General features: G+C 36.5%; 61 protein-coding genes, 2 tRNA genes and 3 pseudogenes. 23 read left to right on the top strand and 43 right to left on the bottom strand.

Annotated features, from left to right (window positions below; genetic code table 11):
- Positions 1-161 precede the first annotated feature (161 nt).
- From G5B32_RS07665 to G5B32_RS07715, 11 genes are all read right to left on the bottom strand, one after another.
- Positions 162-234: transfer RNA gene (locus G5B32_RS07665), tRNA-Lys, on the bottom strand.
- A gap of 245 nt (positions 235-479) precedes the next feature.
- A complete protein-coding gene (locus tag G5B32_RS07670) occupies positions 480-1,757 on the bottom strand; it encodes a DUF3472 domain-containing protein (protein ID WP_165290965.1) in 1,278 nt (425 codons plus the stop codon).
- A 407-nt stretch (positions 1,758-2,164) separates the two neighbouring features.
- Positions 2,165-2,734: a DinB family protein gene (locus G5B32_RS07675; RefSeq protein ID WP_165290966.1), complete on the bottom strand. Its 570-nt coding sequence runs from the start codon at positions 2,732-2,734 to the stop codon at positions 2,165-2,167.
- A gap of 81 nt (positions 2,735-2,815) precedes the next feature.
- Entirely contained in the window at positions 2,816-3,349 is a 534-nt protein-coding gene (locus tag G5B32_RS07680) for a dihydrofolate reductase family protein (protein ID WP_165290967.1), read from the bottom strand.
- A gap of 328 nt (positions 3,350-3,677) precedes the next feature.
- Complete coding sequence (locus tag G5B32_RS07685; RefSeq protein ID WP_165290968.1) at positions 3,678-4,058, bottom strand: response regulator; 381 nt, start codon at positions 4,056-4,058, stop codon at positions 3,678-3,680.
- 17 nt (positions 4,059-4,075) lie between these two features.
- The gene (locus G5B32_RS07690) at positions 4,076-4,642 is read right to left on the bottom strand and encodes a chemotaxis protein CheB (protein ID WP_165290969.1); all 567 of its coding nucleotides are present in this window, start codon (positions 4,640-4,642) and stop codon (positions 4,076-4,078) included.
- 4 nt (positions 4,643-4,646) lie between these two features.
- Positions 4,647-5,468 carry a CheR family methyltransferase gene (locus tag G5B32_RS07695; RefSeq protein ID WP_165290970.1) on the bottom strand — a complete coding sequence of 274 codons (822 nt, stop codon included), beginning with the start codon at positions 5,466-5,468 and terminating at the stop codon, positions 4,647-4,649.
- 3 nt (positions 5,469-5,471) lie between these two features.
- The gene (locus G5B32_RS07700; protein WP_165290971.1) at positions 5,472-5,849 is read right to left on the bottom strand and encodes a response regulator; all 378 of its coding nucleotides are present in this window, start codon (positions 5,847-5,849) and stop codon (positions 5,472-5,474) included.
- 11 nt (positions 5,850-5,860) lie between these two features.
- Positions 5,861-9,451: a response regulator gene (locus tag G5B32_RS07705; RefSeq protein WP_165290972.1), complete on the bottom strand. Its 3,591-nt coding sequence runs from the start codon at positions 9,449-9,451 to the stop codon at positions 5,861-5,863.
- Entirely contained in the window at positions 9,444-10,928 is a 1,485-nt protein-coding gene (locus G5B32_RS07710) for an ATP-binding protein (RefSeq protein WP_165290973.1), read from the bottom strand. Before G5B32_RS07710 ends, G5B32_RS07705 begins: the two co-directional genes overlap by 8 nt.
- Positions 10,929-11,027: 99 nt before the next feature.
- Positions 11,028-11,414 (bottom strand): GNAT family N-acetyltransferase, encoded by a 387-nt coding sequence (locus G5B32_RS07715; RefSeq protein WP_240899021.1) that lies wholly within the window; start codon positions 11,412-11,414, stop codon positions 11,028-11,030.
- A gap of 425 nt (positions 11,415-11,839) precedes the next feature.
- On the opposite strand from G5B32_RS07715, the gene G5B32_RS07720 reads away from it, so the two are divergent.
- A complete protein-coding gene (locus G5B32_RS07720) occupies positions 11,840-12,208 on the top strand; it encodes a hypothetical protein (protein WP_165290974.1) in 369 nt (122 codons plus the stop codon).
- A gap of 268 nt (positions 12,209-12,476) precedes the next feature.
- On the opposite strand, the gene G5B32_RS17700 is transcribed toward G5B32_RS07720, so the two are convergent.
- The 7 genes from G5B32_RS17700 to G5B32_RS07750 all read right to left on the bottom strand — a co-directional run bounded on the left by G5B32_RS17700 (position 12,477) and on the right by G5B32_RS07750 (position 15,216).
- A complete protein-coding gene (locus G5B32_RS17700; RefSeq protein WP_410528464.1) occupies positions 12,477-12,665 on the bottom strand; it encodes a HEPN domain-containing protein in 189 nt (62 codons plus the stop codon).
- Positions 12,631-12,921 (bottom strand): nucleotidyl transferase AbiEii/AbiGii toxin family protein, encoded by a 291-nt coding sequence (locus G5B32_RS17705; RefSeq protein ID WP_410528465.1) that lies wholly within the window; start codon positions 12,919-12,921, stop codon positions 12,631-12,633. Before G5B32_RS17705 ends, G5B32_RS17700 begins: the two co-directional genes overlap by 35 nt.
- Positions 12,922-12,995: 74 nt before the next feature.
- Entirely contained in the window at positions 12,996-13,394 is a 399-nt protein-coding gene (locus G5B32_RS17465) for a type IV toxin-antitoxin system AbiEi family antitoxin (protein WP_165291024.1), read from the bottom strand.
- Positions 13,325-13,621 carry a type IV toxin-antitoxin system AbiEi family antitoxin gene (locus G5B32_RS17710; protein ID WP_410528466.1) on the bottom strand — a complete coding sequence of 99 codons (297 nt, stop codon included), beginning with the start codon at positions 13,619-13,621 and terminating at the stop codon, positions 13,325-13,327. The genes G5B32_RS17465 and G5B32_RS17710 overlap by 70 nt, the downstream gene beginning before the upstream one ends.
- Positions 13,618-13,935, bottom strand: a complete 318-nt coding sequence (locus G5B32_RS07740; RefSeq protein WP_165290976.1) for a GNAT family N-acetyltransferase — start codon at positions 13,933-13,935, stop codon at positions 13,618-13,620. Before G5B32_RS07740 ends, G5B32_RS17710 begins: the two co-directional genes overlap by 4 nt.
- A gap of 13 nt (positions 13,936-13,948) precedes the next feature.
- Positions 13,949-14,836 (bottom strand): pirin family protein, encoded by an 888-nt coding sequence (locus G5B32_RS07745; protein ID WP_206366834.1) that lies wholly within the window; start codon positions 14,834-14,836, stop codon positions 13,949-13,951.
- Positions 14,836-15,216: a DoxX family protein gene (locus tag G5B32_RS07750; protein ID WP_165290977.1), complete on the bottom strand. Its 381-nt coding sequence runs from the start codon at positions 15,214-15,216 to the stop codon at positions 14,836-14,838. Before G5B32_RS07750 ends, G5B32_RS07745 begins: the two co-directional genes overlap by 1 nt.
- Positions 15,217-15,315: 99 nt before the next feature.
- On the opposite strand from G5B32_RS07750, the gene G5B32_RS07755 reads away from it, so the two are divergent.
- Entirely contained in the window at positions 15,316-15,657 is a 342-nt protein-coding gene (locus G5B32_RS07755) for a winged helix-turn-helix transcriptional regulator (RefSeq protein ID WP_165290978.1), read from the top strand.
- A 413-nt stretch (positions 15,658-16,070) separates the two neighbouring features.
- On the opposite strand, the pseudogene map reads toward G5B32_RS07755, so the two are convergent.
- Both map and G5B32_RS07765 read right to left on the bottom strand, forming a co-directional pair.
- Positions 16,071-16,834 (bottom strand): annotated as a pseudogene (map, locus tag G5B32_RS07760) (type I methionyl aminopeptidase).
- 221 nt (positions 16,835-17,055) lie between these two features.
- Positions 17,056-18,057, bottom strand: coding sequence for an NAD(P)/FAD-dependent oxidoreductase (locus G5B32_RS07765; protein ID WP_206366835.1), 1,002 nt, complete (start codon positions 18,055-18,057; stop codon positions 17,056-17,058).
- An 88-nt stretch (positions 18,058-18,145) separates the two neighbouring features.
- On the opposite strand from G5B32_RS07765, the gene G5B32_RS07770 reads away from it, so the two are divergent.
- On the top strand, positions 18,146-18,538 hold the full coding sequence (locus G5B32_RS07770) for a Fur family transcriptional regulator (protein WP_240899022.1): 393 nt from the start codon (positions 18,146-18,148) through the stop codon (positions 18,536-18,538).
- A gap of 14 nt (positions 18,539-18,552) precedes the next feature.
- Here G5B32_RS07770 and G5B32_RS07775 read toward each other — a convergent pair whose 3' ends face one another.
- From G5B32_RS07775 to G5B32_RS07835, 13 genes are all read right to left on the bottom strand, one after another.
- Positions 18,553-18,867, bottom strand: coding sequence for a DUF3817 domain-containing protein (locus G5B32_RS07775; RefSeq protein ID WP_240899023.1), 315 nt, complete (start codon positions 18,865-18,867; stop codon positions 18,553-18,555).
- Positions 18,867-19,331, bottom strand: coding sequence for a hypothetical protein (locus G5B32_RS07780; RefSeq protein WP_165290979.1), 465 nt, complete (start codon positions 19,329-19,331; stop codon positions 18,867-18,869). Before G5B32_RS07780 ends, G5B32_RS07775 begins: the two co-directional genes overlap by 1 nt.
- A gap of 1 nt (position 19,332) precedes the next feature.
- Positions 19,333-19,773, bottom strand: coding sequence for a DUF6010 family protein (locus tag G5B32_RS07785; protein ID WP_165290980.1), 441 nt, complete (start codon positions 19,771-19,773; stop codon positions 19,333-19,335).
- A 283-nt stretch (positions 19,774-20,056) separates the two neighbouring features.
- On the bottom strand, positions 20,057-20,638 hold the full coding sequence (def, locus tag G5B32_RS07790) for a peptide deformylase (protein WP_013407610.1): 582 nt from the start codon (positions 20,636-20,638) through the stop codon (positions 20,057-20,059).
- 98 nt (positions 20,639-20,736) lie between these two features.
- The gene (locus G5B32_RS07795; RefSeq protein ID WP_165290981.1) at positions 20,737-21,303 is read right to left on the bottom strand and encodes a Crp/Fnr family transcriptional regulator; all 567 of its coding nucleotides are present in this window, start codon (positions 21,301-21,303) and stop codon (positions 20,737-20,739) included.
- Positions 21,304-21,438: 135 nt separating this feature from the next.
- Positions 21,439-22,029 (bottom strand): TetR/AcrR family transcriptional regulator, encoded by a 591-nt coding sequence (locus G5B32_RS07800; RefSeq protein WP_165290982.1) that lies wholly within the window; start codon positions 22,027-22,029, stop codon positions 21,439-21,441.
- A gap of 326 nt (positions 22,030-22,355) precedes the next feature.
- On the bottom strand, positions 22,356-23,111 hold the full coding sequence (locus tag G5B32_RS07805) for a radical SAM protein (protein WP_165290983.1): 756 nt from the start codon (positions 23,109-23,111) through the stop codon (positions 22,356-22,358).
- 144 nt (positions 23,112-23,255) lie between these two features.
- Positions 23,256-23,447 carry a hypothetical protein gene (locus G5B32_RS07810; RefSeq protein ID WP_165290984.1) on the bottom strand — a complete coding sequence of 64 codons (192 nt, stop codon included), beginning with the start codon at positions 23,445-23,447 and terminating at the stop codon, positions 23,256-23,258.
- 11 nt (positions 23,448-23,458) lie between these two features.
- The gene (abc-f, locus tag G5B32_RS07815; protein ID WP_165290985.1) at positions 23,459-25,051 is read right to left on the bottom strand and encodes a ribosomal protection-like ABC-F family protein; all 1,593 of its coding nucleotides are present in this window, start codon (positions 25,049-25,051) and stop codon (positions 23,459-23,461) included.
- Between the two features lie 307 nt (positions 25,052-25,358).
- Positions 25,359-26,435: a winged helix DNA-binding domain-containing protein gene (locus G5B32_RS07820; protein WP_165290986.1), complete on the bottom strand. Its 1,077-nt coding sequence runs from the start codon at positions 26,433-26,435 to the stop codon at positions 25,359-25,361.
- Complete coding sequence (locus tag G5B32_RS07825) at positions 26,428-26,889, bottom strand: VOC family protein (protein ID WP_091102996.1); 462 nt, start codon at positions 26,887-26,889, stop codon at positions 26,428-26,430. The genes G5B32_RS07820 and G5B32_RS07825 overlap by 8 nt, the downstream gene beginning before the upstream one ends.
- 270 nt (positions 26,890-27,159) lie before the next feature.
- Positions 27,160-27,681, bottom strand: a complete 522-nt coding sequence (locus G5B32_RS07830; RefSeq protein ID WP_165290987.1) for a hypothetical protein — start codon at positions 27,679-27,681, stop codon at positions 27,160-27,162.
- Between the two features lie 276 nt (positions 27,682-27,957).
- On the bottom strand, positions 27,958-28,581 hold the full coding sequence (locus G5B32_RS07835; RefSeq protein ID WP_206366836.1) for a histidine phosphatase family protein: 624 nt from the start codon (positions 28,579-28,581) through the stop codon (positions 27,958-27,960).
- A gap of 312 nt (positions 28,582-28,893) precedes the next feature.
- Here G5B32_RS07835 and G5B32_RS07840 point away from each other — a divergent pair, with 312 nt between their 5' ends.
- Positions 28,894-28,995, top strand: coding sequence for a hypothetical protein (locus G5B32_RS07840; RefSeq protein WP_240899025.1), 102 nt, complete (start codon positions 28,894-28,896; stop codon positions 28,993-28,995).
- 164 nt (positions 28,996-29,159) lie between these two features.
- Here G5B32_RS07840 and G5B32_RS07845 read toward each other — a convergent pair.
- The 4 genes and pseudogenes from G5B32_RS07845 to G5B32_RS07860 all read right to left on the bottom strand — a co-directional run bounded on the left by G5B32_RS07845 (position 29,160) and on the right by G5B32_RS07860 (position 33,001).
- Positions 29,160-29,985, bottom strand: a pseudogene (locus tag G5B32_RS07845) (RteC domain-containing protein).
- A gap of 137 nt (positions 29,986-30,122) precedes the next feature.
- On the bottom strand, positions 30,123-31,370 hold the full coding sequence (locus G5B32_RS07850) for a metallophosphoesterase (RefSeq protein WP_079718345.1): 1,248 nt from the start codon (positions 31,368-31,370) through the stop codon (positions 30,123-30,125).
- A 9-nt stretch (positions 31,371-31,379) separates the two neighbouring features.
- Entirely contained in the window at positions 31,380-32,351 is a 972-nt protein-coding gene (locus tag G5B32_RS07855; protein WP_013407623.1) for an aldo/keto reductase, read from the bottom strand.
- 80 nt (positions 32,352-32,431) lie between these two features.
- Entirely contained in the window at positions 32,432-33,001 is a 570-nt protein-coding gene (locus G5B32_RS07860) for a Crp/Fnr family transcriptional regulator (protein WP_079718344.1), read from the bottom strand.
- Positions 33,002-33,114: 113 nt separating this feature from the next.
- On the opposite strand from G5B32_RS07860, the gene G5B32_RS17310 reads away from it, so the two are divergent.
- Together G5B32_RS17310 and G5B32_RS17315 are read left to right on the top strand one after the other, a co-directional pair.
- Positions 33,115-33,447, top strand: coding sequence for a recombinase zinc beta ribbon domain-containing protein (locus G5B32_RS17310; RefSeq protein ID WP_240899026.1), 333 nt, complete (start codon positions 33,115-33,117; stop codon positions 33,445-33,447).
- 14 nt (positions 33,448-33,461) lie between these two features.
- Positions 33,462-33,974: a hypothetical protein gene (locus G5B32_RS17315; RefSeq protein ID WP_240899027.1), complete on the top strand. Its 513-nt coding sequence runs from the start codon at positions 33,462-33,464 to the stop codon at positions 33,972-33,974.
- On the opposite strand, the gene G5B32_RS07870 is transcribed toward G5B32_RS17315, so the two are convergent.
- Together G5B32_RS07870 and prmC are read right to left on the bottom strand one after the other, a co-directional pair.
- Positions 33,972-34,044 (bottom strand) — tRNA-Lys (locus G5B32_RS07870). The two genes, G5B32_RS17315 and G5B32_RS07870, sit on opposite strands and share 3 nt — an antisense overlap.
- Positions 34,045-34,299: 255 nt before the next feature.
- Complete coding sequence (prmC, locus tag G5B32_RS07875; protein ID WP_165290988.1) at positions 34,300-35,160, bottom strand: peptide chain release factor N(5)-glutamine methyltransferase; 861 nt, start codon at positions 35,158-35,160, stop codon at positions 34,300-34,302.
- Positions 35,161-35,225: 65 nt separating this feature from the next.
- Here prmC and ribD point away from each other — a divergent pair, with 65 nt between their 5' ends.
- Entirely contained in the window at positions 35,226-36,281 is a 1,056-nt protein-coding gene (gene ribD, locus G5B32_RS07880) for a bifunctional diaminohydroxyphosphoribosylaminopyrimidine deaminase/5-amino-6-(5-phosphoribosylamino)uracil reductase RibD (RefSeq protein WP_165290989.1), read from the top strand.
- A gap of 23 nt (positions 36,282-36,304) precedes the next feature.
- Positions 36,305-37,591: pseudogene (locus G5B32_RS07890) on the top strand (DUF2851 family protein).
- Here G5B32_RS07890 and G5B32_RS07895 read toward each other — a convergent pair.
- Positions 37,592-38,245 carry an ankyrin repeat domain-containing protein gene (locus G5B32_RS07895; RefSeq protein ID WP_165290992.1) on the bottom strand — a complete coding sequence of 218 codons (654 nt, stop codon included), beginning with the start codon at positions 38,243-38,245 and terminating at the stop codon, positions 37,592-37,594.
- A 349-nt stretch (positions 38,246-38,594) separates the two neighbouring features.
- Between G5B32_RS07895 and G5B32_RS07900 the strand changes: the two genes are divergently transcribed.
- The 9 genes from G5B32_RS07900 (at position 38,595) to G5B32_RS07940 (ending at position 45,198) form a co-directional block, all read left to right on the top strand.
- The gene (locus tag G5B32_RS07900; protein ID WP_165290993.1) at positions 38,595-39,164 is read left to right on the top strand and encodes a UbiX family flavin prenyltransferase; all 570 of its coding nucleotides are present in this window, start codon (positions 38,595-38,597) and stop codon (positions 39,162-39,164) included.
- 192 nt (positions 39,165-39,356) lie between these two features.
- On the top strand, positions 39,357-40,622 hold the full coding sequence (locus G5B32_RS07905; protein WP_165290994.1) for a dihydroorotase: 1,266 nt from the start codon (positions 39,357-39,359) through the stop codon (positions 40,620-40,622).
- A 4-nt stretch (positions 40,623-40,626) separates the two neighbouring features.
- Positions 40,627-41,295, top strand: a complete 669-nt coding sequence (locus G5B32_RS07910) for a hypothetical protein (protein ID WP_165290995.1) — start codon at positions 40,627-40,629, stop codon at positions 41,293-41,295.
- Positions 41,296-41,298: 3 nt separating this feature from the next.
- Positions 41,299-41,904, top strand: a complete 606-nt coding sequence (locus G5B32_RS07915) for a DUF4199 domain-containing protein (protein ID WP_165290996.1) — start codon at positions 41,299-41,301, stop codon at positions 41,902-41,904.
- 24 nt (positions 41,905-41,928) lie between these two features.
- On the top strand, positions 41,929-42,879 hold the full coding sequence (locus tag G5B32_RS07920) for a glycosyltransferase family 2 protein (RefSeq protein ID WP_165290997.1): 951 nt from the start codon (positions 41,929-41,931) through the stop codon (positions 42,877-42,879).
- A gap of 4 nt (positions 42,880-42,883) precedes the next feature.
- Positions 42,884-43,891: a glycosyltransferase gene (locus G5B32_RS07925; RefSeq protein WP_165290998.1), complete on the top strand. Its 1,008-nt coding sequence runs from the start codon at positions 42,884-42,886 to the stop codon at positions 43,889-43,891.
- A 20-nt stretch (positions 43,892-43,911) separates the two neighbouring features.
- Positions 43,912-44,181 carry a hypothetical protein gene (locus G5B32_RS07930; protein ID WP_165290999.1) on the top strand — a complete coding sequence of 90 codons (270 nt, stop codon included), beginning with the start codon at positions 43,912-43,914 and terminating at the stop codon, positions 44,179-44,181.
- Between the two features lies 1 nt (position 44,182).
- Positions 44,183-44,953: an MBL fold metallo-hydrolase gene (locus G5B32_RS07935; RefSeq protein ID WP_165291000.1), complete on the top strand. Its 771-nt coding sequence runs from the start codon at positions 44,183-44,185 to the stop codon at positions 44,951-44,953.
- A gap of 92 nt (positions 44,954-45,045) precedes the next feature.
- Positions 45,046-45,198: a lmo0937 family membrane protein gene (locus tag G5B32_RS07940; protein ID WP_149913551.1), complete on the top strand. Its 153-nt coding sequence runs from the start codon at positions 45,046-45,048 to the stop codon at positions 45,196-45,198.
- Positions 45,199-45,210: 12 nt separating this feature from the next.
- Here G5B32_RS07940 and ispD read toward each other — a convergent pair whose 3' ends face one another.
- Together ispD and queA are read right to left on the bottom strand one after the other, a co-directional pair.
- Positions 45,211-45,903 carry a 2-C-methyl-D-erythritol 4-phosphate cytidylyltransferase gene (gene ispD / locus G5B32_RS07945; protein ID WP_165291001.1) on the bottom strand — a complete coding sequence of 231 codons (693 nt, stop codon included), beginning with the start codon at positions 45,901-45,903 and terminating at the stop codon, positions 45,211-45,213.
- A gap of 76 nt (positions 45,904-45,979) precedes the next feature.
- Positions 45,980-47,029 carry a tRNA preQ1(34) S-adenosylmethionine ribosyltransferase-isomerase QueA gene (queA, locus tag G5B32_RS07950; protein WP_165291002.1) on the bottom strand — a complete coding sequence of 350 codons (1,050 nt, stop codon included), beginning with the start codon at positions 47,027-47,029 and terminating at the stop codon, positions 45,980-45,982.
- 250 nt (positions 47,030-47,279) lie between these two features.
- Here queA and G5B32_RS07955 point away from each other — a divergent pair, with 250 nt between their 5' ends.
- Genes G5B32_RS07955 through G5B32_RS07970 form a run of 4 tightly spaced genes read left to right on the top strand, consistent with a single transcriptional unit; the run spans position 47,280 to position 54,370 of the window.
- Positions 47,280-49,730 carry a glycoside hydrolase family 31 protein gene (locus tag G5B32_RS07955; protein WP_165291003.1) on the top strand — a complete coding sequence of 817 codons (2,451 nt, stop codon included), beginning with the start codon at positions 47,280-47,282 and terminating at the stop codon, positions 49,728-49,730.
- Between the two features lie 7 nt (positions 49,731-49,737).
- Positions 49,738-51,648 (top strand): 1,4-alpha-glucan branching protein GlgB, encoded by a 1,911-nt coding sequence (gene glgB, locus G5B32_RS07960; RefSeq protein WP_165291004.1) that lies wholly within the window; start codon positions 49,738-49,740, stop codon positions 51,646-51,648.
- 29 nt (positions 51,649-51,677) lie between these two features.
- The gene (locus tag G5B32_RS07965; RefSeq protein ID WP_165291005.1) at positions 51,678-53,096 is read left to right on the top strand and encodes a glycogen synthase; all 1,419 of its coding nucleotides are present in this window, start codon (positions 51,678-51,680) and stop codon (positions 53,094-53,096) included.
- A 2-nt stretch (positions 53,097-53,098) separates the two neighbouring features.
- Positions 53,099-54,370: a glucose-1-phosphate adenylyltransferase gene (locus G5B32_RS07970; protein WP_165291006.1), complete on the top strand. Its 1,272-nt coding sequence runs from the start codon at positions 53,099-53,101 to the stop codon at positions 54,368-54,370.
- A gap of 53 nt (positions 54,371-54,423) precedes the next feature.
- Here the strand turns inward: G5B32_RS07970 and G5B32_RS07975 are convergent, their stop codons facing one another.
- Entirely contained in the window at positions 54,424-55,629 is a 1,206-nt protein-coding gene (locus tag G5B32_RS07975) for a pyridoxal phosphate-dependent aminotransferase (RefSeq protein WP_240899028.1), read from the bottom strand.
- Positions 55,630-56,048: 419 nt separating this feature from the next.
- Between G5B32_RS07975 and G5B32_RS07980 the strand changes: the two genes are divergently transcribed.
- Together G5B32_RS07980 and G5B32_RS07985 are read left to right on the top strand one after the other, a co-directional pair.
- Positions 56,049-56,477: a CBS domain-containing protein gene (locus G5B32_RS07980; RefSeq protein ID WP_165291007.1), complete on the top strand. Its 429-nt coding sequence runs from the start codon at positions 56,049-56,051 to the stop codon at positions 56,475-56,477.
- A gap of 56 nt (positions 56,478-56,533) precedes the next feature.
- Positions 56,534-57,493: a bile acid:sodium symporter family protein gene (locus tag G5B32_RS07985; protein WP_165291008.1), complete on the top strand. Its 960-nt coding sequence runs from the start codon at positions 56,534-56,536 to the stop codon at positions 57,491-57,493.
- Positions 57,494-57,496 lie beyond the last annotated feature (3 nt).

Here is a 57,496-nt window from a genome sequence, read left to right on the forward strand (position 1 = left end):
GAACTTTTCGTATGATCCTAGAAAGCATCCTGATATCCGTTAAAGCTTAATTTAAGATACAAAAAAAGGAGTAGAAAATGCACTTTCCACTCCTTTTTTTTGGCCCAATATAAAAGGGGACTTTTTCAGTGCCCTCCTTTTAAGTGAAGCTTTTTATTTTGTGATCCCGCTGGGACTCGAACCCAGGACCCATACATTAAAAGTGTATTGCTCTACCAGCTGAGCTACGGAATCCTAATTCTTATTTTGAATTATCCTTCGTTGTTTGAAGTGATGCAAAGGTAGGGTTTTTAGTTGTAAATGCAAATTATGGGTAAATAAATTTTTACTTTATATCGTAAAACACTCTATCTGTGTGAATTATTTTTTTTGTTCTTTTCGTACTTAGTATGAACTGAAAAGCTCATATGCTGATTTGAATAAACAAAAAAGCAGATACCAAATGGAATCTGCTTTTTCTTAACGCATATTTTTGTTTCTTAAGGTAGAGAATCGAAATCAATTTGAGGAGCACTCTGTGTATTATCAAACTTGAAGATTGTGTCTGGTTTTTCGATTTCATCAAAGAATCCACCCATTTTCAAGAAATACCCATTTGCAGTAGTACCACCTGTAGCATCTACACGATTACCCTGTCTATATGTAGCATCTACTGTTAATCGAGCTTGAGTAACTTTATTCCACTGTCCGTTGTATGTCCATTGATTTTTGAATTGTACGTGACGCGTCAAATAGCCTTGGTTTGGATTGAAATTCTCTAAGAAGCTATGAAAGCCTTTTAAGTACGTATTTGTTTGCGGACGTTTGAAACTTGCTATCAATGCCCAATTGTTATTTTCAGGAGAAAAGAACCAAGCCGTGAAATCGGTATTTCCTTTGCCATCAGGCTGCCCTTTTAATAAGAATTTGTAGGTCACTCCAGCTTTCCAATTGTAGCGCAAAAAGCTTTGACCACCAGATCCTTCATTTCCAAATTCTCCAATGTATACATCCTTACCTTTTTTTAGTAATTTGATTTTTTGATCTTCTGGAATGGCATTAGGATCGTCCGTATGGAAAGGACTCCAAACAGAAAACAAAATACGACGTTCCGTAGGAGAGTTAACTTGGATACCAAAATAGCCTTGACCAAATCCATTTGCCATAAAGTAGGAACCTTCTACATCTTGACCTTCGGGAACAACTACTTCATTGTAATAATATGTTGTATTTTCACCTTGTGGACCATATCCCAAGTGACAAGATGGTCCGCGGCGTGTCCAATAAAAATTGTCTTTATCACGACAGTAAATCACACCATTTGTTGTTGCAGAACCTTCCAAAATGATAGTTTTGATTGCTATATCTTCTGTTGAGGATAAAAAATCAACACTTTTATAGCCTTCTTTTGAAATGCTGAATTTCCCTAAGTCAACGGCTTGGAATTCGTTACCCGAAATTTTTACTCTTTTAGTGCTGTTTCCTACCGCAATTTGAAGTGAAGCTACATTAGAAAAAAGAACTTTTGCTATCGCTTTCACTTTAAGTTCACCTTTGCTATTTAATTTAAAAAAGGTACTTACTTTCTTCGAATCTCCTTTGCTAATGGTTACATATTCCTTACCTACTGCGTTCTTGCCCTTGGTGTAACCAATTTCGAATGAATTTCCAATAACAGGAACCGCATAAGCAGATTTTTCTTTTTGAGGGGCGTGCTGTGCTGTACAACTGAAATTAACCAATAAAAGACAGCATACTATATTTAATAATCTAATCATAATTTGTATTTAGCTTATGGTGAAATTATTAAATTTTATTGAGCAAAAATGCTGTTTATTATATCTAGAGCTGTCCTGAACGATGTAATAAGGACTAAATACAGGTTTCAATCGGTTGTTTAAAATTGTAATATTTTAATAGATAATTCGAGGAGTATATCTTCAAAGTTTTCAATTGTGCTTTTTTGATGTATGGACGACCAATTAAATAAGAAGAAAGATTGAAATGGAAATTAACCGTATACATACAGGAAAGCAAGGGGTCTTGATGTAAATTATTCTACAAGTTACTTCTGGAAGTTTATTTTAAATAGCATCCATGCATTTACCTAAAATAAAATGTAAATGAAACAGAATTCATGAGGCTATAGTTGTCCAAGATATTAAAATTTACCCTTATTATTTGATTAATAAATCGGTTTGAGATTCACGAGTTGATATTCACACAATATATTTTCAACCTGTTTTAAATGTCTGATAATATGGTTGATATAAAATTGAAAGGTATCACCTAGATTTATTCGAATTAATGAAGAAAGTGAAGTTTTGATTTTTGTTTTGTTAAGATTAACATATCGAGCTTGCATCAGAAGATTGATCAAATCATTTTGCTGATTTAAGAACTTATCAAGGACTTCTATGGATAAATTTTGGTGGATAGGATTTTTGGATTTAAAGGTTTTCATTTTGTTAGGCTTATCTTTTGGCAGCATACTCTGCGCAAAATATTTCCCCAACCAACTGCTTTTGAAATCGGAATTGGGTGAAGAATTAGAATTTTGAATAGCCTCACGGATTTCTGGAAGGTAATAATCTGCATATCTGTTAAGGTGTTCTATGCATTCTAATATATTCCAGGAAGATTCGTTAGGACGCCATGTCAAAGTCTCCAAATCAAAAGAATTGAGTTTCTGTCCTTGGTCTAATATTTTAAATGTCTGGTCTATTAGTTGTTGAATTAAAAGGTCAGTTTTCATGGTAAATGGTGTAATGTTTTTATTACTAGGTGTATAAAGCTAAGTTGGATTGTTGAATATTAAAAATAGCATTCACATATTTTAACGTTTTCTCTTATAATGCACTTGTACCAATCCTGTTTCAAAAGCTTTACTTTCTACTAATTCTAATAACTGTTCGGGCCTATGATCTTGAAACAAACGTGTACCCGCACCAAGTAGGATAGGGACTATAGAAATAATCATCTCATCAATGAGATCTTCCTTCAATAAAGAATTGACGACGTCAGCGCCACCATCACAATAAATATGTTTTCCTTCCCTCGCTTTCAGTTGATTGACTAATAACTTTAAGTCACCATTATAGAATATAGTTCGCCCTTCATTAGGATGTGAACTTCGTGTAATGACGTACACATCACGTTCTCCATTATCATAATGTGCTGTTCCAATATTATTTTTTACCCAATCGTAGGTCTTTCGGCCGAGAATGAAGGTGTCAATAGTTTCGGTAAATTTCGCGTAGCCGTAATCTTCGCCTTCTTTTTCAACTAATTGGAGGAAACTCAGGTCGTCATTTGGTTTTGCAATATATCCGTCCAGACTACAAGCAATGAATAAGCAGACTTTTCGCATAGGTTAGTTTTTGATATCTATTTATAACGATAAATAATAATTGAATGTTACAGTACCATAGAAATTTATGAAAGAATAATCTCTCTCAAATTCTCCATTTCAAAATGTGACTATAATTTTTTCTCCTGAATATATTCGGAAAGTAAGCCGTAGTTTTCACTTTCACTATTATTAGTCTCTATTTTAACGAATAATTAAAATTGGTATTTTTTCGACAAGAAAAAGTTGGCATAAGACAAGACTTCATTACATGAAAAAGCTCAATCCGAAGATTGAGCTTTTATTGAAACCGATGGCTTTGAAAGCCTATATTGAATTATGATGAACGCTATTTTATCGCTGAAGACGATTCTATTGTACTTTCTACTTTTTTCTCCAATTCGTCCAAGTCAAAAGGCTTGGATAAGAATGTTTCTGCTCCAGCGCGTTGAGCCAAAGATTCTACATCATTATTGGCTGAACAATATATAACAGGAATATGTTTAAAGTCAGGATGACTTTTTAACAATTTCGTTGCTTCTACGCCTCCAATCTCTGGAATCCAATTGTCCATTATTACCAAATCTGGTTCAATGGCGGTCACTTTTTCGATGATATCATGAGAGGTAGAAGATATTTCTACATCATATCCTGCGCTTTCCAGGACTATTGAAAATATTTCTAAAATAGCTCTGTCATCATCAAAAACTAATATTTTCTTATTTTTCATAGGTTATGGTAAATGTCTTATTTCAAATTATTAATAAATTGGGCCATTTGAGGAGGCTGCAGTTGGATAATATCGGGGAGTTGCTCAAGTGCATGCCTTGGCATATAATCGACCTCCGCCGAATTAGGATCTTGTATTGCTACCTTTCCTCCATGCTGTTTTATATTTTTTAAGCCTTCCACACCATCTTGGCTGGCTCCAGAAAGTAAAATTGCTGTAACGCTATTATTAAAAGTTCGCGCTGCTGATTCGAAAGTTACATCAATGGAAGGACGAGAATAGTTTACTTTTTCTGATGCATCCAAAGATATGGTGTTTTCATTTTCGAACAGCAAGTGATAATCCGCGGGAACAAGATAAATATTCCCTTCAGCAATTTCAGTCTTATCCTCAACTTCAATTACGTTGAGCGAAGTCATTGTCTCAAATAATTGACTCAATGAACTCTTAGGATAAGATTTACGATGCAAAATAATAATGATAGGAAAATGAATGTCTGTGTTTATCTCAGGCAACATTTGAAACAGCACGGAAATGCTTCCAGCTGAACCTCCAATCAATAAAACCTTTGTTTCACTATTCATTTTCTTAACTCATCTTTTGATAGATTTTGTGTCCTTTGCACTGTTTGAAACGTTTTTCCAATGATGAAAAACGAATGGTCTCCTTGTCTCCTAAAGCCAAATAGCCTAAGGTCTGCAAACTACTATCAAATAAATTGAACACCTTATTTTGTAATTCCTTATCAAAATATATTAATACATTACGGCATAATATCAATTGAAATTCATTAAACGAACTGTCCGACACTAAATTGTGTGTAGAAAATAATATTCTACTGTTCAATTCCTCTTGAAATTTCACAACATCATACATAGCCGTATAATAGCTTGAAAAATCTTTTGTTCCTCCAGCATGAATGTAATTTTCCGAATATTGTTTCATTACACTCAATGGGAAAATACCCTTTGAAGCTTTTTCTATTACCGTAGGATTAATATCAGTAGCATAAATCAATGCTTTGTGATATAAGTTTATCTCTTTCAGGAGAATAGCAATAGAGTAAGCTTCCTCACCTGTAGAACAGCCAGCTACCCATATACGTATAAACGGATAAGTACCCAATTTAGGCAAAATATCATTCCTTAACTTTTTATAAAACAACGGATCTCGAAACATTTCTGTCACATTCACCGTAATCTCTTCAACAAAACGCTGCAGATAAGTCTTATCGCTTATCACTCTATATCTCAATTCTGCAAAACTCGCAAACCTATCAACAAGACAAATTCTATTTAATCTTCTCTTGAGCGAAGCTTTACTATATTGTGAAAAATCGTAACCGTATATTGCTGATACATCTTCCAAAAGCATTTCCATTTCTTGGTCTTTGATAATATCTAGCTCCATTTTTTACATATAAATTCTAAGTATCTTCATTAAAATATCTACATCAATTGGTTTAGCTATATAATCTGTTGCTCCCGCAGCAATACATCTTTCACGATCTCCACTCATGGCCTGCGCGGTGACAGCTATTATGGGCAGTTCAGGATAATGCGTGGTTACTCTCATTACCTTTAGCGCTTGATATCCGTCCATCTCGGGCATCATCATATCCATCAATACTATGCCGATATTTTGCTGTGTTGCTAATATTTCTAGTCCTTCCTTAGCACTGGAACAAGATATAAATTTGTAGCCTTTAGCCTTTAATGTTAACTGCAAGGCGAAAGTATTGCGGTTATCATCATCCATGATCAATACAACATCTTTTTTCTCGGTCGTCATCTTTCTAATATTTATATCTCATATAACCAAACACGCAATAGGGATAAAAGTTGATCTTTATCCACAGGTTTTGATATGTAATCTGATGCTCCAGCCTGAATACATTTCTCTCTATCTCCAGTCATTGCTTTAGCAGTTACCGAAATTATAGGAAGATATTTGTACGCTTGCATATTACGTATCTTTTGGATCGTTTCGTAACCATCCATCTCCGGCATCATCATATCCATTAATACCATTGAAATATTTGGGTTGTTTTCTAGCTGATCCAAAGCTTCCTTACCATTCATGGCAGATATTACATTTACTTTATATTTTTCTAAAATTTTAGTCAATGAAAAGATGTTTCTTACATCATCATCTGCGATAAGAATTGTTTTTCCATTCAATACATCACCAAGTGCACCTAATCTGTTGGTTTTATTTTTAGGTTCACCATTTTGTTCTTCGACTAAATGTAAGAATAGTCCCACCTCATCCAAGATGCGTTGGAATGAATGTGCGGTCTTAATTACCACAGAATCTGCATAATTTTTAATCTTCAATTCCTCGGCATGGGAGAGGTTCTTGCCCGTGAAAATAATAATAGGTAAGTTTTCTAATCCTTCATGTTTTTTGATTGCTTCTAGTGTTTCATAGCCTGTTCTATCTGGCAATCCCATATCCAGAATAACACAATTTACTTTTGAATTGAGTAGTGTTTTTACGCTATCTTCGACGTTGGATTTTATTTCAGAACTTATATCATAGTTATTTAGAAAATATGACAACGCCGCCGCATGTTTAGGATTTTCTTCTACAATAAGGACTTTTTGAGCATGGCGATTCAGCGCTTCTTCGATTTTTTTAAAAATCTGTCCCATATGTTCCAGTGCTATTGGTTTATTGATAAAATCAATAGCGCCCTTCATCAAGCTTTCTTTTTTCATTTGTAAAGAAGACATGATGTGTACTGGAATATGTCTTGTCTTGCTATTGCTTTTCAATTCGTCCATGACTTCCCAGCCATTTTTCACTGGTAATTGAATGTCAAGTAAAATTGCTAAAGGCTTATATTTCTCTGCAACTTCCAATACTTGATCACCACGCACTAAAACAATGCCTTTGTAGTTTTGCTGATGCGTATATTTTAATAACGCTTTAGCAAAATTGGTGTCATCTTCTACGATCAGAATGAGTTTATCACCAGGTTGCATATTGTTGCGGTCGTCTTCTATCTCTTCAGGAATATGCGAAATAGTGTAAGCTGGAACCACTTTTTCTACGACTTGGACTTCAGCTGTTTTTGAAGGTTCTTCTACAGATAATTCTGTAAAATTCTCTTCTTTTACTTCTGTAATTTTATGTGAAGGAATAGAAACCGTAAACGTACTTCCTTCTCCAATGCGGCTTTCTACACTGATTTTTCCACCTAAAAGACGTACAATCTCTCGGCTAATAGAAAGACCTAAACCTGTACCACCAAATTTACGGCGTGTAGATCCATCCGCTTGTTGGAAAGCTTCAAAAATAATTTTTTGTTTATCCTCACTAATACCAATTCCCGTATCAGAGACGGCAAATAAAATATTATTTTGACGTTGTGGATCTGCAGATATTTTTAATTTAATTTCTCCTTGTTGTGTAAATTTAATTGCGTTAGAAATAAGATTACGAAGAACTTGTTCCAAACGTAGTTTATCTGTTTCTATTGCCTCGGACAGCTCGCTGTCAATTTCGGTGATAAATGCAAGTCCTCTGTCTTCTGCCACAGGTTTAAACATTTTATGCAAATCTTGACAAGTAGAAGCTAAGGAAACAGATTCATATTCAAGTTTCATCTTTCCAGCTTCGATCTTGGACAAATCAAGAATTTCATCGATAAGGCTCAATAAACTTGTACCAGAACTTTGAATAACTTTTGCTGATTCTATTTGATCTTCGTTCAGATTTTCATCTGCATTTTCGACCATCAATCTTGATAGCAAGAGAATAGAATTCAAAGGTGTACGTAATTCATGCGACATGTTCGCTAAGAACTCAGACTTATACTTGGTGCTCAAAGCAAGCTCTTCCGCTTTTTTCTGAATCTCAGCATTGCGAATGGCAATCAAGTGGTTCTTTTCTTCCAATAATTTGGTGCGTTCTTCGAGCTCTTGGTTCGATTGCAAAAGCTCTTCCTGCTGTACTTTTAGTTCTTCTTCGGAAGCTTGCAAACGTTGGGTATAGGCTTCTAACTCATTATTTAAGCCTTCCAATTCGCTATGCTGCATTTGCAACTCTTCGGATTGTGCCTGTGTTTCTTCTAGCAACATTTGTATGCGTTGTCTGCTTTTCGCCGCTAAAATTTCTAACGTAATCAATTTACAAGCTTCTTCGAAAAATCCTAAATCTTCCTCTTCAAATTTTTTATCGGAAGCCAATTCAACTACACCAAAACATTCGCCTTTGGCTGTCAATGGCAACCAAACTAGATGCGGAAGTTTTAATTGCCCTGCGGCGAAACTTACCACATAGTCCTCAGTATTGATGTTTTCCAACACTCTAGGTTTTTTATCCAAGAACACTTGTCCCACCATTCCTTCGCCAGGTTGGTAATTTTTTGCCATTTTAGATTCTAACCCGTGCGCGCTCTTCATAATGAGCATTTTGTTCTCCAAGGTATAGAATGCACCATTCATACATTCTCCGTAATGTATCAAATGAGCTAACGCATCTTTTGCAATTTCATCTTCTGGTTTATTACCCGTTAATATCTCATTGATTTTTACTAATCCTGTTTGTTTCCACTCATTAGCACTTATTTCATTGAATGATTTTTGCAAAGCTGCTGTCATTTCGTTCAATGCAGCTGCAATTCCACCCAAATGATCTTTTTCGTCTTCGTTCGCACGGACAGAATAATCGCCTTCGGCAATTTTGCTGGCAATACGCTGGACAGTAGCCAATCTTTTGGCTAATTGTTCATCTTTATCCTGCAGTTGACGTTGTAATTGTTCACGTGCCGCAAATTCATTGCGAATTTGCTGATAAAAGAAGAATGTAATAACTAGGGAAATACCACAGGCCAACAAGATAAAAATGGACGTGTAATTAGAAGTTTTATTCATCGCCGCGCTATGCATTTGTAATGCCGCATTTTCAGTAGCTATGAGATTTTCTATTAATGATCGGCAGCTATCCATATAGATTCTACCTTCATTGAGAAGATCAAGATTTATCTGTTCCTGATTTTTTTTGGCGATTACCAGATTCTCCAATATAGATAATCGCGTATTTATCAATCGAGTAATTGAATCAACCCGAGCCGATTGTTCGGGTGAAGAATCAAGTTGCTTATTAATTTCATCTAATGACTTTGGCAAGGATTTTAAACCTCGATAAAACGGCTTTAAAAACTCTTCATTATTCGTTAATAAATAGCCACGTTGACCCGTTTCGGCATTTAGTAAATCCACTAATGCCCGATCAGCTTGCAAAAGGGTGTTCTGCGTATTAAGTACTTTGGTGCGCAGATTGATTTGATTGCGTACACTTATAAATGACGCTATGGATGTAATTAATAAGATAATAAATGATAATCCAAAGCCAATTTGTAGCTTCTTAATCAAATGTTTAGGCATAATTTTGTTGGTTATATGGTAATGTAAAATAAATGGTACTTCCTTCGCCCACTTTACTTTCTACTCCGTAATTTCCTTGATGTTGTTTTATTATTTCTGCACAGATGTAAAGCCCTATTCCTAATCCTTGGAATTTTAAAGAAGATTCTTCTACACGATAAAATTTTGAGAAAATATATTTCTGCTTTTCTATAGGTATTCCAATACCGAAATCTTGTACGGCTATACAAAGCTCCTTGTCCTTGACAGAAGTTTTGACTAAGACTTTTTCAGATTCTGGGGCATATTTAATAGCATTTGTCAGAAAATTCACCAAAACTTGTTCTATTCGCAATGCATCTGCCACCACAGGCTTGTCGAAAATTTCTCCTTGACGTTCGATTGTGATATTTGGACAACAAGTTTCGCGTATAGTTTCGATTGCATTGGTAATGGTTTTTTCTAAGTCAATTTCTTGCTTATTGATTTTCATCTGCCCATTTTCGATCTTAGAAATATCTAATAAGTCGGCAATTAGGCTTTCTAATTTGAACACCTCATCCTTTGCACGCTCGATATAGGTTTTCGAAATATTAATGTCTTGTTTGCCAATTACACGCTCCAATAATTGAACATACGCCTTAATCCCCGTAAGAGGAGTCTTTAACTCGTGGCTGGCAATACTCAAAAATTCATCTTTCTTGCTTTCTATCAATTTTTGATCATTGATGTCTGTCAAGGTACCTATCCAATTACATATTTTATTGTCCTCGCGAATTGGGATAATGCGTAACAGGTGATATCGGTATTGACCAGATTCTAGTTCTTTGATTCGAATTTCTCGCTCTATAGGGCCATTAAGCTCATTGCAGTGCGTTAAAAAATAAGCCAGTTGATCTGTTTCATCGGGATGAGCAATCGGAAGCGTTTCTCCATCTGGTGCATAATTAAGCCAATTGTGATTCACATAACTTATCTTACCAGAATCATCTACAGAAAATGCAATTTGAGGCAAGCTTTCCATGATAGAACGCAAATGTTCTACTTGGATTTTTAGTTCTTCCTGTGCTTTCTTTCTACTTTCGATTTCAGATTGTAATCGCAGTTGAGCTTCATTGAGCGATTGTGTCTGCTCATAAAGTCGCGAAAAGGTTCTTACTTTGAGTAACAATATTTCAGGATCTACGGGCTTAGTGATGTAATCAATTCCTCCTGAATCATAACCTTTGGTGATGAATTGTTTGTCGGTATTATTTGCTGATAGAAATATAACAGGAATGTCTTTTGTTCGACTGTATCCAGCTAAAGATTCAGCGACTTCAAAACCATCCATTCCTGGCATTTGCACATCCAATATAATTAATGCATAATTTCTCTTCAACACTTTGCGCAAAGCCTCTTCACCTGATAATGCAGTGTCGACCTCAAAGTTTTTAGACTCTAAAAGTGTTTTTAAGGAGTATATATTTTCTTTTTTATCATCGACAATCAAGATCATAGTAGATTTTTAAAAATATTTTTTTGCAGTAGACGGTTAATCTAGGTTTTCCAGATCTGCATTTTAATAGCAAAAATCACTCCACAATATTGAATATCGCTAAATAACGAGTAGTTTGGGAACAAATACGATATTATGTACATAAAAATACCTAATTGTAACAGGTATTAATACGGTGTGCTTTATATTTATTTGGTAGATTGTTGATTCTTCTCGCCAAGGGTGATAAGCTTGACCTATATACGAGAATCCAAATTTTTCATAATAACCTATATGGTCGCTGCAGAGATGCAATTGCTTAAACCCATTTTTCAAAGGATCATCTATGGCTTTGTTTATTATCAATTCGGCATAATTATTTCCACGGTGTTGTTTTTCTATGAATAAGGCACAGAGCCAAGGATACAAATCCATTCTACTTATAAAATCATTCGTAATCAATCCTGCACAGCCAATGATCTCATCCTCCTTGAGAAGTAAGTACATTGCGGAAGAGGACTAGAGCTTTCTATGGAATGTTGAATGCAATCTTCATAAATAATACCCCAAACAGATGGCCAACTCTGTTGGAAATATGAAATTGCCTTTTCGGTATATTCTGGTTGTTCGCGGATAGAAATTATATGCATGCACTAAAATATCAATAATTCTAATCTTAATCTGATGGAATAATAATTTTATAACAAATTGAAAGTATAGGTTTTCTAAACATCCATTTTTTATATCTCTCAGTTCGCTAAAATTACAAGAAATAGGAGGGATTTGGTGAGTAATAGTTACTATTGTTTTTGAACAACTAGAAATGATTTTGATTATTTAAACGAGTAGCTTGTTTCTTGTGATACAGCGCGTTAGTATTTGGATGGAATAATAATTAGCTGTAATTTTAAGAGAACCAATTATTTTATGTTATGAAAACTAAGAACCAAATTTTCATCATTTTATTTTTCTTTTGGGCTATTTGTGTGGTTGCGCAAACCAATTCGACCCCACTCAAATACGGGAAATATAATTGTACTGCTAGTAAATATGTCAATGGATCTTATGAGTTTGTGCCTCGGGGATCTTTTACAATTTATAAGAACGGAACATACGCATATCAAGGGTTTGAAAAGCCTAGTAAGGGAAAATTTAGGGTTGACAAAGACGGAAATTTATTATTTGTCGGAGGATATTTTGATAAAGGAAAAGCCGAAAAAATAGATAGTCCAAATAAGTTTTTTGTTGTATTTCCAACAATTCCAGATAATCGTTGGACTTGCTCTTGTGCGGAAAAATAGAAATATAAAAACGAAAAAAGCTCAATCTTTCGATTGAGCTTTTCTTTTGTGATCCCGCTGGTACAGAACTCGAACTCTTTTTTGGAAGATTTGAGGCGATTAAACCAGCTAAAAGATATTCCATTCCAAAATGATGAAGAAATTCCAAGATGTGAAAAAGCCAGAAAAGATAAACCTCAACGACAAGGGAAGATAAGCAAACTAAAAACTTGACATGACTTTGTGTATCACGAATGACGTGATTCATCAAATGAGGTGTGGGTTACATTCATAGTCTTTCAGAATACTTTTGTAAAATATCGTTGATTTTTGCATTCTCTAATCCCAGTTCATGTAAGAAACAGCAAATTAGCAAGTATTGTAGTTTGTTGGTTAAATGGTACAAACCGGCACCTTCTGCAATTTTTCTATTAGCTTTCTTTTCAAATAGGTGCGAATAGTAATGCCTTGAATTCACTATACATTGTATATTTCATGGTTGCCATCATATCACCAACTTCCACCCTTGGTTTTACCAAAAACCTCAATACATCCCTAAGCCTGTCTAGTACCTGATCGATAGGCTCTGCTTGTATCTGTACAAGGTCTATGTCCTCGGAATACCTGGGTTGGGGTTGAAGGTATAATTTGTGCAGCGCCGTTCCACCACGGAATGCCAGATGCCCTGCTAAATAATCATCATTGAAAATTTCTACCAATGCCCTGCAAATCACCAAATCCTGTTCAACCTGTTCATTGGTTTGCCACGAAACAGTATTGCTCCATTCTATTATATCACTCTGTGGTATTATTCGTCTATTTCAATTTCTGAGTTCACAATTATTTTCCATCGCTCATCCGATGAAAAACCAACCTTTAGTGCAGAAGTCTTTAACGGAGTACGGAAAAATTCCAGTTCTGCTTTTTTGCTCACTTCGTAAAGAAGCTTGCCTATATCTTTCTGCAATACTACTTCCAATAAAAAAACCAATCGCTGGATAGCGGTAACAGGTACTTCTTTTAAAAGATGTTCAGTAATCTGTTCAGGCATTATGGTTTCTGCCAGTTCGTTCAAAACAGTTGCAGCCCTATCAAGTCCGCCAATCCGTTTATCAAATTGTACCAGATCCATCGCGGTCAATGCAGGATTGGATATATTGATAAAGCCGGTTTCCGTTTTTCTTTTCTCAAGGAATGTGGCAGAGATTTACTTTTACTGATATAATTTATTTTGATGCCCTTTTTGCTGGTTGGCCGTAATGTAGGGAAATTAGTAAATACAAAAAACTCCTGCGGCTGCTGATGTGCCGCCCCATGAAACGAGGCCGCATTCAATAAGCCAGCATAGTACGGCCTTTCCAAAAATTTCATCAGCCCATCAATGAACAAGGAAGGGGGTAAGATGCCCCTCGAAACATATTGAGGGGTGATTATGTTACTCTTACTTGCTCTTGCAAATAATCGTCAGCCAAAAGATGTTTTAGTTCGGGATGCCGCGCAAAGGTTTTGACCACAAACGGACATAGTGGATAAATTTTTGTTTTCCTTTCTTCCGCAAACTCCACCAATCTGTTGAAAAGCGGAATACCTAATTTTTGGTCTTTAAATTCTTCGTAAACCCTTGTACCGTTGGCAAGCAGGTTGCCGTTGTCCAACCGTTTGTATTGAATCCACCCTGCTTCCATTCCGTTGTCTAAGATAACAAAGAATCTCCCTTCTTTGCCATCGTCATATTGTTTGAAATTCATTTTATTTTTGTTTTTAATTGATAATAGATTTCCTCGATTCTGAAAAGGAAGTGATTTTTTGTTCACTTGGCAAATCGTTCAAATGCGGAAATTTTCCCTGACGAAAATCTCGATACATCTGTGCGATGTCTTCCATTGTGTCTGCTACAAAAGGTCCGTGATGCACCACAGGAACATTATGAGGCTGTCCGGCATACAGCACAAAATGCGTATCATTTTCCAATGCTTCAAATTGTATTTCGGTATCGCCGTCTTCAGTCGCTTTATCAAGCCAACCCGCTTGTTCGGCATTGATGATTTTGTCGCCTGCTTTCACACTCCCTTTTAATACATATACCAAACCATTATAGTGCGATGGAATTTCCTGTGATACCACAGCTCGGTTGTCTAACCTGAAGTCCACCAAAGTAAATGGCGTATGGTTTTTTAATGGCGAAATCAATCCGTTACTGCTTCCGCTATACACACGAATTTCGTATGTATCGGTTTTAATTTTGGGTACGTCTTCCAATAGCATTCTTTGTAAGAAAGGTTGAGCGTATCGCTTTTCGGGCGGTAGTACCAACCACACTTGCAGCATACGAAGTTTTTGTTTGGAAGTGATTTCTTCGGTGTGGATAATGCCTTTTCCGGCGGTCATTAGTTCAAAACTTCCCGTTTTCCAATCTTTTTCATTGCCTTCCAAAACCAAGCTCAAGGTTTCAAACCCAGCGTGTGGATGTGCTCCTCCTACGGGTTCTCCACCAGGAAGGTTCAGGCTGTCGTCCATAAACAAAACAAAAGGGTCGCTGTCTTTGTAAGGTACACCGTCCAATACCGCCATTGCACGATGTCCTGTTCCCAAAAAACCATTATGCCAATGGTTTTGAGTTATTTTTGAAATGTTTCTGCGTATCATCATTATTGTACTTTTTTAGTTAAAAAAATCCTTTGCTTCAGTTCGGGGAAACGAATAAACGCCGTAATCCAAAGCAGCATTTGAAAAATAACCGCCATTGCTATCGGTTGTTGATGTTGCAAATGTGTGACAATAGCTCCACCCAAATAGGCTACTAACAACAATGTCCCTAAAATTCCTGTTCTCGGAACAATGAAGAGTATTAGCGAGATGATTTCAATAATCCCGATGAACTGATAAGTGGTGGTATCAATCCCGAACGAAGAAGCCTGAGCCAAAGCTGTTTCGTTTTGCGTAAGTTTCATAAAGGCACTCATTGTAAACACAAGTGCTAAAATGATGGTCAATGTCCATCCAGTAATTTTGATTGCTTTTTGTGACATAATTTTTAATATTTTATTATTCTTCAGCAAAGTTCCGAATAAATACTATACCTTTGTTATCTGTTACAAAAAGGATAGTACTTACAAAAAGAATAGTATATGGCAAAACACACGGTAGAAAGTTGCTCAAAAGCCAAAATGGCTATCAGAGATACGTTAGATGTAGTAGGTGGAAAATGGAAGCTGGTATTGATTTCGGTGTTACGAAGCGGTAAAAAAGGGTTTAATGAATTGTCGAGAGAAGCGGGAATTTCTCCACGCATTTTATCAAAAGAATTACAGGAACTGGAAATGAACGGATTGGTCAGCCGAAAAGTCTGCGATACCAAACCTGTTACGGTGCAGTATGAATTGACCGAATATAGTCACAGTTTAAATGATGTTTTGGTTGCTATGGAGAAATGGGGATATCAACACAGAAAAAGAATTGTTTCGGGATAGTAATTTTGGAGATTGGCAGTTGCTGTAGCATTGCAGTTAACGTGCCGCGTATTGGCGATGGGCGGGATTTTCAGCACTGAACTTCAATCGAAGAACAGAAGTTGAATTTTGCACTTCCGTTGATACAAAGCCGTTCAGCCCGCCTATTGCCAATACTATGTTGCACTAAACCTTCGGTAGCCTTTCCGTCATTATTTGTAAATTTATAGTAATAAAATTATAAATATTATGAGTACAAAAAATATCTTCTGAAGAAACTTAGGTTTTACAAGTTCGTCAATCAGGACAAAAAAAACAGCAGACACGCTCATCTGCTGTTTACCATCTTCAAAAATCATATTAATATCCCCATAATAAAACCGGGCTCCCGAAGTTTCCGTGCAACCTAGCTTTCATTGTTCGTACTGCCCATTTTAATCCCAAATCCCATTCATTTCGGTCAGTATGATGGGGTTTCCATCGGTAATAACGATTGTATGTTCGTGTTGCGCCATAAAACCTCCTTTGTTTCCTACCATGGTCCAACCGTCATTTAACTCTGTTGCATAGGTTGAAGTTGTAGTAATAAACGTTTCAATGGCAACTACAGAATTTTTTCTAAACCGTCTTTGGTCAAATCGGTTTTTTAGTTCATTATTTCATCGGGTTGTTCATGTAAACTCCTTCCGATGCCGTGTCCACCCAAATTTTTAACAACCTTGAAGCCTCTTTTTTTTGCTTCGGTTTCCATGATGTGTCCGATTTCTGAAATTTTTACGCCACCCTTAATATTACGGATGGCTTTTTGCAGGATTTCTTTGGATGCATCCACCAATTTTTGATGTTGGTTGACGTCTTCTCCAAGTACGAATGAGCCTCCGTTGTCCGACCAAAAGCCGTCGAGTTCGGCGGAAACGTCAATATTCACCAAATCGCCCTCTTTCAGTATTCTTTTCTCGGACGGAATGCCGTGGCAAAACTCATTGTCCACACTGATACAAGTCCAACCTGGAAAACCATAAGTCAGATACGGTGCGGATTTTGCTCCGAAGCCTGAAAGTATTTTTGCCCCGAAGTCGTCTAATTCTTTGGTTGTCATTCCCGGTTTTGCATAGTTGCGCATTTCCTTCAATGTGTAAGCAACCGCTTCGCTCACTTTTTGCATTCCGGTTAATTCTGATTCTTTCGTTATGGACATTTTTATTTGAATTAATATGATTCCTAAAAATTCGCAGCTTTGGGAAGGAGCGGAGATAGAAACACAAAGCCTCAGTTTGTCACTACCTTAGCATAAGCCGTTTGCTAATTTATAAAAAAAGAAGTAAATGAAGTTATAATAGTACTACACTTTCAACTATTATCCCAATGCCAATCTACCTTTTTCATTCACAATATCCATTTCCTTGACGATTTTATCCATTAAAATTTTTCTTCCGTCAAACGGTGATTTACCATCGCTCCGGTTATATTTCCGCTTGAAACCGCATTGGCCACCGAACGCAATGGATTGATATTGTCACCACAAGCATAGACGCCGGGAACAGTTGTCTGTTGAAACATATCTACTTTTATCAGTCCCGTTTCTGTAATTTCGCATCCTAAATCCAGTGGAATTTTGCAATGTTGTTCAAATGGAATTGCGGCATAGGCTGCATCAAAGTTTTCTTGCGTTCCGTCTTCAAAAATCAACGCTGTAATATTCCCGTTTTGATGTTTGATTTCTTCTATTTCTTTCTCGATAATATTGATTTGATGGTTTTTTAGTTTGACAGATTGTTCTTCCGTGAAATCCGCTTTACCTCTTGTTACAATCGTGATTTTATCGGTCAAATTATTGACTAATGAAGCAACGTGAAAAGCCCGGTCTCCTTCGGCAATGACGGCTGTTTTAGCTCCTTTAAATTCATAACCGTGACAGTAGGGGCAATGAATAACGGTTTTGCCCCAGCATTCTTCAAATCCCTTTATATCGGGGAAAATATCTTTTACACCGGTAGCAAAAATAAGTTTTTGGGCCGAAAATCTTTCACCGGACTCTACGGCAATTTCAAAACCGTTTTCGGTTTTCTTTCCTTCAGCAGCATAGCCTTCAAGGAATTTCACGGTATCGTATTTCAATACTTGTTCTTTGGCTTTTGTCGCAATTTCTCCCGGGACGGAACCGTCCTGCGTGATAAAGTTATGCGAGTGTGGGGTATAACGGTTACAGGGTTTCCCGCTGTCTATAATAAGTACATTTTTTAAAGAACGCCCCAAGGCCATTGCCGCTGAAAGTCCAGCATAGCTGCCGCCTATGATGATTACATCGAATTGTTTTTTGTCTGTCATACTATTATCTTTTGAAAAGGTTATCAATGGAAAAGGCATTGCCAATGCCGTTAAAGCAAAGCCACACTGTTTTATAAGCTCTCGTCTTGTCATTCTTTTTGGGCAAAGGTAATAATAAAATAATTAATGCGACAATATTGCATTAACTTAATGCAATATATTTGCATTAACTTTGTGTAATATGATTAAAATGAAAAGAAGAAATACTCCCTCCAAAGATGCAGTTCTTGAGCTATTGACCCGTACAGGGAAGGCTATGAGTCGTGATGCAATTGAAAAGAACATTGATGTAGCAATTGACAGGGCTACGATTTACAGAATACTGAATCGCTTTTGCGAAGACGGCCAAGTGCATAAAATCGTGGCGGAAGATGGTAAACAATATTTTGCAGTTTGCATTAAATGTGATGATAAGGCTTTTCCCCAAAATCATTTTCATTTTCGGTGTAAGAACTGCAATACCATAGAATGCCTGCCACAGGCAGTTCATTTTTACGTACCTGAAGGATATCATGTCGAAAGCATAAATTGTGTACTTACAGGAATTTGTAAAGATTGTGCGAAGGTAACTTGAAACATTTGTCTGCTTCATTCCTTGTCGATTTTACGAAGTATTTTATAGTCAATATAAAACGTACCAAAAGGAATAAAACAAGCAACAAGAATCTTCCAGGTAATCTCTTTAAATTTCCACTGTTGTTCTACTCCTACACGTAACGCATTAAACACAAACAGCAGGAAAAGTGCGCCGTGAATGGGGCCAAGTGACTTTGACAAGCCGGGAATATCCCAAACGTGCTTCAAGGGTACAGCAATAAAAACTAAGACAATTAATGATATGCCCTCTAATATGGCAAGGATTCGTAAACGTCCGATAGATGTGTTGAAAAGTTTCTTCATCATTAAAATATTCTGAAATAAGGTCTGCCTGAAAAGGGTGAAAACGGCCAGGGAATGGCAATGAAAATGATAATGAGCGCAATAGAAAACCAAACCAACATTGTTTTGAATTTCTCCTTGTTCGTTTGCTGTCGCTTTGCCTTTGCAGAGCCGATTGTTACCACCACAATAGCAGTTAGCATTAAAATAATATGAATTAAACCGTAAAAAGTCAGTTCTAAGTTTTGAAAACTACTTTCCTTTTCTTTCCAAAAATATTTGACCAGCGGGCTCTTCGTATATAGGATGATGCCAATTATTAGTTGAATATGCGCAACCGTAGCCGTCCAGTGTCGAAAAGCGTTGTCCGTTTTTGAAAAAGCCCTGTCGTTGACCAAGCCGACAAAGGCCCTGTAAATAGAATACAGTATAAAGACTAGTACAAGCCAACGAATCAAAGAGTGAAAGACTAATAATGTGGAATACATTTTATGCCGTCGTAATTGTTTTTTGTTTTTTGAATACGTTCCAAATGGTAGGTGCACCAAAGAAGAACCAGATTGCCAGAACCGCATCGCACACGGCACAACCGGCGGACGAAAGTGGTGCAAAGTGAATAATGGGATCACCGTATAGATGATGCATAATGTCCCAGCCTGTGTGCATTAGCCAACCGATTCCGATGAAATAATAATGCTTGAGAGCTTTGAAGGCCACAAACAACATAACGGCACCAAAGATATATTCCCATACGCCTAATCCGCCGCTCCAGTAAACCCCGCCTGCGCCCGCTATGATAATGGCGTTGATTTTCTGTCGGGAGGGTTCTTTCACAAAGGACATGATAATGATGAATACTAAGCCGATCAACGCTGCAACGAATGCATGGGTGGTTGTAAATTCCGGAATGATGTGATGATGTGTATGCATATTTCTTGTTTTTATGTTTGCATGCAAAGTTAAATAAAAAACATACTAATTAGTATGTTTTTGAGTAAAAAATATTTTAGGTTGTTTGATTGAGTTATAAGTTGCTTTTAATGAGGTATATATGTTTTTAAAAAGTTCACAGGTAGGTGCAAAACAACCACTGCGGATTTGTCAACAGGGATTGAAACTTTCGTGACTTCCTTTGGGTCAGTGAGAATGCTGCGCTAAGTTGAGATGAAGCTTCGTGATGTTGGAGTCTTATAGGCTGAGGTCGGCAGTATCATCACACGAACTTCATCGGATACCTTGTTTTTATTTGTCCTCGGGCTATTTTTTTGAGTTTCCCTTCCAACAGTTTTTTGGTCAGCGGTTTCAAATAGTCAAGGTATAATATCCCTTCTGTGTGGTCGTATTCGTGCTGTATCATTCTTGCGGTGGTTCCGCTGAATGTCTTTCTCTGCAGTTCAAAATCTTTATTGTAATAGGCTATCGTAATCGTCCAAGGTCTTTTTACTTTTTGGGATAATTCCGGAATACTCAAACAGCCTTCATCGTCTTCCCAAAGCTCTGCCGAACGTTCAATGATTTTTGCATTGATGAATATTTCCTTTATGCCGCTATCATTTTTCTCAAAATAGATTCCTTGGTCTTGTTCATCGAGATTTTCGAAAGTCGTTTTACTGTCCACGATAAATAGTCTTATGGGAAGTCCGATTTGGGGCGAAGCCAAACCGCATCCATTGGCATTTTCCATCGTTTCCCACATATCGGCAATCAGTTTATCCAATTCAGGATAATCCTTTTCGATGTCGTTGCATTTCTGTTTCAAAATGCTGTGTCCGTATGCTAAAATGGGTCGTTTCATTCTTTTGATTTTATTGCAAAGTTCAAAAGAATAAACCAGGAAGGCAATGAACCGATGTTAAGTAATTACGCTGTTCATTGATTTTTTAGCGGTGATTGCTACGCAATTTGTCTGCGGATCCGACTCAGGCCTTGTGGGGTGATTCCGATGTAGGAAGCGATGTATTTTAGCGGGATAAATTTCAGAATATCGGGCTGTTCTTTAAACAATCTTAAATAACGCTCTTTTGCATTGTATTTCAATAAAGATACTTCGCGTTTGCTTTTGGCTAAAAATAATTTCTCGGAAGCAAAACGTCCCAAATAATTCCCGACTTTGGTTTGAGCATAGACTTTTTGTAAATCCTCAAAGGAAATCTGCCAAACCACGGTTTCTGTCAATGCCTGTAATTCGTATTCGGATGGCGTTTGTGTCAAGAATGAGTCGTAGGCACAAGTAAACTCTTTGTCAAAACTGAAGTTGAAAGTCAGCTCGTTTTCATCATCAGGAATGTAGAACCGAACAATGCCGGTTTCGATGAATGAAAGGAAATTTTCTGTTTCACCTTGTCGTGTGATGATTTGGTTTTTGGCAAACACTTTTCGGCTAAAATGGGAAGAGATGAATTTCCATTCTGTTTCCTGTAATTTTATTATCCGTTCGTAGTATTCTCTTATATGCCCCATAAAAATATTCTCTTTTGATCTGTTTTTCAATACAAATTTAGCGTTATTTATAATAACCGTTTCTGTGCGGCTTGGCTTGTTTTCGGGACAAAAACAATAAAACCATACCAGTTAGTATGTTTTTGTGCAAAAAAATTATTTAAGACTGTTTAGATAAATTTTAAGTTGCTTTAAATAAGAAATATAGACCTTTTTGCTGTTTTCTAATTTTCCTAAATTCCGAATACCCCAATAACCCGACAATACGAAGGTGGTTACCTGCTTTGCATTTACCTCCTTGCGGATGACGCCACTTTTCTTTCCTCTTTCAATGGTAGCGGTGATTGCTTCTGTCCATTCCCGGGTTAATTCATTTAAAGCCTTATTAAATTCTGAATTCCACGGGGTCATTTCTTGAGTGAAGTTTGAGGCCGGACAACCATATTCCACCTTCAAAAATTCATTTTTCATTAATAGACTATCCATGAGGTTGTAAATGGCATTCAACGGATCTTGTTCGCCTTGAAGTGGCTCGATGAAACTGCGTGCAAGTGTGGGTTTGAGGACTTCGTTGATGATGGCAAGTCCCATTTCGTCTTTGGTTTTGAAATGATAATAAAAAGCCCCTTTCGTTACTTGTGTGGTAGCGATGATGTCGTCAATGCTCGTCGTCTGGTAGCCCTTAACATAAATCAGTTCAAACGCTTTATGTAAAATCATCGACCGTGTTGCTTCTGCTTTTTTCATCTGTTATCGTCTCTTTTATGGGGTCAGACGGAATCATTTTGATTTCGCAAACATACCATTTAGTATCCTGCAAAGGAACGAAAAAAAAGCAAACTTTTAAAGCCACAGGTTTGACGGGCAGTGTACATGGGGAGGAGAAAGTTCTATATCTTCTTTTTTTTTGATTTGTATTGTTTACACTTTCCGCTAACGGAAAACGGCTTTGCGAAGGAGCGGATTTTTTTCACAAATGTTCATTAGAATTATTACTGTTGAACCTTGCACAAATGTTTCATAGAAGCACTTCAGCCGCCATATTGCCAAACCGATGTTAACTGCTGTACATTTTATTTAGCATTATTTCTTTTTTTAGTTTTTACATATTCTGCGTGAAGTTGTCCACAAGCCGCATCTATTTCTGAGCCGAATTGCGTCCTTCTTGTAGCGTGAACACCATTTAGGTTTAACTGGGAAACAAATTCAATTACTTTCTCTTTTGTTGGTTGCTTATAAGACGGATTTGCTCCAAAAGCATTGTTGTATCTTATAACGCTGATGTGATATAACTCTGGACGAACTCTGGACTTTACCATATCAACCAATGCGTTCAAATGTTCTTGTGTATCATTTAATCCTTCAATCAATAAGTAAGCTAGGTAAATTTTCCGTTTGTATTTTCTTACATATTCGTCAAGTATTTTCAAATTATCGTCTAAAGGAAAGCGTTTTTCTAACGGTATTAATGTTGCTCGTTGTTCCGGAAAAGGGGAATGAACTGATAAGGTAATGTTTACTTGCGGAAACCTTTTTACCAATTTTTCTAAATTCGGTGCAAACCCAACAGTTGAAACGGTAAGCCTGCGTTGTGAAAGTCCGCCATATCCTTTGGTGGTAAACGCTTCTATAGCGGTTAAAATATTTGGATTTGCAAGTGCTTCGCCCATACCCATAAATGCTATGCTGTCGGGCACCTGATTGTTCCAATGTGAATGGAATACTTGTGCACAAATTTCATCGGCAGAAAGTTTTTTCATCAATCCCATAGCTGAGGTGGCACAGAATGTACAACCTAAACCGCAACCTGATTGTGACGATATACACATAGATGTCCAACCTGCACGGTAACGGGAAAGAACCGTTTCTATTTTTGCTCCGGATTGGGTTTCAAAAAGTACTTTCTCTACTTGTTCAGCCGAATGAATGATGCTTGGCTTTAGCGGTAAAGGCGTTTCTCCAAATTGGGTTTCCTATTTTTCTCTTAAACTTTTGGGAAGTTCTTTCACCTCTCTAAAATATTCAATGCCCTGTTGCAAAGCACAAACTATTTGTCGGTAACGATATTCGGGCATTTCACTTTCGTTTAAATAGCGGTGAATTTGCCATAGTATTCCTCCTGTTGGTGGATTGGGTAATGTGCCTGCTGTTAATTTATTTGTCATATTCATTCTGTTTATTGGGTTAATGAAATTGTTCGTTCTATGTTTATTTGTTCCAAAAATGTTTCATCGTGCGACACGACTACCAGCGTTCCCTGATATTTATTGATGGCTGCTGTTAGGATTTCCACATTCTGAATATCCAAGTTGTTGGTCGGTTCGTCCAAAATGATGATGTCAGGCGATTTGCTATTAATCGTTAAACAACAAAGTAGCAAACGCATTCTTTCGCCACCGCTCAACGCACTGCAAGGTTTGTCCCAATCTTCTTTGGTAAACAAAAAGCGATTTAATCGGATTTTGATTTCGTGTTCTTGTAATGCAGCAACATTGAATTGTTGGGCTTGTTCGTAAACTTTTAGTTTGTTGTCAAGCAAAGAATAGTCTTGGTCTATGTAAACCGATTTGTTTTCTGCTCGGTAAATTGTTCCTGTTTGTGGTTCGAAGTCGCCCAAAATGAGTTTTATCAAAGTCGTTTTTCCTGAACCATTTGTTCCTTTTAAGGCAATGCGTTCGCCACTTGCGATTTGAAAATTCAAATGGTTTTTCCAAAACGGTTGCGTGTTGTAAGCAAAATTGATGTTCGATGCGGTAAACAAAATTTTTCCTTTGTGCAAGGCTGAATTATCAAAACCGAATTTCATTTTGTCAATGTCGGGTAGGGAAGAACGAAGTTCTTGCAAGTCTTGCGAAATACCGCCAATTTTTTCTGCGTGAACACTTTTGAGTTTTGATGTGCTGTTTTCGGCATTGTTTCGTAAAGTGTTCATCATAATTCGGGCAACGCCGGCTTTTGCTTGTTTGCCTTTTCCACGATTGTCTAATCTTTGTTGTCGTTCAATCGTTTTCCGTTCTTTTTCTTTGGCTTTTCGCAATGCTTTTTCCTTACTTTGAATGTCTTCACTCAAAGCAATGTTTTCAATTTGTTTTTGTGCTGCGTAAAAGTCATAATTACCACCATAAACTTTAATTCCGTTTCGACTCAGTTCGCAAACTGTGTCTAAAAGATGGAGTAATTTTCTATCGTGGCTTACAACAATCAAAGTGTTTTTTGTGGTTTGAATAAAGTCATACAAAAGTTGTCGGTTTGCAATGTCTAAATGATTGCTTGGCTCGTCCAGCAAAACTAATTCGGGTTGATGAATGGAAATTCCTGATAGAAAAACTTTTGTTTTTTGTCCACCGCTTAATGTTTCCATTTTTTGAGATAACTCCAAATCGTCTAATTGCCAATAGTTCAGAGCTTCTTTGCAACGGTCTTCAATCGTCCAATCATCATTGAGTAAATAGAAATTTTCTTCACTTGTATTTCCGTTCAAAATTTCATTCAGAGCGTTCAATTTTTTATCGATTTTCAACGCTTCTGCAATGGTAAAATGATTGTATTGTCCAAAAATTTGTGGAACAAAATATGGTTCAGCATCAATGCTTATTTGTCCGTTTGATGGTTGTAATTCTTGGGCGATAATTTTGAGCAAAGTTGATTTTCCTGCTCCGTTGTTGCCAATTAACGCTGCCTTTTCGTGATTGTTAACTGTAAAATTGATGTCGCTAAACAGTAAATCTTTGTTGGGATGTGTATATGAAATGTTTTGTAGAATAACCATAATTTCTTTCGTTAAAGATGAAACAATACAGCAACCGCTTTAGGGTTGTTGTTCTGATTTGTCTGAAAGAAATTATTTTTTACATTCTGTCTTACTTAAATTTTTGTGTCTGCAAATATACAATTTTTTTTGAGTAACGGTTTTTCCTGTATAGCAGCTAACGGGTCGGGTATTTATGAAGGGCGGGAATAGTAGTACTTCCGTTGAATTTTGCACTAATGCTCAATAGAAGTACAAAAGATGAGCCTTTGACATTCAGCCCACCTTTCATAAATACCTTGTTAGCGGCACGTGCCTTTGTTCGGTCTTATTCATAGAACAATTTTAGTTTGGTTTCAGCTGTTTTGTATTTCTTTTTTTGGCTTTCGGTAAGTGATGAAAAAAATGACGGCAAAATTTCAGTTTCATTTCCTTTTGAAACCTTTTTCCACGTTCCTATGACTTTGCCGTTATAAATAATTGTTGGGTAGAAAATACCGTTTTTTGTAAATGCTTTGGCTTGGTTTTCTGCTTCAATTGTAGCGGTTCTATCTTTATAACTTATGATTAGTTCGTCAAATGCAGGTAAAAAGTAAACCGAATCATCTTTATTGGTTTTCAAATTATCTGTTTCGTTCGTCCAATATTCTTCATTTTCAATGATGCTGGAAATGAATTTAGACTTAACCATTTCAAATGCTTTTTTCGCATCAGAAACATTAAGTCCCGACCACCAAACAAAATCTTTTATCGTTACAGGACTTCGGCTTTGGATATATTTTTCCGCTAATCTTGCCAATGCTTCATCTTTTTGTAAGGGTTTTGCCGCAGGTACTTTTCTATCAGATAAAGCATAAGTAAGTTGTTTGCCTACTCTTTCGCCATTGCAAACTATCATTTCCGTTTCTGCCCTAAACATAATGTGGCTTGCCCGCAAATCATTTGTGGCAATTCCTTTTTTGTTGAGTTCGTTCATTATTTCTTCTCTGGTCAGGATTTCATTTTTTTCTAAAAGTTTTCTGATTAAAGAATTACTTTTTTTCAAAACTGTTTCGTCCAAACCTAAACTTCGGTTCATTGATGCAACAGATTTATTAAGGTTCGGTGCGGAAAGTTGCATCATCCATCTTACGTCATCCGCAGAAACCAAATGCCAAGTAGGTCTTAACAGATGCGTCCGTATAATTTTTCCGTTGTTTAAATCATCTTCAATTTGTTTGTCAAAAGCATTGTTAGGTAACCGAATGCCGATAGCCAATTTTGACATTGCATAATCCTGTGCCTGAATTGCACCCATCCATTCTAAAACTTCTTGCGGTGTTTTAAGTTTCGGGTTGGAAATTTGCTGATTAATTAGTCTGTTTATTGCAATTTCATTCAAGGTCATTCGTTTTTGATTATTCATTATTTTCTGACCAATCAAATGGAACTTCTTGTGTTAGTGCAAATAAATTACCGTCAGCGGCTTTCAGCACAGCCAATCTTGCTCCAGGCATATCTACGACACCTGTATCAGGATTGTGATTATTTCCCTCCACTGCTTTGCCCTTGCCAATCTCTACCAAAGAACCGTCAGCAATTTCTACCATTGCTTTTGCTCCATTGGTTATAAAATAGCTGTGTGCTTTTTCTATATCTTCAACTTTCCAAAAAATCAATGGATAGTCAACCCAAGGAAGTCGTGAAAGTGAAATGTCCATATTCTCAATATTAAAAGAAGCAAAGTCCTCGTTTTGCCAAGTTGGGTCTTTGCCTAATAAAGAAGCCCAAGTATCAATGCCTTGATTCAAGTTTCTTGCAGGATAAACTATTGAGGCAATCGTAGTAAGTCTGATTTCTGTTTCGTTCTTATTTTCCATAGTTCATTATTTTTAAGTTGTTGAAATTTGGCAGGGTGGTCGGTTGGCATTGCCGCTAACGGGCCGCGGCTTGGCGAGAGTGCGGGATAAATTGAACCGAAAGTTCAATTTGGCACGAACGTTAGCCAAAGCTGTGAGCCGTTGGCTAAATTAGTAAAAAAAAAGCCAAAGCTCACAGCTTTGGCGGATAGAAAGTACAAAAGTTGAATTTTGCACTTAACCCGCCATTTTGCCAAACCCTTGTTATAAGCCGTTTTTTCTATTATTTATCTAATCATACGTCCATTCTGTAAATGTCAGTAACTTAGATTTCCTGTCTACTGAAATAATCAAAAAGTAATAGATATAAACCCAACTTTCTGGCTCAATTAATCGTTCATCTTCTTTGTCGAACCAGTCCTTTGATAAAATATAAAACTCGTAGTCCCCAAATTCGTTGTGAATTTCAAAATATCTGGCTAGCAGTTTATTAAATTCGTTTCTATCTTCACCCCAGTCTGGTTCATTTATAATATCAAAAAGAAATTTAGACACACCTTGCTTGTCCGTTTTTTTAAAATCCGTGATTTTTATTTTGTCAATATTAAACGCTTGTCTTAAATAGACTTTGTCTGGTTCAGCTTTTACACAATCACGCAAACTGTCAAATGAGAATTGCTTTGAACGAATGAAGGTGTCAACAATTTGGTCGTTTGTAATTAGTTCGTCAATCTCAAAAGGAAATTCTGTCAAGTTTATACCTTGATAGCCTTCGTTAATTTCGATATGTCTTTTAGTATCGTTGGTATTCATTAAAATGACTTATAACGGTTCGGGGCTTTGCTAAGGAGCGGATTAGAAAATAGAAACTTTCAATTTTGCATAAACATAGCAAACCCATTTTTTTAATTGCTAATTTACATTTTTCACAATACCCAAAAATAGCTGAAAAATTTTTCAGGCCATTACAAGGATGAATTATCTTTAAGCTTATTAATGAAAGTCGTATGAAATGTCTCCACCTAACTGCGTTAAACACGATACAATTGGAGGCATTTTAAATCCGCCCGATACTGGTTAAGGATTGGCTTACCAAGATTTGATATAAGAGGTGTCGCTCAATCTTTTGATAACCCTTTTTCCTGTGCTTGTTTGGTGTAAAAATGAGACACCTCCACTTACACCGTATAAGTCAATTCTATTTAATATTTCAGCTTCCACCCCCAACCACATCGCATTGAATATGCTCAATGTATCTCCGTGGGAAACAATAATTATATTTTCATCATCATTGCTGATGATTTCGTTGTAGAAAGGCAGTAGTCTTTGCCAAACATCATATCTGGATTCTGCATCGCTAAAGCATTTATCGTAAATTGTTATTTCCTCATTTTCGATGTTTTCTTTTAGCCATTGTACAGATTTTCCGTTTGCTTTACCCAAACTCCTTTCTTTTAAAGCATCTGTTATTCGAGGTTGTATATCCAGCTTTTCTCCAATGATTTCAGCAGTTTGTTTTGCTCTTTTAAGAGAGGATGTAAAGAGCGAAAAATCATTATTTTTAATCTCCAATTGTAGATTACAGGCTATATTTTCTGCTTGCTCAATTCCTTTTTCAGATAGTTCCCAGTCTGTCCATGAACCAATCATTCCATTAGTATGATGAATTGATTCGGGATGTTGGATGGTGATTATATTTTTCAATACGGTCATTTTGTTTTATAGTCTCTATGCAAAGTTTGGTGACAGTTTTGCGTCCGCACCGGGCGGAGAACATTCTTAACCATAAAATACGTAGGCGTTTTGTGCTAATTTAAAGAAAAACGCAACACGAAATATATTATAAGATGAAAACACTCAATGTCAGATTGTTACTAATTCCTGCTGTATCAAATGCTGTAAATCGGGGTCGTACTTAATCCACTCCATTTCGCTTTCGACAATCTGCATAACGTCCGTTTTGACCTGCCTGTAATTGGCTTCAATGACCTGTTGACCAAAGAAAAGACCAACCTTATCAAAGGCATGAAAAGCAATTCGGGCAATAAATTCAATGCCTATATCGTCATGAACGATAAAGCCGAAACCTCCTTTGAGTTTGAAAACAGGAAACCAAAACGAAAATAAATATTTTGTTTTTCGGACGGCATACAGCGTGAGGGATAGAAGCGACATCCTTTTGCGGTCCTGCAAGATCCGCAAAAGATATAGCGGATAGCCCGACCCGTCTGCATTTTTTCGTTAGCCTGGCCATAAGGGGGGGGAAATGCAGACGGTGGCACGCCCAAACCCTACTTTTCGTCCTGCTCGTCCATTCTCTCTACAAGTTCCTCCCGAAGTGTATCAAGGAATTTAGTACGGTTCATCTTCCGGTTTCTCAATTCCAAATAGGTCTGGTAGAAATTGCCCAAATCAATGCCAAAGGCACTTTCAAAATATTGGGCTACTTCCCTTATATCGTTGTTCCCGTTGTCAAACACATTTTGATAATGCAGGGCATAAATCAATTCTATCAATGCCACTTTGCTACCTGTCCATTTCAGATTTTTCGGTGCTTTCGATTTATTTTTTTTGAATTTGTGATACAACTGGTCTTCGATGTAGACCTGTATCAAATCGTTGGCTATTATCTTGGCGACCTTGTAGTCGTGAGAGGTTGAAAAGGACTGATCAGACTGGAAATAATAGGTGTCCAACCATAGCTTTATATCGTGGTTGCCACGAACAAAAAAACTTTCGTCAAGGAACGAATTATTGCTACGATAATACTTATAAAAATCGAGGTTGTTGTCAAAGAACCTATTTAGCTTTTTCAGTTCTTTGTTGAGGTATTTCCTTATGGGCTTTGCTCTGTAGGGCTTCTTTGTCTCGATTTTATAAATGGCGTTGTAGTAAATGAGTTTTGCTAAAATAGCAGGTTTCTGATATTTGAAAAAACGGATTTCTTCATTCACATTCTTAAACCCTCTTTTCAAGACATATTCCTTTACTTCGGACAAGCATTGTACAATTACGTGTATAACAGCCTCTATTCGTTGTACAGAGCAATCAATCTATTCCAGTTTCGGTGATTGAGGTTTCCAGTTTAGAAAGTGTTTCATTGTAAAATTTATCCATCCAATTATTTTAATTGCTATTTTATTAGAAATGCCTAAATCTGTTGTGTTTAGGCATTATCCAATTCCTCGTTTATAATTTTAGAGAGATGACAGGGCTACCCATCATCTACACGCTATTTTTTTAATAAAGAATAGCTAAACACTGCCTTTCTGCAATTCAAAGATGGTGATTTCTGGAAGTATACCCACACGACCGGGATATCCAAGAAATCCAAAACCAGCATTAACATATAGCTGCTTGTTTCCCTCCGAATAAAGCCCTGCCCATTCTTTGTAAATGTATTGCACAGGACTCCATTGGAAGTGTTCGCTCCGCACACCAAACTGCATCCCATGTGTATGTCCGGCAAACATTGCATCAACATCCGTATCTAATACCTGTTCACGCCAATGCGATGGGTCGTGTGACAGGAGTAGTTTTACTGCTTCTTCCTCGGTTCCGAGTAATGCCTTTTGAATATTCCCTCTATTCGAAAAGTTCCTCGTACCCCAGTTTTCTACTCCCACGATGGAAATAGTTTCGTTATCCACTTTGACCTTGCGGTTCTCGTTGCGAAGCAAATCCCATCCCATGACCTTATGTGTGCCAACGAGGTTTTTGAGGTTTCGGTGCTTTTCGGGAGAATCCCCGTAACCGAAATGGTAATCGCCATAGTCATGGTTTCCGAGTACCGAGAATACCCCTAAATCGGCTTTCAACTTGGAAAACAAATCTTGATAGTCCCACATCTCCGAAGCAAGGTGATTGACCAAGTCGCCCGTAAAAAAAATCATATCCGGTTTTTCCCCCATCAATAACTCTATCCCACCTGATACCGCTTTTTTATTGTAAAACGAGCCCGAATGCACATCCGAAATCTGTGCAATGGTCATACCATGAAAGGTTTGTGGAAGATTAGGCAGGTACAGCTTTTGCCGACGAATCCTATAATCGTATGCACCCGAAATTACACCCCACGATAGCCCAAAGAACGGCAACGAAGCCACGACCAATCCCGACTTGAGCAAAAAATCGGAACGTGTGATTACATGCCTCTGCTTGTCTCCGATAAGTTGGGGAGAGGGAGTTTCTTTTTCTTTTTTTGGAAAGAGAAAACGGGAAATCCACACGCCTCCACGCCTAATGTCGTCAGTAACCAAGACCAGTCCATAGCTAAATTTACACATGGTCGTAATGATAAATGTAATCACAATACCGGAACGGTAAGCAAACGGAAAATCGGAGCGAAGTGCAGTGAATAACCCGATTAGGAGCATGATGCTATACCCCCACCACAGCCATCCAAACCATATTTTCTTCGCAAAGGGGATGCTCGACCCACGCAATGCGAAGAAAACATAAAAGTCCAAAGCGACAATAAGTATGGCATAGAAAAGAAGCATACGGTATATTTATTTGCCTAATTTTTGTTGAACCTGTGCAGGGTATCGTTCGCCTACAATTTTAATTGTCGCCAATGCTGCATTTATTTTGCTCAACTCGTCATTGGTTAATGAAACATTTGTCGCACCAATGTTTTCTTGTAAGCGGTGTAATTTTGATGTTCCCGGAATTGGAACGATGAAAAGTTTTTGAGCCAATAACCAACCTAATGCAATTTGTGCAGGTGTAGCGTTTTTGTCTTTCGCAATGGAAACAACCAAATCAACTAATGCTTGGTTGGCTTCCCTATTTTCTTTGCTGAAACGTGGCGACATATTTCTTGCATCGGTTTTATCCAATTCCACATCTGCGTTTATTGTTCCTGTCAAAAATCCTTTGCCCAATGGACTAAAAGGCACAAAACCAATACCTAATTCTTCCAATGTCGGAATAATTTTATCTTCGGGCTCACGATAAAACATTGAGTATTCGCTTTGCAAAGCGGTTACAGGCAAAACGGCGTTTGCTTTGCGAATGGTTTCTGCATTTACTTCACACAAACCAAAATGTTTTACTTTTCCCTCTTTTATCAGGTCTTTTACAGCACCTGCAACGTCTTCAATAGGAACATTCGGGTCGAACCTGTGCTGATAAAACAAATCAATTACGTCTGTCCGCAACCTTTTCAAAGACGCTTCGGCAACGGCTTTTATGTTTTCGGGACTACTGTCTAATCCCAATCTCCCATCCCCGTCTTTGAAACCGAATTTTGTAGCAATCACAACTTCATTACGCAATGGTTCAAGTGCTTCGCCTACCAAGAGTTCGTTTTCTCCATAACCTTGCGCCGTGTCAAAGAAAGTGACTCCGTGTTCAACTGCCGAACGTATTAACTTTATGCTGTCTTCCTTTGTAGGTGCATTCGGAAAACTTAATCCCATACACCCAAAACCCAATACAGATACTTCCAATCCGCTGTTTCCTAATTTTCTTTTGTTCATCTTTTTTGATTTTAAAATTTGTTAGTACAAAATTGGCTCAATAAAAAATGAAACCATTTGCCATTTGGCAAAAAGTGATTTTAGCGGATATTCTTTCTTATTCTGCTTAAAGATGATTGCGTAATGCCCAAATAGGAAGCGATGTATGACAAAGGCACACGATTTACCAATGTTGGAAACTTCTCGATAAAGTCAAGGTAGCGTTCTGTTCCGTCCTGCGAAACCAATTCGCTTCTTCTTGCAATTTTTTCGCCGTGATGTTTAGTGATTATTTTTTGAATAATGCTATCCCAACCAATAATCGTTGCGGAAAGGTCTTTCCAATTTTGTTTTGAAAAAACAACCAATTTGCAATCGGTAATGGCAGACAGATATTCGGAAGGCGTAAAAACTTCATCAACTGTGTTTCCCGATAAAATCAAATGGTTTTCCTCAATAAAATAGCGTGTAATTTCTTCACCTTTGTTGTTGTAATAAAAAACACGAATAACACCGTCCGTAAGAAACCCAACCTGTCTAACTGTTTTTCCCGCTTCCCAATAATATTCGTCTTTTTTGAGTTCTATTTCTGTCGCCTTGCTTGTAATCAAGTCTATCTGCTGTTTGTTCAAATTACCGAACTGCAACAGGTAATTTATAAATTCTTCCATAGTACAAAATTATTAAATGGTTTGGTATGACGATTTGCCAAATGACAAAATGCAATATTATTTCTGTGTTTCCTGGAAAGGGGCGATTCAGTAAGAACAATTTTTGGGTAGCCATGCGAAACCCATTGTACTGTGGCAAAATATTCATACCTCCCTACAAAGAGGAAAATGGATGTTTTGTCAAAGGACAACACGAGCCTTTAATCAGCGAAAAGATCTTTGCTGATGTGCAGGATATTCTCGATGGGAGAAAGAGGATTGTAAAGCCTAAAATCGTGGCTATGGACAATTTACCGCTAAGAAGCTTTCTCAAATGTCCTAAATGCAAGCGTATGCTGACTGGAAGTGCTTCAAAGGGAAAGATGGGAAACTACTATTATTACTATCATTGTAGTTCCCCTGCGGAACACGGTTCAAAGCAGACACGTCTAACGAGGCTTTCTTAAAACAACTGCGGTATATGTCGCCAAAAGAGGGAATGGTCGATGTTTTTATCAAAGCCTTTATAAAAGACTTCAACAGCAAGACCAAAGCCCAAAACACCGAACGGGGAAATATCATAGATGAGATTGATGCGTTGAACAAACGCTATCAAAAAGCGCTTTTAAAGAATGCGGATGGAGAAATGGCAGATGACGATTTTCAAGAAGTAAAGAAATTGACCAAAGGGAAGATTGAGGATTTGGAAACGAAATTGAATGACTTGGCAGGCGTTGGAACAGAGATAAAAGATTTGGTAGCTTCTGCATTAAAAAAGGTCTCAAACATTGATATACGCTATGAAAACGGTAATAATGAGGAAAAACGTGCTATAATTGGTTCGATGTTCCCCGAATTTTTGGAATTTGACGGTACACAACATCGAACCGCCCGATTAAATTCCGCCATCACTCTTATCTATCAGAATAACAACAAGTTACAAGGTAAAAAAATGGGACAAATCTGTTGTTTTCAGATTTGTCCCAATCAGTGATCCCGCTGGGACTCGAACCCAGGACCCATACATTAAAAGTGTATTGCTCTACCAGCTGAGCTACGGAATCCTAATTCTTTTTTTGAATTATCCTTCGTTGTTTGAAGTGATGCAAAGGTAGGTTTTTTCTGTTAAAGTGCAAATATTTGAAGCAGAAAAATCCTTGTTTTTTTGTAAAACTCTCACGCAAAGAGAATTATTTTTAATTATATTTTTTAGATTAAAGTCAGAATGCAATGCTTGGAGGCTCTTTTTGCTAATTCCAATGATTATTTTTCAAAACTCTCTGCCAGGAAAGGAGAAAAATAAGACTCATAATTGAATATTATAATCGTCTCGCTCGAATCATTCGATCGACACCGTTGATATCTTTAAAAATTTCTAAATCTGCAAAACCTTTTTTGCGTATCAAATCTGCCGTTTCTAGACTCAAGTATTGATTAATTTCAAAATATAAACTTCCGTCCTGTTTTAAATGATATAAAGCAAAATCAGTAATGTAATCGTAGAAAAGTAAAGGAGCTGATTCTTCAACGAATAAAGCTGTATGTGGTTCGTGGTTCAATACATTGGCATGCATTTCCTGCATTTCTTTTGGTGTAATGTAAGGCGGGTTGCTCACTACAATATCAAAACCTTGAGGTTCTGAAAACATAAATTCCCACTCCAATATATCGGCAAGAATAAATTGCACAGGCTGATTTAGTTTAGCAGCATTGCGTTTTGCTACTTCAATCGCTTCAGGTGAAATATCTACTGCCCACAAATTACTTTCTTTTAAATGCTTCTGAAGCGTAACGGGGATACATCCTGTTCCCGTACCGATATCGATTACTTTTACAGCAGATTTGTTTTTATAATCTTGTAAAATCAGATGAACAAGTTCTTCTGTTTCGGGTCTCGGGATTAATGTGTGACTATTTACTTCAAATACTTCGCCGTAGAAATCAGCTTTTCCAAGGATATGCTGCACAGGTTTTCCGGAATATAATTCTTCCAGTATGACATTTAGTTTTTCTTCATAAATCTCTGCTGATTTCGTTTTTTCGAGAATATATTTTGAAGATTTTATTCCTGCTATTTCTTCTACAATTAATAAGAAAATTGCTTTAATTTCATCTGCAGGATATAGCGTTGCAAGATGTTGCTGGTAGCGAAGTTCTATGTCTTTCCACGTTGTAGCCATAGTGCAAACTTACAATATTATGCGAGGCTTTTCTTTTAAATATGACAAAATGCTAAGTTTGTACTATGCAAAAAGAGGAACAATATATCAAACGTTGTTTGGAATTGGCGGAGATGGGAGCTGGGACCGTAAGTCCTAATCCGATGGTAGGCGCAGTGATTGTACATGATGATAAAATTATAGGTGAAGGATATACTTCTCCTTATGGAGGTCCTCATGCGGAAGTTAATGCCGTCCAAAATGCAATTGCCTTATTAGGAGAGGAAAACGCAAAGTGTCTTTTCCAACAGTCGACAATTTATGTTTCTCTGGAACCCTGTGCGCATTTTGGCAAAACACCTCCATGTGCTGATATGTTGGTGTCGCTTCAGTTTCAGAAAGTCGTAGTAGGCTGCTTGGATCCTTTTGCGAAAGTAAATGGGTTAGGAATTCAAAAATTACGTGAAGCTGGCATCGAAGTGGTAGTCGGGGTATTAGAAAAAGAATGTCAATTTTTGAATAGACGTTTTTTTACTCGTATCAGCGAGTTTCGACCATACGTAATTTTGAAGTGGGCGGAAACTAAAAATGGCTTCTTTGCACCTACGGAGGCAGAACAAAAGTGGATTTCGAATACACCCAACAAACAACTGGTGCATAAATGGCGGTCGGAAGAGGATGCAATTCTCGTGGGCAAACGTACTGCTTTAGTTGATAATCCGACCTTAACAAATAGATTGTGGAAGGGTAAATCGCCGAAACGTGTATTAATAGATAAAAATCTAGAGGTTCGTGATGATGCTAATCTATTTTTAGCTCAAGATTCTGATTTGATTATTTTCAATGCTAAGAAAACAGATTGGAATGGACATTTAAAATACATCGAATTAGAAAATTTTGATTTATATCTTCCGCAAAACATATTATATCAATTGTATTTGATGGATGTGCAATCGATAATCATCGAAGGTGGGGTGAAGACTATTAAACTTTTTATGGAGGCTGGGCTTTGGGATGAAGCTCGAGTTATTGTAGGAGACACGATTTGGGAAAATGGTATTCCAGCTCCACAAATAAATGAGTCCGCGCGTGAGAAACTACTAGTTGGAAATAATGAGTTAAAAATTTATTTCAAAAATTAAAATTATTTCTTTAATTTTTCGGTATGAAGTTGCCGGAAAAATTGCTTCATTTCATATGGCGCTATAAATTAATCAATCAGACTAACTTACTTACTACGCACGGTGAATCGCTGCGGATATTAGATTTTGGTCAGCTCAATACCAATGCTGGCGCAGATTTCGAATTGGCTAAAATTCAAATTCAAAATAGAATTTGGATTGGAAATATTGAATTACATGTCAGCTCTTTGGATTGGAAATACCATCATCATCATTTAGATCCGCGTTATAATTCTACGATACTACATGTCGTATGGGAAAATCCTGAAAACATAAAAATCAAACGTTTGGATGGAACCTAAATTCCTACGTTGATCTTGAAAGATTATATAGATCAATCTCTGCTCGAAAAATACCATCATCTCATGATGAATGAGCAGTGGATTGCTTGCGAAAAACAATTACCTAAAGTAACGGAGTTCACCATCTCTAATTGGCTTGATCGATTAATCATTGAACGCTTGGAATCAAAAATGGTAATGGTTGATTCGTGGGCAAAAGTCACGAGCTATGAATGGCAAAAAGTTCAATTGATTGCATTAGCAAGAGCTTTTGGGATGAAAGTCAATAATGAAGCTTTCGAGAAGTTAATGACGCAAATGAATATCAACCTGTTTTATAAATACGCGGATGATCCATTAAAATTAGAAGCTTTATTATTTGGTTGTGCAGGATTTTTAACGGGGAAAAATTACCAAGAGGATTATTTTACCGAGTTAAAAGAGGAGTATGAATATTTGAATCATTTACATGGCTTTCGAGGATTGTCGTCTATCGAATGGAAGTTTTTGCGAATGCGCCCTTATAATTTTCCAACTTTTCGTTTGGCGCAGTTTAGTGGTTTGCTTCATAAACGAGTACAGTGGTTTGAATTTTTGCAGGTAGAGAGTTTGGAAGTTTTAAAAGAAGATTTAAACGGTATCCAAACTTCTTCATATTGGAAGAATCATTTTCACTTCCACAAATTATCCAAAGATCATAATACTACCCTCACTCGGGATTTTATAGATCATATAATTTTAAATGCTTTTGTGCCAGTATTATTCTCATATGGCAGATATGTTGGGAACCAAGGCTTACACCAAAAAGCTTTAGACTGGTTACAAGTTTTGCCTGTAGAAAAGAACACTATAGTAAAATCATATCAAACACAAGGTATTTGTGCTAAGACCGCTGGAGAATCTCAGGCTTTGATTCATCTGTACAAACAATATTGTACAACTAAAAGATGTTTAGATTGTGCTATTGGTTACGCTTTATTGAGCCGTTAATTAGTTTAATTGTAGAATTTCTGCAATTTCTCTGAATCCTTTTTTATCGGCTAGATCGGAAGCAGATTCGCCTGTATCTGTGAGAATGGAAATATCGGCACCTTCTTCTAATAGGATTATTATTAAATCAATGTTTCCATGTTGGGCCGCGAAATGTAAGGGTGTAAACCCTCCATGTTGTCTTATATTTACTTCAGCTCCTGCTTCAATTAACATTTTACTGATGTTACTATTATTATTGCTTAGTGCTGCATGTAATGGATAAACTTGATAACCATTTTGAGAAGGAATATTAGGATCCGCTTTGTGAGCTAATAATAAGCGAACAATATCCTCTTTATTGAAATGACTAGCTATACCCAATGGAGTGAATCCATGGGTAGAGAATTCTTCAATTATATCATTTTTGTGTTCTAGCATCATTTGCACATGTTGCAATAACCCAGCCGCGCAAGCTTCATGGATGGTGATACTGTTGGTGTATTTGAGAATAACTTGAATAATCTGAGGTTTATTATAGTAACAAGCTAGGAGTAAAGGTGAAATATCATGACTTGTTTTTTGCTTGAGCAAAGAGGCATCACTTCTTAATAAATGCTCTAAGTCCAAATGATTTCCAGTCTCAATGTATTGTTCTAGATTCGTAATCCCCATAATTTCTAGTGTTTATCCTTCGAAGTAAACAAAAATATTCAAATTAATGGAACACTTAGGGTAAAAAAAATCGACTTCGTTAATAAAAGATTTACTATTTAAATTTTGAAGAAATAAAATAAATAATAAGTATTGAAAAGTTATGCAATCGGTTGCGTAAAGTGATGTTTTTTTGTAGTATTATAACTACAAATACATATGCAATTTGTATTAATTAATACTTTTCCCTTGTAGTTAACAGAACCTTTGTTACTTTTGTAATGCCCTCCCCAAGGGCATGTTTTTCATAGGTAGATGTAGGGGTCGAATATTTCTTATTCGACCCTTTTTTATTTAGCTTTGTTTTTATATGAATAAAAGGAAGATAATTGTAGCTATAACGGGCGCTTCAGGCTCTATTTATGCCAAAGTACTTTTGGATAAATTGACAACAATAGGAAGCGAGCAGATAGCTGACGTAGGTGTGGTAATGTCCGATAATGCTAAAGATGTATGGAAATATGAGTTGGGCAATGAGTCTTATAAAGATTATGCTTTTCCATTTTATTCAAAAAATGATTTTATGGCTCCCTTTGCTTCTGGATCGGCACAATATGATAGCATGATTGTATGTCCTTGTTCTATGGGTACATTAGCACGTATTGCGACAGGCACTTCTTCTGATTTGACTACACGAGCTGCAGATGTTGTTTTGAAAGAGCGACGCAAGCTGATTTTGGTTACGCGCGAAACGCCTTTAAATTTAATTCACATCAATAACATGGCTACTGTTACACAGGCCGGAGGGATTATTTGTCCTGCCTCACCCTCATTTTATAGTTTGCCTCAATCCATGGAGGATGTAGCTTCAACTGTAGTAGACCGTGTGTTATCATTATTGGATTTGAAAATAGATATGTATCGTTGGGGAGAGAAATGACGATTAGCGATTAAAATCCTTTCTCTTGTAAAAGCATTTTGTGTACATTTGTCTTTTGATGAAAAAACACAAAAATATTGTCTATTTATGGAGCAACCTATGTGCGCATTTTATGGACTTTGTATATTATAGCTTGTGTTTTCCCCAACAAATAAAATTTCAAACCCCAATTTTTTTCAAGATTTAATATCCATGAGTACATTCTTAATTACTTCTGCTAAATTGATTTCACCAGGTCATGCTTTAAATGGTCAACAAGTCGATATTTTAATAAAAGATGGAGTAATTGCAGATATAGCGGATCAATTAAAGGTTTCAGATAATATTCAAACTATAAATGCTGTTGGTTCAGTTGTAAGTGCAGGATTCTTCGATTTAAATGTAAATATCGGTGAGCCTGGTTACGAAACTAAAGAAGATATTAGTACAGGTACTGCGGCTGCAGCGGCAGGTGGTTTTACGGGAATAGCTGTACATCCAAATACAAACCCTTCTATTCAAAGCAGAGCGGAAGTTTCTTTGGTAGTGAATGCCGCAAAGGGAAATTTAGTAGATGTTCATCCAATTGGCGCGATTTCCAAAAAGCGTGAAGGCAATGAGTTGGCTGAATTGTACGACATGAAAATAAATGGTGCTATTGCTTTTTGTGATGGTACGCGCAGTGTACAACAAGCGGGATTGATGGGCAGAGCATTGTTATATTCAAAAGGCTTTAATGGTTTGATTATTTCTTTCGCTCAGGATGAATCTGTGGCAGGAGGAAATCAAATGAATGAAGGTGTGATGAGCACTTATTTGGGTATGAAAGGTATTCCAAATCTAGCGGAAGCTTTAATGGTTTCTCGTGATTTATACTTAGCAGAATACAACGAAGCTCCTATTCACTTCACGACTATTTCTACAGCTGAATCCGTAGAATTAATCAAGAAAGCTAAAGCAAAAGGCTTAAAAGTGACTTGTGATGTGGCTGCACATAATCTTGTTTTTACAGATGATGATGTAATAGGATTTGATTCCAATTACAAAGTAAGTCCTCCTTTACGCACCAAAAATGACGTAAAAGCGTTGTTAAAGGGATTGAAAGAAGGAGTTATCGATGCAGTAGTCTCTCAACATACTCCTCAGGAAATAGAATTTAAAGCTGTAGAATTCCATATTGCTAAGAACGGTATTACGGGCTTGCAAACGGTAATACCTTTGTTGGTAAAAGCTGGTTTGTCAGATGAACAAATTGTTGATAAATTAGTAATTGGTTCACGCAATGTGGTAGGTTTGGAATTACCAACTATCGAAAAAGGTGCTAAAGCGAATTTGGTAGTATTTGATAGTAAAGAGAAATGGACTTTTGATGAAAAGTCAAATAAATCAAAAGGCAAAAATAATCCATTATTCGGATCTGAATTAGTGGGTAAAGTTAAATTGGTTGTGAATAACAATCAATTAATTATAAATAATTAATACTATGGACAAAAAAGTACAAAATGCGTTAGAAGCAGGTATTGCTTCTTATGCATCTATCGAAAATATTGAAAGTGCTGAATTTCTTTCGGCATTAAAAAATGCGTTTCAATTAAGTGCTCCTTTTATGGAGAAAGTGGATGCTTTAGATGCGGTTTTTGATGATTTTCAGACCTTTGAAGAGTTAAGAGAGCTAGCTTTTGATTTGTTGATGATTAATTTCTTCGCAGAAGACGTTCAAAAATTGGAAGAAGATTATTTGGATTCGGAAGAATGGGAGCAAATCGAAGAAGATACTTTGGATCGTGGGACAGAATTGTTGAATATCTTTTTGTATTTGAAAGAATGTGCTGACGATGAAATTGAAGCAGATTTGGATGATTATCTAAAAGAATTCTTATTGGTAGAAGAAGATGAGTTTCAAGATGAGCACCGTATCTATGAAAAAGTGATTGCTAATCAAATTTTGGTAGAATCCGATTATTCTGAAATCGCGAAAGTAGCAAAAACTGTAGGTCCTATGGAAGAATTGTACGAATTGTTTAATCCTATCGTTTCTTTCTTCTACGAGCCAAATCCTACCTCAAAACAACTAGATGAGTTCTCTGCGCATGCAGCTAATAAAGCGTATGAAACAGCTATTTATCAAGTTATCGTTAATTTTAACAAATAAATTATGGCTGAAGAAAAGTTCGCTGAAGCAGGTTTTGATGCTACTTATAACAAAAAAGAAAGTATCAAATATGGCTTAATCCTTGGCTTAATATCCTTAGTGTTAGGAATTGTAGTTTTGAATATTAGCAAAAGTATTCAAACTTTTTGGCTATTAACAGGCTTGTCATATGCTATTAATACCATTTTATATATGGTCATTGCGCTGGTGTTTGCTTACACCTTACGTAAAAAGAATGGAGGTTTTTGGAACTTTTCGATTGCACTGAAATCAACTTTTTTGATGTTGTTGATTTCTACTGTGCTTGCGACAGTATTCACTATGATTTATGTGCATACTATCAATCCTGGTTTACAAGAAGAGGTATTGCGCAATACGATTAATGTTACTATCGAGCAATTGGAAAGTAGTGGTGCTCCTGACGATGTAATCGATTCGAGAGTGGCTACCTTAGAAGAACAAATGAACTCTTTAGGGCAGCTTACATTAAAAGATACTTTCAGAAGTCTGATGATTTCTATCCTAATGCAATTTATCTTTTCTTTAATCTTAGCTGCTATTACGCGCAATGAGAAACTTTCTCAATCTAAGCCCACAAACTTTAATTAATCATACGAAATAAGTACGATAAAAATGGATATATCTGTTGTAGTGCCTTTGTATAACGAAGAAGAATCTTTACCCGAATTAACGGATTGGATTCGTCGCGTAATGCTTGCAAACAATTTTTCTTACGAAATTATTTTGGTGGATGATGGGAGTAAGGATAATTCGTGGAAAGTTATCTTGGATTTAAAGAAATCGCATGAGCAGATTTCTGGTATCAAGTTCAGAAGAAATTATGGTAAGTCTGCAGCATTGAATGTAGGTTTCGCGGCCACTCAAGGTGATGTAGTTATCACCATGGATGCGGATTTACAAGATAGTCCGGATGAAATTCCAGAGTTGTATGATAGAATCATGAATCAAGGAGCAGATTTAGTTTCCGGGTGGAAGCAAAAACGCTATGACCCATTGACCAAAACTATTCCGACCAAATTATTCAATTCGGTAACACGAAGTGTTTCAGGGATACATAATTTGCACGATTTCAACTGCGGGTTGAAAGCTTACAAAAAAGATGTCGTAAAAAGTATTGAGGTATACGGCGAAATGCACCGATATATTCCTGTGATAGCGAAATGGGCTGGTTTTACGCATATTCAAGAGCAAGTAGTACAACATTATCCACGAAAATATGGTACGACAAAATTTGGTCCTGGGCGTTTCGTAAAAGGATTTTTAGACTTAATGTCTATATTCTTTGTCGGAAAGTTTGGGAAACGTCCTATGCACTTTTTCGGTCCTGTAGGTGTAGTAAGTTTCCTTATCGGTTTCTTTATTACTTTCTATTTGATTTGTGAGAAATTGATGAGTATCGCCAATGGTACGCCGTATCGCAATGTCACAGATCAACCTTTATTCTATTTGTCTTTGTTAGCTATTATGATTGGTACGCAATTGTTCCTGACAGGATTTATTGCGGAGTTATTATCTCGTAATAGTTCAGAAAGAAACAAATACCATATTGAACGTGTCGTCTAATCCTATGTTTTTCTCGATAATCATTCCATTATACAATAGACCTGACGAAATCAAGGAGTTGCTAACTACATTGTTGGCACAGACGTATACTTCGTTTGAGGTCATCGTGGTGGAGGATGGCTCGAGTAATCCTGCAGAATATATTGTTCAATCTTTTGCCAAAAAGTTGGATATTCATTATTACCAAAAAGTAAACGAAGGACAGGGTTTTGCGCGAAATTATGGTTTTGCTCATGCCAAAGGCGATTACTTTATTGTGTTTGATTCGGATATTCTGGTGCCAAAAGACTATTTGCAAATAGTAAAAAATGCAATAGAACAAGAAAGTTGGGATGCTTTTGGAGGACCAGATGCTGCGCATGAATCTTTTACTACTATTCAGAAAGCTATTAGTTATTCGATGACTAGTCCCTTTACTACAGGAGGTATTCGCGGTAATAAAACACATGTCGGTCAATTTCATCCACGTAGTTTCAACATGGGTATTTCCCGAAAGATTTTTGAAACGATAGGAGGCTATAAATTATCGCGTCGGTCGGAAGATATTGAATTTAGTATTCGAATGATAAATTCGGGATATAAGGTCGGTTTAATACCTGAAGCGCACGTTTATCACAAGCGTAGAACGAGTTTTCCGCAATTCTATAAACAGACGAATGCTTTTGGAAAGGGGAGAATCGATATTTCTATCTTGTATCCTTCGGAATTAAAATTAGTGCACGCTTTACCGGCAATATTTACATTCGGAGTTATTACCTTAATAGTATTGAATATCATTAATTTTTCGATTTTTACGGATTTTAGACCGCTCGAGATTTTGGTGTATCTTGGTAATACATTTTTAGTGGTTTATACCGCATTATTATTTTTACATGCATTGATTACGACGCGAAGTATTTCTGTTGCAGTCAATGGAATAATAGCTGCATATACGCAGTTATTTGCATACGGAACGGGGTTTATGACAAATTATATAGATCGTATTTGGTTGCACAAAAATACATCCATGTAATAGCACTAATAAAATGTATCGTGATTTCAATTACTCAATATAATTTAGATAAAATAGAGAATCTATTATTAGATTTGGGATACAAGGTTCGTTATGAAAAAGGAAATTTCAAAACGGGTGCTTGTGTGATTCAGAATACAAAAATGATTATTGTGAACAAATTCTCCAATTTGGAGATCAAAATCAATTCATTGATTTCTTTGTTGAGAGAATTTGAGGTTTCTAAAGAAGATTTGGATGAAAAGCAATGGACATTTTATAAAACATTAATCAAAAAACAAGAGGCATAGTTTGAAGATTCGATTTTTAGGTACCGGAACTTCACAAGGTGTACCTGTTATAGCTTGTGATTGCGAGGTTTGTACTTCGAAAGATGTACATGACAATCGCTTACGTTCGTCTATTTTAATTGAATTGGACAATGGCCGAAATATCGTTATTGACACTGGTCCAGACTTTCGTTATCAAATGTTGCGTGATGGCGTAAAACATCTGGATGCTATATTGATGACACATTCGCACAAAGATCATATAGCAGGGTTGGATGATGTACGTGCATTTAATTACCAGCAACAGGAAGCTATTACTATTTATTCAAATACGGCAACTTTAGAAGCTTTGCAACGTGAGTTTTATTATGCTTTCTCTGCAATAAAATATCCTGGTGTACCCCAACTGGAACTAAAGGAAATTCAGCCATTAGATAGTTTTACTATTTTAGAAACAGAAATTCTTCCTTTCGAAGTATTGCATTACAAAATGCCTGTATTAGGGTTTAGAATAGGGAATTTCGCTTACATCACAGATGCTAAGATTGTTTCTGAAGAATCAAGATCTGCTTTGGAAGGAGTAGAAGTCTTAGTCGTGAATGCGTTGCAAGAATCCGCACACATTTCACATTTCACCTTAGGCGAAGCTTTGCAATTCATTGCAGATATTAATCCGAAAAAAGCCTACCTTACTCATATTAGTCACCGCTTTGGGACACATGAGTATATTCAATCCATTCTACCTGAAAATGTATTCCCTGCATACGACCAACTTTGTGTAGAGATAAAATAAGTTTATCGTTTTTCAAACCTTTTTTTTTCCTGATTGTTATACTCTAAAATAACATAATTTACACACTAAGTTCAATTATAAATTTTAGAAATATGGGAAATCTACTTTATTTAATCGCAGTAATATTAGTAATTATATGGGCGATTAGCTTTTTAGGAGGCTATGCAACAGGCGGAATTATTCATATCCTGTTGGTAATTGCAATCATTGTAGTTTTATTACGTGTAATACGAGGGAATGCTTAAGTAAGTTAAGCACTACTTTGTATTCAAATACAGTTTGGCTATTTCAAAATCTTCAGGAAAAGTTAGTTTTAAGTTTTTATGACTGCTTTCAATGAGATGGATGGAATAGCCAATTTTTTCTACTACCGAAGCGTCATCCGTAAATGTTGGCAGTTCCAACTGCTGATAAGCTTCTAATAATACTTGAGCGGGAAAGGTTTGTGGTGTTTGTATTTGCCAAACCGTATCTCTATCCACGGCATCATTTTCATTTATACTGCCAATACGAATTGAATTAGTGCTTTTGTTAGCTAATACATTTGATTTTCCCTCGAAAGCCAATGCAAAAGATTTTTCTATTAAATCAGAATCTACTAAAGGTCTTGCCGCATCGTGAATGGCTATCGTGCTATCTTCATTAAAAAAGAAATCTGGAAAGCGGGTTTCCAAATAATTGATAGCATTTCGAATACTTTGGAATCGAGTCTTACCCCCGAGAACCAGTTCGTGAGGAATATTAAATTGATTTTCTTGGCATAATTCATTCCAATAGTCCACCATCTCGGCATGAATCGCAACCACTATTTTATCTACATGATTTTCGAATGCCTGAATCGTATGCATAAGCACGGGCTTGTTGTTTAGCAACATATATTGTTTAGGAAGATTAGCATTTAATCTGGATCCTGTACCACCGGCAGCTATAATAACGACTCGACTTAACATATTATTCAATGTAGATAAATAAAAAGCGTGACTGAAAACCAATCACGCTCAAAAATATTGAAATATTCTTAAAATCTTAAATAATCAACATGGCATCTCCATAGCTGTAGAATTTATATTTTTCTTTTACAGCTTCTTCGTATGCATTCATTACATTTTCATATCCCGCAAATGCAGCAATCATTACCAAAAGTGTTGATTCTGGAGTGTGGAAGTTTGTAATCATCGAATTTGCAATAGAGAAATCGTATGGAGGATAAATAAATTTACTTGTCCAATCTGCAGCAGGTTTCAAACGACGATCAGCAGATACTGAAGATTCAATAGCACGCATTGAAGTCGTACCTACAGCACATACGCGTCTTTTGTTATCTAAAGCTTTATTAACTATGCGAGCAGCCTCATCTGTAATAATGAATTGCTCGGAATCCATTTTATGTTTTGTTAAATCTTCAACTTCTACGGTGCGGAATGTTCCTAAACCTACGTGAAGTGTAATTTCAGCAAAGTCAATACCTTTTAATTCCAAACGTTTCATTAACTCGCGAGAGAAGTGAAGACCCGCAGTAGGAGCCGCTACAGCACCTTCGTTTTTAGCATAAATTGTTTGGTAACGGAATTTATCTTCTGGAGTAGCTTTACGTTTGATATATTTTGGAAGTGGAGTCTCACCTAAAATTTCAATGTTACGACGAAATTCTTCGTCAGTACCATCAAATAAGAAACGAATAGTACGTCCTCTAGAAGTTGTATTATCTACTACTTCAGCCACTAACAAATCATCATCACCGAAATATAATTTATTACCAACACGGATTTTACGAGCTGGATCAACCAATACATCCCATAAACGTAATTCCTTGTTTAATTCACGCAACAAGAAAACTTCGATTGTAGCACCAGTTTTCTCTTTGTTTCCATACATACGAGCAGGGAATACCTTCGTGTTATTCAAAATCATTACGTCCTTATCATCAAAGTAATCTAGGACATCTTTGAAAATTTTATGTTCAATTTTACCAGTGTCCTTGTGAAGTACCATTAAACGTGCTTCATCGCGTTGTTCAGAAGGTTCGTTAGCTAATAGAGATTCAGGTAAGTTGAATTTAAATTGTGATAATTTCATGTGTATCAGTTTTATGTTTTATTCGCCTACTTACAGGGCAGGCTAAAAGCATACAAAGGTATGAATTTTAATATAAAATATTCTATCCACTCCAAATATATGATGATAAAATGAGATTTGAACGTTTTGAGAATATGAAGTGTTTTTAGATATAGAAATAAAAAAATGAAAATTAATTAAAAGATTATGAAAAATAATTGTAATTTAAAATGCATTAAACAATCAGACTAAACTAATTACTATTTAAATCATGAGTGATACAAAGAAAGAAGGGATAGCTTCTGACCTTATTACTGAGGAGACCTTAGAAAATATTCAACACGTAAATAATCCTGTGTTGGATTTACCAACAATCGAAAAAACGTATTTGCAAGATGTTAAAAGCTTTGCTAAAGAGGGGAATAACTTTATTTTTTCAGATGGTAAAGCAAGAGTAGAAATCAAAATTGTATCGGATGATATTATCCGAGTGAGATTAGCACCAATAGGTGTTTTCTTGGATGACTTTTCGTATGCTGTGATCGAACAAGAACATGAACCGCATGCTTTTGAAGTTTCTGAAGACGACAAAAATTATCATGTAATCACAAATAATGTTACATGTACTATAAGTAAGAAAGATTTTTTGGTGTCTTTTTCAGATGCTAAAGGAAAACTAATGAATTCGGATTATTCTCCAATGCACTGGGAGGAAAATCAAGACTTTGGTGGATATTATGTTTACGCTACGAAGAAAGCTTTTGATGATGAAGTGTTCTTTGGTTGTGGAGATAAAGCATCGCATCTAAATCTAAGAGGTAGACGTATTATTAATTGGAACTCGGATACGTACTCTTATGCATTCAATCAAGAACCTTTATATAAAACAATTCCATTTTATTTGGGTGTGACAGGTGGAGACGCTTATGGCATCTTCTTTGACAATACTTTTAAAACCTATTTTGATTTCGCAGCAGAACATAATGATCAAACTAGTTTTTGGTCCGAAGGTGGGGAGTTACAATATTATTACATCCATGGACCTCAACTGATTGATGTTGTAAAGCGTTATCAAGAATTAACAGGTACGCATTTTTTACCTCCTCTCTGGGCAATAGGATACCATCAATGTAGATGGAGTTATTATCCAGAAGCTAATGTTCGACATGTGGCCGAACAATTCCGTAAAAGAGAAATTCCTTGTGATGCTATCTATTTAGATATTGACTACATGGATGGCTACCGCTGTTTCACTTGGAATAAAAAATACTTTCCAGATCCTAAGCAGATGATTTCGGATTTGGCAGCCAATGGCTTTAAAACAGTGGTAATGATTGACCCAGGTATTAAGGTCGATGAAAATTATTGGGTATTTAAAGAAGGCCAGGAGAACAAATACTTCTGTCGTCGTGGAGATGACTACTTTATGGAGGGATTTGTATGGCCTGGACGTTGTCAATTCCCAGATTATACCAATCCAAAAGTAAGAGAATGGTGGGGTGGATTATATAAAGGACTTGTTGAGGATGGTGTAGCTGGCTTTTGGAACGATATGAATGAGCCTGCAATTTTTGGTAAAGGCACTTTCCCTGACGATGTACGCCATTATTATGAAGGATATCGTGGTTCACACCGCAAAGCACACAATATCTATGGTATGCAAATGGTGCGTGCTACATACGATGGATTGAAGAAATTGTATAAAAATAAACGTCCTTTTACTATTACGCGTGCTGCATATTCAGGTACGCAACGCTATTCTTCCGTATGGACAGGTGATAATATTGCAACTTGGGAACACTTACGAATAGGCACTTTACAATTACAACGTCTTTCCATGTCGGGTTTGTCTTTCTGTGGAACCGATATTGGCGGATTCACGGGTAATCCTGATGGAGAATTATACACCCGTTGGATGCAATTCGGAGTTTTTTCTCCATTTATGCGTGTTCACTCTGCCGGAGATACAGTGGATAGAGAACCTTGGAGTTTTGGTCCAGAATGGGAAGCAATTTGTAAGAAATTTATTGAATTACGTTATAAATTGTTACCTTATATTTATTCTATTTTTTGGCAACAACACAAGTATGGTTTGCCGATTTTGCGACCAGTGGCGATGTTAGAACAAGATGTGTATAAAAATCTATTACGCGAAGAAGAATTTGCATTTGGAGATAAAATTTTGATATCACCAGTATTAAATCCAGGACAAAAAACGAAAGTTGTATACTTGCCGCAGGGCAATTGGTATTACTATTTTAGTAATACGTTATATAATGGTGCCAATGAAATTGAAATAGCAACTCCTCTGGACGAAATGCCCATTTTTGTTAAAGCTGGAACTGTGATGGCGGAATATCCTGTCATGCAATATACAGGAGAAAAGAAAATTGAATCCTTGAAATTATTAATGTATTTCGACGAAGGTGAACATCATAGCTACGGTTACACCGATCACGGCGATACTTTTGCTTACGAACAAAATATTTATTTAGAGAAACATTTTATTCAAAATAGTACCAAGAATAGTGTCAAGCTATTGCAACAACGCGAAGGACTATTTACAGAGAGATATGATGATTATAAAATTTATCCTATAGGATTACCTTTTGTTCCCAAAAAAGTGGTAGTAGACGGAATTACATTAGACTTCCAAACAGATGAGAATGGAGATAAATACATTCTTGTGGACAATGATTTCAAAAAATTAACAATTGAATAATACAATTATGAGTAAAGCTATTGAAGTATTTTCTTTATTCACTGATTTTGATATCAGTTTATTTAGAAGTGGAAAGCATTTTCGTCTGTATGAAAAATTTGGTTCCCAAACTGTATTTTTAGATGGACGTCAGGGGGTATACTTCGCTGTATGGGCTCCCAATGCGAAAAAAATATCAGTGATAGGTAACTTCAATGGTTGGAATCCTTATAGCCATGAACTGTATGTCCGTTGGGATGAAAGTGGTATTTGGGAAGGCGTTATCTTCAATATCGGTATTGGTGAAGTATACAAATATCGTATTGAAACGTATTCTGGGGAAATATTGGAAAAAGCTGATCCATTTTCCCTAACTATGGAGATTCCACCTAAAACCGCTTCTGTAGTTTCTACAACATGGCATCAGTGGCAGGATGATAAATGGATGAGAGATCGACACGAACGAAATCGTTTAGATCGTCCTATGTCTGTGTACGAATTACATATTGGGTCTTGGATACGAGACCCATATAACCCTGATCGATTATTATCTTATCGTGAGATAGCTGAAAAATTGGTTCCGTATGTAAAATCACTAGGGTTTACGCATGTCGAATTTATGCCTATTATGGAGCATCCTTATTATCCATCTTGGGGATATCAAATAACGGGGTATTTTGCAGCTTCTTCTCGCTATGGTACACCACAAGAGTTGATGTATTTAATCGAGCAGTTGCATAAGAATGAAATTGGTGTAATCTTAGATTGGGTGCCTTCTCATTTTCCAGGTGATGCACACGGTCTTTATCGATTTGATGGATCGGCTTTATATGAGCATGAAGATATTCGAAAAGGATTTCACCCCGATTGGAAATCGTACATCTTTAATTATGGACGAAATGAAGTGCGTTCTTTCTTAATCAGTAATGCGATATTTTGGTTGGATCGTTATCATATCGATGGTTTACGTGTAGATGCTGTAGCTTCCATGTTGTATTTAGATTATTCTAGAAATGAGGGAGAATGGATTCCAAATGAATTTGGAGGTCGAGAAAATTTAGAAGCGGTATATTTCTTGAAAGAATTCAATGAAGCAGTTTATTCAAATTATCCCGATGTACAGACTATTGCCGAAGAGTCTACATCCTGGCCAGGCGTTAGTAAGCCGACTTACGATGGTGGATTAGGCTTTGGAATGAAATGGATGATGGGCTGGATGCATGATACATTAAATTATTTCAAAGAAGATCCTATTCATCGTAAATATCATCATAGTCAATTGACATTTTCATCTGTGTATGCTTACCATGAACATTTTATGTTGCCCTTGTCCCATGATGAAGTAGTGTATGGTAAGCAGTCTTTAGTGAATAAAATGTCTGGCGATGAATGGCAAAAATTTGCTAACCTGCGTGCTTTGTATTTATTCATGTATACTTTTTCGGGAACAAAATTGATATTCATGGGAGGAGAGTTCGGTCAAACCTCGGAATGGAATGTTAATCAATCATTAGATTGGCACTTAATGGTGTTTCCTCCACATAAAGGTTTATTCGAATTTTTGAAAAAACTAAATGCTACTTATAAAGAGCAGCCTGCATTATACGAAAAAGCTTTTAGCCCAGAGGGATTCGAGTGGTTAGAGTTAAACGATGCTGATAATAGTGTTTTGGCCTATGTCCGTAAAGGTCATGATAGACACAATGACCTGGTCGTTGTATTAAATCTAACCCCTGTAGTGCGCGAAGGATACCGTATTGGCGTGCCTTCCAAAGGCAATTGGGAGGTTATTTTTAATTCTGACGAGCTTGAATATTTTGGCTCTGGGGTGAATATCGGTAATATAAAATCAGATGCAATTCATTGGATGAATCAAGATAATTCAGTGAGTTTGAAATTGCCTCCTTTAGGAGGGGTGATATTAAAATTAACAACCTAATAAATTACAACCTAAACAAAAAATACTGTATGAATGTCATTCATTTAAGTGTGGAGTGTTATCCAGTGGCTAAAGTTGGAGGATTAGCAGATGTGGTTGGCGCTTTACCAAAATATCAACGTAAGCTTGGGATTGACGCAAGTGTAGTCATGCCATGGTATAATAAACCGTATATACAATCTCACGATTTTGAAGTGGTTGCTGAAGGAGGATTTTATCAAGGGTCACAATATTTAAATTATACCATCTACCATCACGAAGAAACGAATTTGGGTTTCCCCTTATATTTAATTAAGATACCTGGGTATTTAGATCGTTCTGAAGTGTATGGTTATGCGGATGATAGTGAGCAGTGGTTAGCATTCCAGCATGCTTTTTTACATTGGATTTTGACAAATAATATACGTCCTGATGTTATAAATTGTCATGATCATCATGTTGGATTAATTCCTTTTTTGCTCAAAAATGGAAATGACTTTAAGGAGTTATCATCTATTAAAACATTATTTACCATTCACAATGGCCAATACCAAGGCTGGATGAATTGGAGCAAAGGTATATTATTACCTGGTTTCGATACATGGAAGTGGGGTTTATTAGATTGGAGTGGCTCTATAAATCCTTTATCTTCTGCTGTTCGTTGTTGCGATGCTTATTCCACCGTTTCAGAAGGATATTTAGGGGAACTTGTTCACGAAGCGAAAGGTTTGGAAAGTTTATTTGTCGAGCAAGCTTATAAATCTCATGGAATCGTAAATGGTATTGACCCCGAAATTTGGAATCCTTCGAAAGATCCGTTAATTAACAGTAAATACAACGCACGAACGGTCAAGAGTGGTAAACGAAAAAATAAAGAAGCTTTTTGTGCAAATAATGGCATATCGAGTGATGGTCTTTTATTAACCTACATAGGAAGGTTTGCGCACGAAAAAGGAGCTGATATTTTAGCGTCGGTGTTGGATAATTTCTATTCGAATAATGAAAATAAATTAACTATATTTATATTGGGTTCAGGGGATTCGAGTATACAACAAGATATTGAGAATGTATTTACAAAATACGCGCCCAAAATCGCTGTATATTTTGGATACAATGAAGCTTTAGCACATGAAGCTTACGCGGCATCAGATGTAATCCTAATGCCATCCCGTGTAGAACCTTGCGGCCTTAACCAGCTTTATGCACTTAAATATGGAACTATTCCTGTTGTACGAGGCGTCGGAGGATTAAAAGATACAGTCCTAGACGTGAGTCAAGAGGATGGTTATGGATTTGTTTTTAACGACTTCACTATTGAAAGTATAGTCGATGCTATTCAAAGAGCATTAGCTTATTATTCAAAAGAAAAAGATTGGTCGGTTATTACAAGGAAAGCAATGTCGTTGGATTTTTCGTGGGAAAAATCAGCGCAAAAATATATAGATTTATATAACCATCTACTCAAATAATTATGTCACACAAAGTTGTATCCATTGTACTAGGAGGAGGTCGAGGAACTCGGCTTTATCCGTTGACCGACCAGCGCTCCAAACCAGCAGTTCCAATAGCAGGAAAATATAGATTGGTCGATATTCCTATTTCAAATTGTCTTAATTCAGGTTATAACAAGATTTTTGTTCTAACGCAGTATAATTCAGCGTCACTGAATAAGCATATCAAGAATACATACAATTTTAGTGTGTTCAGTAAAGGTTTTGTTGATATTTTGGCTGCTGAACAGACCAACGAGGGGGATAGATGGTTTGAAGGAACAGCTGATGCGGTACGACGTACTCAAAAGAATTTAATCAATGTTGATTATGATTATGTACTGATTCTCTCCGGAGACCAATTGTATCAAATGGATTATGCAGCCATGGTAGATTTTCACGTAAAGAATGGTGGGGAAATCACTATTGGTACAATACCTGTTACTGGCAAAGAGGCTACAGGATTTGGTATCCTAAAATCTAGTGAGAATGGGGATGTAACAGCATTTATTGAAAAACCCTCTTCAGATTTATTACCAGATTGGACCTCCGAAGTTTCTGAAAATTTAGCGCATCAAGGTCGCAATTATCTTGCTTCTATGGGGATTTATGTGTTTTCGAAGGGGGTGTTGACGAGATTATTGGCTGAAAATCCAGGGATGGATTTTGGTAAGGAAATTATTCCAGAAGCGATAGGCAAAAGTAAGGTCTTAAGTTTTCCATTTGACAGCTATTGGACAGATATTGGTACTATAGCCTCATTCTTTGAAGCGAATATAAGTTTGACTGATAATATTCCTTTATTTAATCTATTTGGCGAACCAGTTTTTACACGCCCACGGATGTTGCCACCATCGAAGGTGTCTGGATCGACTCTTAATAATGCTATACTTGCTGATGGGTGTATTATCATGAGTGATAAAGTGGAGCAATCTGTAATAGGTGTGCGTTCTCGTATAGGTAGAGGAACAGTAATTAAACGTACTTATATGATGGGATCTGATTATTATGAAGATTTAAGCGAAGTTGTAAATATGACTTATTCTCAACAACCACCTCCAATTGGAGTAGGCGAGCGTTGTTATATTGAAAACGCTATTCTTGATAAAAATTGTAGGATAGGTAATGATGTGCGAATCGTAGGAGGTACGCATTTAGCTGATGAAGATTCTGAACATTACACTATCTGTGATGGAATCGTGGTAGTCAAAAAGAACGCTATAATTCCAAACGGAACCGTTATTGGACATTAAAAAGAAAGGCTTCAAAAATTTTTGAAGCCTTTCTTAGTATTATAGGATTTTTATTATGCTAATTTAGCTAATGCATCTTTCATTCTTCTTAGAGCTTCTATCAAATTCTCATCTGAAGCAGCATAAGATAAACGAATGTAATTATTGTTACCAAAAGAATCACCACCTACAGTTGCGATGTGACCATAGTTTAATAGATACAACGCTAAGTCTGATGAATCTTTGATCACATTTCCTTCAGGATCTTTTTTGCCAAAGAAAGAGCTAATTTCTGGGAAGAAATAGAAAGCACCTTCTGGCAAGTTAGTTTTCACGCCAGGAATTTCATTTAATAATCCATAGACTAACTGACGACGACGCGCGAAAGCTTCTTTCATTTCATTTACAGAGTCCAAACCTTGCTCATAGGCTACGATACCTGCACGTTGTGCAATAGAACATGTACCAGAAGTAGTTTGACCTTGCAATTTATCATTAGCTGCTGCAATCTCTTTATTTGCAGCGATATAACCTAATCTCCAGCCAGTCATTGCAAAAGCTTTAGAGAATCCGTTAATAATGATTACACGGTCTTTTACGCTTTCGAATTGAGCGATTGATTCATGTTTGTCAATGAAGTTAATGTGCTCGTAAATCTCATCAGAAATGATGAAAATATTTGGATGTTTTTCAAAAACTTCCACTAAAGCAGCTAACTCTTCTTTGCTGTATACTGAACCTGTAGGGTTACAAGGTGAAGAGAACATGAATACTTTAGACTTAGGTGTGATAGCAGCTTCTAGTTGCGCTGGTGTAATTTTGAAGTTGCTTTCGATATCGGTATCAATAAATACCGATTTACCTTCTGCTAAGTTTACCATTTCTGAGTAAGATACCCAGTAAGGTGTTGGGATGATTACCTCATCACCTGGATTTACTAATGTAAGAATTACGTTAGATAAAGATTGTTTTGCTCCTGTAGATACAACTATTTGAGAAATATCATAATCAAGACCGTTTTCATTTTTTAATTTGTTAACGATTGCTTGACGCAAATCTGGGTATCCAGGAACTGGAGAATATCTTGTGAAATTATCGTCTAATGCTTTCTTTGCAGCTTCCTTGACGTGTGTAGGTGTGTTGAAATCTGGTTCACCCACGCTAAGGCTGATTATGTTAATACCTTTTGCTGCTAACTCGCGACCCAATTTGGTCATTTTCAATGTAGCCGATTCTGAAAGGCTATTGATTCTATCTGATAAATATGATGCTGTACTCATAGTGGTACAAATATAATTATATAAAAACATTTTGCTGTTAGTTTTGAGATTATTTTAACAAAATGCACGGTGGGATACAAAATTGATATTTTGAGCTTTAAAAATACGTTTCTGGCAGGAATATATAGTGTCTCACAGCTGTCCTAAACAAATTTAGGTTGTAAAAAAATCTGCCTTCTTCTATTAATTAGGAAAGCTTTTCGTGAAAAATCAAATTATATCCTCGCTATTTTCTTTAGAAGAGGTGTCTACTGTTTTTTTGTGTAACTCGAAAAAATATTTTGTTCTAATAAATTATTTTCTGAAACAAAAAATGTATATTTATTCATATGATTAGCTAGTTATAATTTACTACACTTCAAAAGCTTTCATAAATTAACCTTATTCCGTCTTGTCGGATTGTATTAAACTTTAAGATTATGAAAACAGTAAAACATATTCTTCAATCAAAATCACCCGTAATTTATTCTGTTACTAGAAATACTTCTGTCCTCGATGCCCTCCAGATTATGATGGAGAAAAATATCAGTGCTCTGTTGGTGATAGAGGGGGGGAAACTTCTTGGGATTTTTACAGAAAGAGACTATGCCAGAAAAGTTGTTTTACATGGAAAATCATCTAAAAATACGGCTATAGGTGAAATCATGACCGCTGATCCTCATACTATCAGTACATCTGATTCCATAGAAAGTTGTATGGTTTTAATGACGGACAATCATTTTAGACACTTGCCCGTAGTGGAGTCTAATCAAGTTATTGCTATGCTATCTATAGGGGATTTGGTCAAATTCATCATTGAAGATCAAAAGCAAACTATAGATCATCTGCAAAGTTATATCCACAGTTAGAATTGGATTCACTCTGTCATTGTGTTTTCTTGTGCTAATACGTATATTTGGTTTATATGAAAATAGACCTCTTTATCGTATATCTATTGCTAAGTATTTTAGTTGCGTATTTTTTTCCTCAGTTGGCAATTTATGAAGGTGGTGCATTTTTAGATGCTATAACTTCCATTGGTGTTTCGCTCATTTTCTTTTTCTATGGTCTTAAGCTAAGTTTTGACCAGATAAAATCAGGTCTGAAGAATTGGAAACTTCATGTTGTTGTGCATCTAGCAACATTTGTCATCTTTCCTTTGGTGGTGTTAGTGTTTCGACCTTTTGTCGGTACGCTCATTTCGGAAAATACTTGGATAGGTTTCTTCTTTTTGGCAGCTCTTCCTTCTACAGTTTCATCTTCGGTGGTGATGGTATCACTCGCGAAGGGGAATATTCCTGCTGCTATTTTCAATTCCAGTATTTCGGGGTTGATAGGTGTTTTAATTACACCATTGTGGATGAGTTTATTTTTAGATTTTACCACCGAAAATGTTTTGGTTGATGTTTATGGTGGACTTATTCTTGAAATTATTCTCCCTGTGATTTTGGGATTACTTCTTCAAAAATATTGGGGACATTGGGCTTCAAAACATAGTAAAAAGTTATCCAATTTTGATAAATCTATTATTCTTCTTATTGTCTACAGTAGCTTTGCCCATTCTTTTGAAAATGGTATTTTTTCTACTTTAGGTGCTATCTTTTTGGTTGAATTATTTGTTGCAGTTATTCTTCTTTTTGTTTTAGTTTATAGTATTTTATATTTCTTGAGTAAATATATACTTCAATTTTCTCTTGAAGATCAAATTACCGCCTTATTTTGTGGTTCCAAAAAATCTTTAACACATGGAAGTGTGTTTGGCAAGTTTATTTTTATGAACAATCCGTATACAGGTTTTTTCTTCTTGCCCTTAATGATTTACCATGCTTTTCAAATTTTCATCATTACTTTTATTGCGCAACGTTATCATAATTGTTCTAAATGATTA

This window comes from Sphingobacterium sp. SGL-16, assembly GCF_011043515.1.
Classification (GTDB): Bacteria; Bacteroidota; Bacteroidia; order Sphingobacteriales; family Sphingobacteriaceae; genus Sphingobacterium; species Sphingobacterium litopenaei.

Coding starts and splice junctions, on each gene's coding strand:
- G5B32_RS07705 (WP_165290972.1), bottom strand. CDS start 9,451: ATGCCTAAACATTTGATTAAGAAGCTACAAATTGGCTTTGGATTATCA.
- G5B32_RS17310 (WP_240899026.1), top strand. CDS start 33,115: ATGCGAAACCCATTGTACTGTGGCAAAATATTCATACCTCCCTACAAA.
- G5B32_RS07970 (WP_165291006.1), top strand. CDS start 53,099: ATGTCACACAAAGTTGTATCCATTGTACTAGGAGGAGGTCGAGGAACT.
- G5B32_RS07745 (WP_206366834.1), bottom strand. CDS start 14,836: ATGATGATACGCAGAAACATTTCAAAAATAACTCAAAACCATTGGCAT.
- G5B32_RS07975 (WP_240899028.1), bottom strand. CDS start 55,629: ATGAGTACAGCATCATATTTATCAGATAGAATCAATAGCCTTTCAGAA.
- G5B32_RS07685 (WP_165290968.1), bottom strand. CDS start 4,058: ATGAAAAATAAGAAAATATTAGTTTTTGATGATGACAGAGCTATTTTA.
- G5B32_RS07925 (WP_165290998.1), top strand. CDS start 42,884: ATGTTTTTCTCGATAATCATTCCATTATACAATAGACCTGACGAAATC.
- G5B32_RS07920 (WP_165290997.1), top strand. CDS start 41,929: ATGGATATATCTGTTGTAGTGCCTTTGTATAACGAAGAAGAATCTTTA.
- G5B32_RS07675 (WP_165290966.1), bottom strand. CDS start 2,734: ATGAAAACTGACCTTTTAATTCAACAACTAATAGACCAGACATTTAAA.
- ribD (WP_165290989.1), top strand. CDS start 35,226: ATGCAAAAAGAGGAACAATATATCAAACGTTGTTTGGAATTGGCGGAG.
- G5B32_RS07770 (WP_240899022.1), top strand. CDS start 18,146: ATGATTAAAATGAAAAGAAGAAATACTCCCTCCAAAGATGCAGTTCTT.
- G5B32_RS07915 (WP_165290996.1), top strand. CDS start 41,299: ATGGCTGAAGAAAAGTTCGCTGAAGCAGGTTTTGATGCTACTTATAAC.
- G5B32_RS07700 (WP_165290971.1), bottom strand. CDS start 5,849: ATGACGACCGAGAAAAAAGATGTTGTATTGATCATGGATGATGATAAC.
- G5B32_RS07710 (WP_165290973.1), bottom strand. CDS start 10,928: ATGATCTTGATTGTCGATGATAAAAAAGAAAATATATACTCCTTAAAA.
- queA (WP_165291002.1), bottom strand. CDS start 47,029: ATGAAATTATCACAATTTAAATTCAACTTACCTGAATCTCTATTAGCT.
- G5B32_RS07750 (WP_165290977.1), bottom strand. CDS start 15,216: ATGTCACAAAAAGCAATCAAAATTACTGGATGGACATTGACCATCATT.
- G5B32_RS07755 (WP_165290978.1), top strand. CDS start 15,316: ATGGCAAAACACACGGTAGAAAGTTGCTCAAAAGCCAAAATGGCTATC.
- G5B32_RS07785 (WP_165290980.1), bottom strand. CDS start 19,773: ATGCATACACATCATCACATCATTCCGGAATTTACAACCACCCATGCA.
- G5B32_RS07840 (WP_240899025.1), top strand. CDS start 28,894: ATGAAAAGCAATTCGGGCAATAAATTCAATGCCTATATCGTCATGAAC.
- G5B32_RS07780 (WP_165290979.1), bottom strand. CDS start 19,331: ATGTATTCCACATTATTAGTCTTTCACTCTTTGATTCGTTGGCTTGTA.
- G5B32_RS07910 (WP_165290995.1), top strand. CDS start 40,627: ATGGACAAAAAAGTACAAAATGCGTTAGAAGCAGGTATTGCTTCTTAT.
- G5B32_RS07720 (WP_165290974.1), top strand. CDS start 11,840: ATGAAAACTAAGAACCAAATTTTCATCATTTTATTTTTCTTTTGGGCT.
- G5B32_RS07855 (WP_013407623.1), bottom strand. CDS start 32,351: ATGAACAAAAGAAAATTAGGAAACAGCGGATTGGAAGTATCTGTATTG.
- G5B32_RS07810 (WP_165290984.1), bottom strand. CDS start 23,447: ATGACAAATAAATTAACAGCAGGCACATTACCCAATCCACCAACAGGA.
- ispD (WP_165291001.1), bottom strand. CDS start 45,903: ATGTTAAGTCGAGTCGTTATTATAGCTGCCGGTGGTACAGGATCCAGA.
- G5B32_RS07965 (WP_165291005.1), top strand. CDS start 51,678: ATGAATGTCATTCATTTAAGTGTGGAGTGTTATCCAGTGGCTAAAGTT.
- G5B32_RS07795 (WP_165290981.1), bottom strand. CDS start 21,303: ATGGGGCATATAAGAGAATACTACGAACGGATAATAAAATTACAGGAA.
- G5B32_RS07905 (WP_165290994.1), top strand. CDS start 39,357: ATGAGTACATTCTTAATTACTTCTGCTAAATTGATTTCACCAGGTCAT.
- abc-f (WP_165290985.1), bottom strand. CDS start 25,051: ATGGTTATTCTACAAAACATTTCATATACACATCCCAACAAAGATTTA.
- G5B32_RS07835 (WP_206366836.1), bottom strand. CDS start 28,581: ATGACCGTATTGAAAAATATAATCACCATCCAACATCCCGAATCAATT.
- G5B32_RS07985 (WP_165291008.1), top strand. CDS start 56,534: ATGAAAATAGACCTCTTTATCGTATATCTATTGCTAAGTATTTTAGTT.
- G5B32_RS07850 (WP_079718345.1), bottom strand. CDS start 31,370: ATGCTTCTTTTCTATGCCATACTTATTGTCGCTTTGGACTTTTATGTT.
- prmC (WP_165290988.1), bottom strand. CDS start 35,160: ATGGCTACAACGTGGAAAGACATAGAACTTCGCTACCAGCAACATCTT.
- def (WP_013407610.1), bottom strand. CDS start 20,638: ATGAAACGACCCATTTTAGCATACGGACACAGCATTTTGAAACAGAAA.
- G5B32_RS07895 (WP_165290992.1), bottom strand. CDS start 38,245: ATGGGGATTACGAATCTAGAACAATACATTGAGACTGGAAATCATTTG.
- G5B32_RS07800 (WP_165290982.1), bottom strand. CDS start 22,029: ATGAAAAAAGCAGAAGCAACACGGTCGATGATTTTACATAAAGCGTTT.
- G5B32_RS07740 (WP_165290976.1), bottom strand. CDS start 13,935: ATGAATTTCAAACAATATGACGATGGCAAAGAAGGGAGATTCTTTGTT.
- G5B32_RS07980 (WP_165291007.1), top strand. CDS start 56,049: ATGAAAACAGTAAAACATATTCTTCAATCAAAATCACCCGTAATTTAT.
- G5B32_RS07695 (WP_165290970.1), bottom strand. CDS start 5,468: ATGGAGCTAGATATTATCAAAGACCAAGAAATGGAAATGCTTTTGGAA.
- G5B32_RS07900 (WP_165290993.1), top strand. CDS start 38,595: ATGAATAAAAGGAAGATAATTGTAGCTATAACGGGCGCTTCAGGCTCT.
- G5B32_RS07680 (WP_165290967.1), bottom strand. CDS start 3,349: ATGCGAAAAGTCTGCTTATTCATTGCTTGTAGTCTGGACGGATATATT.
- G5B32_RS07670 (WP_165290965.1), bottom strand. CDS start 1,757: ATGATTAGATTATTAAATATAGTATGCTGTCTTTTATTGGTTAATTTC.
- G5B32_RS17315 (WP_240899027.1), top strand. CDS start 33,462: ATGTCGCCAAAAGAGGGAATGGTCGATGTTTTTATCAAAGCCTTTATA.
- G5B32_RS07940 (WP_149913551.1), top strand. CDS start 45,046: ATGGGAAATCTACTTTATTTAATCGCAGTAATATTAGTAATTATATGG.
- G5B32_RS07805 (WP_165290983.1), bottom strand. CDS start 23,111: ATGTGTATATCGTCACAATCAGGTTGCGGTTTAGGTTGTACATTCTGT.
- G5B32_RS07775 (WP_240899023.1), bottom strand. CDS start 18,867: ATGATGAAGAAACTTTTCAACACATCTATCGGACGTTTACGAATCCTT.
- G5B32_RS07820 (WP_165290986.1), bottom strand. CDS start 26,435: ATGAATAATCAAAAACGAATGACCTTGAATGAAATTGCAATAAACAGA.
- G5B32_RS07955 (WP_165291003.1), top strand. CDS start 47,280: ATGAGTGATACAAAGAAAGAAGGGATAGCTTCTGACCTTATTACTGAG.
- G5B32_RS07765 (WP_206366835.1), bottom strand. CDS start 18,057: ATGACAAGACGAGAGCTTATAAAACAGTGTGGCTTTGCTTTAACGGCA.
- G5B32_RS07860 (WP_079718344.1), bottom strand. CDS start 33,001: ATGGAAGAATTTATAAATTACCTGTTGCAGTTCGGTAATTTGAACAAA.
- G5B32_RS07830 (WP_165290987.1), bottom strand. CDS start 27,681: ATGAATACCAACGATACTAAAAGACATATCGAAATTAACGAAGGCTAT.
- glgB (WP_165291004.1), top strand. CDS start 49,738: ATGAGTAAAGCTATTGAAGTATTTTCTTTATTCACTGATTTTGATATC.
- G5B32_RS07690 (WP_165290969.1), bottom strand. CDS start 4,642: ATGAATAGTGAAACAAAGGTTTTATTGATTGGAGGTTCAGCTGGAAGC.
- G5B32_RS07715 (WP_240899021.1), bottom strand. CDS start 11,414: ATGTACTTACTTCTCAAGGAGGATGAGATCATTGGCTGTGCAGGATTG.
- G5B32_RS07825 (WP_091102996.1), bottom strand. CDS start 26,889: ATGGAAAATAAGAACGAAACAGAAATCAGACTTACTACGATTGCCTCA.